Source organism: Enterobacter cloacae complex sp. IR5403 (genome assembly GCF_049238705.1).
Classification (GTDB): Bacteria; Pseudomonadota; Gammaproteobacteria; order Enterobacterales; family Enterobacteriaceae; genus Enterobacter; species Enterobacter hormaechei_C.
Map to the genome: position 1 here is coordinate 114173 of NZ_JBMKHP010000006.1, position 57671 is coordinate 171843.

Genomic DNA, 57671 nt, shown 5'->3' on the forward strand with positions numbered 1-57671 from the left:
GCGGGCGTATTCAGGGCCTCAGCGGCAGCAATAAATAATGGAATTTCAGTGGCAGAAAGTGTGCGATACCGGACGTTGTTCTCTTTCAGATAACGAACGTGGGTCATCGGAGAATGATTTATCCATTCAGCGCGTACAGCCAGAGAGCATATCTTCGAGAGCAGAGCCAGAAGGCGGTTTATTGTTGCCGGGCTTAATTTCGGTCGTAGGCCAGCGGCGAATTTTTCGATTTCCCCTGGGGTGATATGACAGAGGCGACGCTTCCCCCAGAAGGGTCGGATATGGCGATTGAGCTTCGATAGCTCAGACTGGGGACTTTTCTTATATAACTGCATATCAGGAATCCACAACTCGTTGATAGCCTGTTCGACGGTATGACGGCGGGACTGTATGGCCAGGCGTTTTTTATTACCAAGCCGAATCATAGTGTTCAGACGGGCATCTTCAATATCGAGATGTGGGAACGTCCCAAGCGTTTCATAAATACGCTGATTGTTGATGGTCGCCCGAAACGCGAGCGTGATTTGATTGGGATAGACCAGCGCCCTCAGATGGGGGCAGTGAATATCGCGGTATTCCTGGCAGCCAGTCGTCGGATGCGGCAGTTGCTGAAGTGATTTGGTGCTGAAACGCAGGTCAATAATGGACATCGTAGTTCTCCTGTGAATGTGTATCAGGAAAAATACGATGTCAGATGAGCTAATAGCGAGTTGTCATTTTCACAGTTCATCATTTCAATTTAGAACTGTATTTTTTATCTACAGATGAACTTTCTCTGCGGGTCGTGACTCTATGAGTTCATTTAGTCTGAGCAAGTGATAGTAATCGGGTGACATATTCATTTTTGCTGAGGCGACCCACATCGTTAATCTTTGAAGGTAGTCCCAGAGCTGTCGATTTTAGATCTAATAATCCTTTAACGGTTTTACTTTTACCTTCAAGAAAAAGGATGATTTCTTTGGCTGTGGGTTTCCATTCTGGGAAGATAAGCAGTGCAATGTAAATATATGTTTTGTATAAAATCTGGTTTATGTTTTTTTGGATCCCTGTCAGGTTTTCTTTGTTTCTGGGGATGGTTTCATCAATAACAAATCGGTCGGGACTAGTTAATGTAATTGCAGTGTCTTTTTCATTAATAAAGTGTTGCATGACCTCATGGGGTAACATTGCAAGAGTAATCAATTGAAACATGGCGGGGTGGTTGAGGCAATTATCTTTAATAAGCCCGGAGTTTTTCATCTTATCTAATATTTGCAATAGAAAGTGAAAATAAAATTCATCACAAAATCTTGCAAAAAAAAGGAGGGCAGCATCCTGGGCTTCCAGATTTGAAATTTTCGGGAGTGAATTAGTGAAATCGGAGGATTTGATATAGGTTATGATTTTTCTGTGGGAAATTTTGAGTGCTTTGTTATGAATGTGCATCGAAAACTTACCATTCCAGATGTAGGGTTTGTTACTTTGATACGTTTTTTCATCTACAAGTGTATCAAGAATATTTAGTAATGTGAAAATCGGATGTGTCGGATCGTTGGGTGCCTTATTCAGTAAGCTCTTCAAAAATGCATCGATTTCCTTTAAAGTTTTATCAGGGATTTTATTTTGTTTATTCGAATTATGGCCGTAGATATTAATGGCCAGCACTTTGAATTCCTCACGTTGCAGTACACACCATTTCTCAAGGTAATCAGTATACTGAAAAAAATTAATATAATTGGACAATAATGCGGAGGGCGCGAAAATCTCGATAGCGGCTAATGAGGGGCGCATCTTACGTGTTCCATCCGGTTGTTCTTGTGTCATCAGGTGTAGCAAATCATCCTCAGTGAATATTTCGGATAATTTATCAATGTCTTTCTGATATTTAGCGAGAAGGTCAGCGTTTTTTTGTTCTCGTTTAGGCGGCTTAGGATAGTTTTCAAACATAATGTGCCTCGTTTATTTAGGTCAGAAACCCTTTTTCTGATGGAGGTTTGCAAGGTAGTGCTGTGATTACAAGAGCATGAGTAGGTTATTTACCCCAACGGCAGTTTTACACCATAGCTTACATCGAGTCTATCCTGCTAATATCATTATAATTTATTAACTTGCAAACATGAGGGGATCAGCAAGTCATCTGTCGGTATCAGGTGGACAATCCCCCTAAAGATACTGTGATTCAGGTGTGTCCAGGGGCGTTTCTTGAGGTATCATTTACCACAATTTTTTACGATGCAAAGTTTTGCATCGCTAGCTTTTCTTCAGACCAGGATGATTCATGAACGACAAAATCAGTCAGGACACGATCAACAAAGCCCTGTGGGCCGCGTGCGATACGTTCCGTGGCACCATCAGTGCTGACACCTATAAAGACTTTATCCTTACAATGCTGTTCCTTAAGTACATTTCGGATGTCTGGCAGGACCACTATGACGATTACAAAAAACAGTACGGTGATGCGCCGGAACTGATTGAAGCGATGATGGCTAACGAGCGTTTTGTGCTGCCGAAAAGCGCCAGCTTTTATGCTCTTTACGAGCGTCGCCATGAGCCGGGCAACGGCGAGCGTATTGATCAGGCACTACACGCTATTGAAGAAGCCAACGGCACCAAACTGAAAGATGCCGGGAAAAGCGTGTTCCAGGATATTTCGTTTAACACTGACCGTCTGGGTGAAGAAAAACAGAAGAACACCATCCTGCGTCAGCTACTGGAAGACTTCGCCGGTGAAGATCTCAACCTGAAGCCGAGCCGTGTAGGTACGCTGGACGTTATCGGTAATGCCTATGAATATCTGATTAAAAACTTTGCCGCCAGCGGCGGGCAGAAAGCCGGGGAATTCTATACCCCACCAGAAGTTTCAGACCTGATTGCAGAACTGCTCGATCCGCAACCGGGTGATACCATCTGCGATCCAGCCTGTGGTTCCGGTTCATTATTGATGAAGTGTGGGCGTAAAATTGTCTCCGGGCATGATAGTCGTAACTATGCATTGTTCGGTCAGGAAGCGATCGGTTCTACGTGGTCGCTGGCGAAAATGAATATGTTCCTGCACGGGGAAGACAACCATAAAATCGAGTGGGGCGATACCATTCGTAACCCGAAGCTGCTCGATAAAAATGGCGACCTGATGCTGTTTGATATCGTGACCGCTAACCCACCGTTCAGCCTCGATAAGTGGGGCCATGACGAGGCCGAGAACGATAAGTTTGGCCGTTTTCGTCGCGGTGTACCGCCGAAGACTAAAGGAGATTACGCTTTTATCTCGCATATGATCGAAACCCTGAAACCGGGAACTGGCCGTATGGGCGTAGTTGTGCCACACGGTGTGCTTTTCCGTGGCTCCAGCGAAGGTAAAATTCGCCAGAAACTGATCGACGAAAATTTGCTGGATGCGGTAATTGGTCTGCCGGAAAAACTGTTCTACGGTACGGGGATTCCGGCTGCGATTCTGATTTTCAAAAAGCAGAAAGTTGATGACAAGGTGCTGTTTATCGATGCCAGCCGTGAATTCAAGGCAGGTAAAAACCAGAACCAGCTCAGCGCAGAAAACATCGAGAAAATCGTCAAGACCTACCGTGATGGCGATAACGTCGAGAAATACGCCTATCTTGCCAGCCTGAAAGAGATTCAGGACAACGACTATAACCTGAATATTCCGCGCTATGTTGATACCTTTGAGGAAGAGGAAGAGGTCGATTTGCTGGCCGTGCGTAAAGCGCGAGAGCAACTGAAGGTGGAACTGGCGAAACTGGAAACGGAGATGGCAGGTTATTTGAAGGAGTTAGGTTATGGTGCCTAAAGGTTGGATGCTTAAACAGTTGTCGGATATTGTAAAAGAAAAAATATCTTATGGAATTGTTCAGGCGGGACCACATATTCCTAATGGAATACCTTATATAAAAAGCTCTGACATTAGAGGGGCTATTGATCCTGCGTCACTGCAGAGGACAGCGCCTGAAATACATTATAAGTACAGACGTTCAGCTGTGCACCCTGGGGATATTATATTCTCCTTGAGAGGCAACATTGGCGAGACAGCCATAGTGCCTTCTAATTTATTAGAAGCGAATTTAACGCAAGGTACAGCACGGATATCAGTATCTGGTGATCAATGTAATGAGTTTTACCATCAACAATTTGCGATGGATAAATTACGTAATTATATTAATTCCTTGAGCAAAGGGAGTACATTTAAGGAAATTTCACTAGAAGAGCTACGTAAAGTTAAAGTTCTGTGTGCCCCCCTTCCTGAACAAAAGAAAATTGCTCAAATCCTGTCCACCTGGGATAAGGCAATTACGGTGACGGAAAAGCTTCTCGTCAACAGCCAGCAGCAGAAAAAAGCCCTGATGCAGCAATTGCTTACCGGGAAGAAACGCCTGCTGGATGAGAATGGGGAGAGGTTTAGTGGGGAGTGGAAGAGAGTAAAACTGGGTGCGATAGCCGATATGAACAGTGGAGGTACTCCGAAATCAACGGTTGAAGAGTATTATGGCGGGAATATCCCATGGGTATCTATTTCTGATATGACATCTAATGGAAAGTGGATTGCTACAACTGAAAAATATCTGACTGAATTAGGATTGAACAGTTCATCCGCAAGAATATATCCAAAAAACTCGGTTCTTTATGCTATGTATGCTTCTATAGGTGAATGCAGCATTGCTGCTGTAAATTTAACATCTTCGCAGGCAATCTTGGGTATTAGACCAAAAGATTGTTTAAATTATGAGTTTTTATATTTCTATCTTACATCATTAAAAGAAAAAATAAAACTACAAGGCCAGCAAGGTACACAGTCCAACCTAAACGCCGGAATGGTTAAAGAGTTTGAACTAGACTTACCCAGTATAAGAGAACAACAAAAAATCGCCGCCGTCCTGTCCGTCGCCGATGCCGAAATCTCCACGCTGGAGAAAAAACTCGCCTGCCTGAGAGATGAGAAAAAAGCCCTGATGCAACAGCTACTGACTGGCAAACGTCGTGTTAAGGTCGATGAGGCGGTTGCCGAATGAAACTGACGAAAAGCGGGCCGCTGATTGACCGGGAAATCGACTGGCTGGAAGAGGTGTTGCTGAAATACGGCAATGATGACTCTGTACTCTGTTTCTCTGAGCTGGATGGCTTCCTGACGGCGGTTGTCTCTGGCCCGAATACGATTTCCCCTAATACCTGGCTCAGTGCTATCTGGGGGCGAGGTGATTACCACCCTCGCTGGACCACCGAAAAAGAGATGACGCGTTTTGTGGGGCTGTGTTTTCAGCATATGAACGATATCGCTGGCTGCCTGTATGAGGCCCCTGAACAGTTTGAACCGATTTTCAATGAGCGTGAGGTAAAGGGGGAAAAATATACCATTGTGGAAGAGTGGTGTTTTGGTTATATGAAAGGAAAGTCACTGGATTACTGGTCTGGTCTTCCCGGTGAGTTACGGCCTTCTCTGGAAGTGATCGCTCTTCATGGCGTGGAGAAGAATTTTCCTGTACTTGAGAAAATGACCGGAGAGCAGTTTGAGAAAAGTATTTCCCTTATTCAGCCTGCTGCACTGGCACTTTATCAGTACTGGTTGTCAGTGAGAATGTCAGAGGCATCATCCCGGCCTGTTCCAGTGAAGGGGGCAGAAAACATGCCCGGGCGAAATGACCCGTGTCCGTGTGGCAGCGGTAAAAAATTTAAGAAGTGCTGTCTGCATTGATGAATCTTCATGTGACCAGTAGCGAGTAGCGCCAGAAAGAAAAGGATTAATGATGAACCAGACGTACACGCCAAAATTCCAGGAAGAATACAGCGCCAAAATTCCGGCACTGACGTTACTGACCAGCCTCGGCTGGACGTTTTTATCTCCGAAACAGATTATGGATTACCGGGGCTATAAACAGGATGAGGTGGTGCTGCGTCCGGTTCTGCGTGAAGAGCTGTCGAAGCGTTCCTTTATGGCGGGTGGCAAAACCTGCCAGTTATCGGAAAAAACACTGGATAACCTGATATCACAGGTCTGTTCTCCGGCGCTGAATGAAGGGCTGCTCAAAGCCAATGAACGGATGTATAACCATCTGCTCTACGGTATCGCCGTCACGGAGTTTGTCGATGGCAAGAAGGTCAACCCCACCATTGCGCTGATCGACTGGGAACATCCGGAAAATAACCAGTTCCATTTTACTGAAGAATTTACGGTATTGCGGTCAGGTGGTGTTGAAACCCGGAGGCCAGATATTGTCTGCTTTGTTAATGGTATCCCGCTGGCTGTTATTGAAGCGAAAAGCCCGGCTGGTCATGGCAAGAAAGGGCCAACCATTGACGAGGGGATATCCCAGAGTATCCGCAACCAGTTCAACGATGAAATCCCGCAGCTGTTTGTCTATAGCCAGTTATTACTTTCAATTAACGGGCATGACGGACGCTATGGTACCTGTCATACACCAATGAAATTCTGGGCGGCATGGCGCGAAGAAGATATTACTTACGCGCAGATGTATGCGCTGCGCAACCATAAGTTATCGACTGAACAAATTCATGCGTTGTTTGATCATCGTCCATCAGCCGATCTCGACTGGTACCAGCAGTTAATCGCCGCCGGTGAACTGGCTGTCAGTGGACAGGATAAGTTGCTTATCAGCCTGCTTTCGCCGGAACGTCTGCTGGAGATGACCCGCTTCTTCACTCTGTTTGATAATAAGACCGGGAAAATTGTCGCCCGCTATCAGCAGGTGTTCGGTATTAAAAGACTGCTGGAGCGCATCAGTACCCGCAGACCCGATGGGGGCAGGGAAGGTGGTGTTATCTGGCATACCACCGGCTCTGGCAAATCGTACACAATGGTGTTCCTCAGCAAGGCGCTGATTCTTCATGACAGCCTGAAGCGGTGTCGTATCGTGGTGGTGACGGACCGTATCGATCTTGAAGAACAGCTCAGCAGTACCTTTGCATCCGGCGGCGAGTTGGCCGGGAAAAAAGACAAAGCCAATGCAATGGCGACATCCGGGCAGATGCTGGCGAAACAGATTGGCTCCGGTAAAGAACGCATCATTTTCACCCTAATCCAGAAATTTAATTCAGCGACAAAACTTCCTGAATGCGTCAATACCAGCCCCGATATCATCGTTCTGATTGATGAAGGACACCGTAGCCAGGGTGGTGAGAACCATGTGCGAATGAAACTGGCACTGCCGAACGCCGCCTTTGTAGCATTTACTGGTACGCCATTGCTAAAAGAAGATAAGACCACCAATAAATTCGGGCCGATTGTCCAGGCTTATACCATGCAGCGAGCGGTAGAAGATAAAGCCGTTACACCTTTGCTGTATGAAGAACGTATTCCCGACCTTGAGGTTAACGATCGGGCAATAGATGCCTGGTTTGACCGTATTACCGATGGATTAAGCGAAGCGCAAAAAGCCGACCTTAAACGTAAATATGCCCGTAAAGGTGAGGTCTACAGTGCAGATGACCGCATCCGTCTGATTGCTCTCGATATTGCCACACACTTCTCGAAAAACATTGATGAGGGACTGAAAGGGCAACTTGCCTGCGACAGTAAAATCTCTGCAATTAAGTATAAAAAGTATCTGGATGAAGCGGGATTATTTGAATCAGCTGTAGTTATCAGTCCGCCGGATACCCGGGAAGGGAACACCGAGGTGGATGAAAGCAAACTGCCGGAAGTGACGAAATGGTGGAAGGATAATGTCGGCACGCAGGATGAGTCTGTGTATACCCGCAATATCATCAGTCGTTTCGATACTGATGATAAGCTCAAATTGCTGATTGTTGTTGATAAACTGCTCACCGGGTTTGATGAACCGAAGAATACCGTGCTGTATATCGACAAGCCGCTTAAGTCCCACAACCTTATCCAGGCGATTGCCCGGGTGAACCGACTGCATCCACTGAAAAAGTTTGGCCTGCTGATTGATTATCGCGGCATTCTGGCTGAACTGGACACGACTATCGGCAAATATCAGGACCTCGCCTCCCGAACGCAGGGAGGATACGACATCAAGGATATTGACGGGCTGTACAGCGCCATGAGCTCTGAATACAAGCGTCTACCGCATCTGTATAACCAGCTGTGGGCCATATTTGCCGGTGTTAAAAACAAAAATGATACTGAGCAGTTACGTGCGGTACTGGTGCCTAAAATGGAAGAACGTGACGGAGAGATGGTCGATATCCATCAGAAAACCCGTGATGATTTCTTCGAGGCGTTAACGGCCTTTGCCGGATGCCTGAAAGTGGCACTGCAGTCCGCTACCTTCTTCACCGACAAGAGCTTTACGGAACAAGACCGAAATCTCTATAAAGAAACCGTAAAACAGATGTCCAGCCTGCGCCAGTGGGCGATGCAGGTAAGCGGGGAGCAGGTCAATTATGACGACTACGCTGAGCAGGTGAAAAAACTGCTGGATAAGCATGTCACCGGCGTTGAGGTTCGTGAACCGGATGGCGTGTATGAAGTCGGTAAAATGGGCAAGAGCGAAAAGCCCGAAGAGTGGGACAGCAACAAAACCCGCAATGAAACCGACATCATTAAAACCCGCGTGACGAAGATGATTGAGCAGGAATTGCGTGATGACCCGTATGCTCAGGAGGCATTTTCAAAACTCCTGCGTATGGCTATCGAAGAGGCTGAAAAACTGTTTGACCATCCGCTGAAACAGTACCTTTTGTTCCGTGAATTTGAAGAACAGGTTGAAGCCCGTAAGCTCAGCGATATCCCGGATGCACTGGCGGTAAACAAGCATGCTCAGGCGTATTACGGTGTATTTAAAAAAGAGCTACCTGAGGTTTTTGCGGTAAACGACGTTCAGGTGCAGGATAAGTGGACCAAGCTGGCTTTTGAAGTGGACAACATTATCGTCAAAGCGGTGGCAGAAAACTCCCTGAACCCCCAGGACATTGAGAAAGTCGTTAAGACAAGTCTGCTACCACTGCTGTTTACGGCCTGCCGGGAAATTGGTGCCGGAATGAATCAGGTTAACCGTATTGTGGAAACCATCATCCAGATACTGCGCGTTGGTTTGATGAAATCATGAGTGAAAAAGAATCGCCATCAATGAAAGCGTTACGCATTGTCTATGGTGATGAGGTCATCGTCGTACAGTGTGTTCCGCGTCAGGTCGTAAAGGGCAGGGTGCTCATCAAGGTGCATCCGGACTGCCGGGTTATTGTCTCTGTACCTCCAGAAACACCGGAGCACGAGCTGTTGTCTGCGCTGAAAAAAAGAGGGCGCTGGATATACCAGCAACTGCGTGATTTCAGGGAGCAACAGACACACATTGTTCCGCGTCAGTATGTCAGCGGAGAAAGCCATTATTATCTCGGTAAGCAATATCAGTTGAAAGTGACAGAAGACGCTACTGTGCCGCAACGAGTGAAAATGTTGCGTGGGCGTCTGGAAGTGACTGTCAGACACAAATCGGCAGAAAAGATTAAAGCCTTGCTGGCTGAATGGTATCGGGAACGTGCCAGAGATGTTTTTCAGCGCAGGCTTGATTTACTGATTCCGCAGACCCTTTGGGTCAGTGAGCGTCCTCCGATACGTCTGCGGGCGATGCAAACGCAATGGGGCAACTGTTCAGCAAAAGGCTGTCTGACTCTGAATCCATGGCTGGTTAAGGCATCCTCAGAATGTATCGATTATGTTTTGCTACATGAGTTATGCCATGTGGCTGAGCACAACCACAGCGAGGAGTTTTACCGTCTGATGGGGCAGGTTATGCCGGGCTGGGAAAAGGTTAAGAAGCGACTGGATGGTATGGCGGGGATGTTGTTGGCTGATATGTAACTTATCAATATGGGTTCTTAAGGGTTTGGTCAGTCTCGTTAATGCAGGGAGTATAATAATGAGTAAGTTAGATAATAAAATTGAAGCACGCCATTGTAATTTGTTTGATGTTCTAAATGCGCAAAAATATACCGTTGATTACTTTCAGCGCGAGTATAGCTGGGGTGAGAAACATATTGAAGAGTTGGTTACAGACTTAACATCTGCGTTTCTCAATGAATACACAGTCGGTGATTCTCGGGAGCAGGGTGAAAACTACAATAATTATTACTTAGGACCATTTGTTGTGAGTAGTAAAGATGGAAAACGGAGTATTATTGATGGTCAGCAACGACTGACTTCATTAACTTTATTTCTAATTTACCTCCATAACCTTCAGAAAGAACTTAAATATGAAGAGAAAATAGAATCAATGATTTTCTCCGAGCTACGTGGCAGCAAATCATTCAATATAGTAGTTGAAGACAGAATTCCTTGCATGGAAGCATTGTTTAATTTTGGTAGCTATAGTTTAGTTGATGGGGATGATGAGTCAACCCATAACATGGTGGAGAGATATCAGAATATCACAGATGCTTTTCCTGATGAATTAAAAGGTCAGGCTTTTCCTTTTTTTATCGACTGGCTTAAGTATAACGTTATTATGGTTGAGATAGTTGCCTATTCAGATGAAAACGCATATACCATCTTTGAGACTATGAATGACCGAGGATTGAATCTTACTCCGTCCGAAATGCTTAAAGGTTTTTTACTTTCACGCTTTCATCAGGGAGATAAACGCCAAAAGGCAAATGAACTCTGGAAAAAAGCGATGATGGATTTAAAAAACTATGACAAAGATGAAGACCAACGTTTTTTCCAGTCATGGTTGCGTGCTCAATATGCTGATACAATACGCCCGGGTAAAGCTGGTTCAAAAAATGAAGACTTTGAAAAAATAGGTACGCGTTTTCATAGCTGGGTTAGAGATAATCTTCAGGCAGTGGGATTGGACCCAGATAATGGTGAGACATTCGAACGATTTATACAAAAAAACTTTTTGTTTTATTTGAATGCCTATACACAAATACTGAATGCTGAGAGAGCATTAACGCACCAACTGGAATATGTATTTTATATCCATCATTGGGGTATTGCACCTACTTTAAGTTTCCCTTTGATGTTGGCTCCATTAAATGTAGGTGACAGTCCTGAGGCTGTGATAGCCAAAATAAACCTGGTGGCGCGCTATATTGAAACGTTTGTTGTTCGTCGTTCTGTTAATTTCCGAAAATTCTCTGCCAGTTCTATTCGTTACACAATGTACAGTCTTGTTAAAGAGATTCGTGGTAAAAGTATTGAAGAATTAAAAGATTTGTTATCTAAGAAGTTATCCGAAATGTCAGATACTTTTGCAGGAATGGAAGAGTTTCGTCTCCATGGTCAAAACTATCGTTTTGTGAAGTTTTTGCTTTCTCGTATAACTGCGTGGGTTGAGCAACAAGCCGGAATGAGTACAACCTTCATTACATATTATCAGCCGGAACACGGTAAGCCATTTGAAGTCGAGCATATTTGGGCCGATAAATATGAACGTTACTCTGATGAGTTTGAACAAGAGCACGAATTTAACAATTACAGAAATCGCTTAGGTGATTTGGTTTTATTACCTAGAGGCTCAAACCAGTCATATGGTGATTTGTGTTACGATCAAAAGCAACCTCATTACATTAAAGAGAATCTCCTGGCTAAATCGTTATGCCCATTGGCATATATGAATAACCCTAATTTCAATCAGTTGAGAAATGTATTCGGATTGCCTTTTAAGCCACATGATTCATTTAAAAAACAAGATGTCGATGAACGACAGTCTTTGTATAAAATAATTTGTGAGAATATTTGGGAACATAATTTATAGCAAGGTTAGGGTGTTAATTAATCTGTAATGGCATCATGATTTTTAAAAGGAGGTTGAATTGCGTTCTGAAACGTTTTTTGTCGAATTTATTGAACAACTGAAAGGCATTTCGGTTGAGGATGATGTTGAATTCAATTTTTTTGAATTGGGTGGTTCCGGATATCTCGAAAATCCAACATCGGATTTGATGGCTTTGTTTATGGGAGCCCAGAAAATGGTGCCGCCATGGTTGCTCAAAGCATTGCTATGTTGCCTGGATGATTCCCTCGATGTTGATGAAATTGATTTCACTTCTCTGGAGCTAATGAGAGAGGCCCGAACAGAAGATGGGAAATATATTGATATTCTTATCAGACATGATGAATTCATCATAGGTATTGAGCATAAAGTTCTGGCTGATACATATAATCCTTTTCCCAGCTATGTAAGTCTCATTGATAGTTACGGCGGCAACAATCAAAAACTATTTCGCTGTATATTAAAGCCTGACGGTAACAGTGCTAAAGGCGTAGACGGTTGGCAACTGATCAATTATTCACTGCTGCTGGAAACCGCCATTCGACGTCTGGGGTTGGAGATGATGAATCAAGAATTCAGCAAGTGGACTGTTTTTTATCAGGAGTTTTTAAGTCATCTTAAAAAATTGAGTGAGGTTAGTATGGATAAGGTATCTGATAAAAATGTGGAGTTTGTCACTGAAAATTTCTCAGCTTTGATAAAATCGGTTCAACTGCTGGAAATGTACCAAAATGCTATCACCGAGGAAGCTAAATCGGTTGTCTCAGAGGTATTGCCTGATATTCATATTGCAACAGGTATTAATAACTGGAAGGGTTACTATAAAGCAATTCATCTGATGCCGGGATGCTGGGGGCAAGGTAAAACAGGAATTACGTTAGTTTATCGCCCTTCAGAGGATGGACGAGATGAAGCTGAGTTCTACGTATATGGCTGGATACATTCAGATGATTACCCTGAAGTTAATGCACTAAAAGAAGAAATAAGAGTTGCTTTAGGTGCTGGAGATTTCATTCCAACAGCTAGCCCTGAGGACTATGAAGTATCAATTACTGGGAAGGGGAAAGTGCTTGAACTGAGTTTTTGGGGGAATACGAGAAGCAAAAAAGATGCACTGGTTCTTCTTAAGGATATGACTAAGTGGATGGACTCAAAAATAAGAACATAAAGTAATATGACTGAGTGATGACGATCTTTTTTAAATTGTGGATTATTAGGCTGGTAATTGAAGCGCCGAATAGACAGATATTGGAATAAAAGGAGAATATTCAAATGATTTATCAGTGTGATACTTGCAGTAGAACGACTTTTGAGATTAATTGTCCATGGTGTAGTGGAGTTTCGCCTGTAAAAACGTCTGCATGGGGTTCAGCATCATCGACCTCACAAGCAATAGATATACAACGTATGACACCATTGAATCCATCGTTTTATCCCGAATTTCAGTATCGTTCAAAGGGTGTTCTTAAAGATCTATTTGGGAAAAAGAAAGAACAAACTCAGCTTAATCAATTGCTTGAAAATGTTCTCGAAAAATACTCCAATTTAAAAGATCCATATTTTACTAACTTCATTTACACTTCCAGATTCTCACATAATAATAAATCTGATGCAGATTTCTCAACAGATAATGGCACATACTCCGAATTACAACTTTTCCGTGAGGTGTTGGTCAGAAAAGGGTTCAATGAGCTTGAGGAGTTACCTGAGCTATTAGATAAATTACTCCTTACCACGTCATTTAACGCTCTTTATTATGGTTTCGCTAAGGAAGTTAAACGGCATATTAAATCTACACTTACTGAATCCTTGAAGTCATGGATTGAGGAAGCGGGCACCACTTTTCGGGCAGATCTTTCATTATTTCTATTCTATATATGGAGTAATAATATAGAGTTCTCATCAGTAGAATTCAATGAAAAAGCGGAGGCCACGCCTGGTGTCCCTTTGGTTTTATTTGAGGAAGTTCAAAAATACTTGGCAGTGTGCGAACGTATTTATTTTGATATTCTGGTTGATAGATTAGCTACACGCCTTGAGCATTTTAACCCTAATAAATTCGTCACCATGTATTTAGTTGATGCAATGGATGGTTTCCAGTTCGAAGATTTCCTCGTGGAAATATTCCAGACTATGGGTTATGACGTCAAAGAAACCAAGAGAACGCAAGATCAGGGTGCAGATCTTTTCGTCACTCGATTTGGTAAGGATATGGTTATTCAGGCGAAAAATTATTCTGGTTCTGTAGGTAACTCGGCGGTGCAGCAGGTGATCTCGGCTAAAACGTTCTATGGTTGTGATGAGGCGATGGTTGTGACTAATTCCTACTTCACACGCTCTGCCAAAGAATTAGCTGAATCAGCCTTGGTACGTTTGATCGACAGGGATGAACTGCAAAAGTATCTGGATGATTACAATCAGAAGATAATTGAAGATTTCCAGTCAAACTCGTAACTTTGCAGTCATATAGATATAGCAAAGGACAGGTAGGCCTCCGTGAGAGGAGGACTTACCTGTGCAGATTCTGTGCTCAAAGTTATCCAAGTCTATCTATTTACTGCCAATTACAGTAAAATGAGTAAACAATTACAGCAAAGTTTCGCAATGCACTGCTATGTAACTCATTGATCCTGCGTAGAATTTAAAATCCCTCGGCGTTCGCGCTGTGTGGGTTCAAGTCCCACTCCGGCTACCATGGGAAAAAGCAGAATAATCAAAGCAATAAGCAGTGTCGTGAAACCACCGAAAGGTGGTTTTTTTGTGCCTGACATTCTGCTAATCAACAACCTTCATTTCTGACCCTCACGTAATAAAACAACGATCCTTTTCAACGGAATTAAACAGATACCCATTATGCTATCGTGTAGCGGGCGCGATTTGCAGTGTGAAGATTTGCAGGTTTGCGATCCTGATTCCCCATGCCATCACCTCATTTAAGGGACGCTATGTCTTTACCGCCATTGTATGCACTGCGTGCGTTTGAAGTTGCTGCGCGGTTGAACTCCTTCAGTAAAGCCGCTGAAACGCTCAATATTACACCGGGCGCAGTCAGCAGACATGTTCGTACCCTTGAACTGTGGTTCGACTGCGAGCTTTTCAAAAGGCAAGGTCCTCGCGTGGAGGTCACTGAAGCCGGGCGAGTGCTTGCCGGGCAGCTGAACGAAAGCTTCACGAGCATTGAATGGGCCTGCCGGGTATTTCGCAGTGAAAACCACCTGCTGCGGTTAAAAGCGCCCAGCACCCTGACCATGAGATGGCTTCTCGACGTGCTGCGATCTTTTCGCAACAACCATGCAAAACCACAGGTTGAGATTGCCAGCGTCTGGATGGACATTGACACCGTTGATTTCAATCTTGAGCCCTACGACTGCGCCATTCTTCTCGGCAATGGGCGTTTTGGTGACACAACGGAAAGCCAGCTGCTTTTTCATGAATGGCTTATCCCGGTTTGTACCCCATCACTTATCGAACCGGCACGGCAGCGGCTTCCGCAATGCGATCTGATACATCCTTCACCGGACAGACGGGACTGGCGACGCTGGCTGCGAAGAACAGGATTGTTCCCGGGGCTCGATATGAGCAGCGGTATGGTGTTTGACACCCTTGAACAGGGGAGTATTGCCGCGATGAACGGGCACGGCATCGCTATCGCCGACCTGCATCTCACGCTTGATGCCCTGAAAAGTGGCCTGCTGGGCCTGCCTTTCAGGGAAGCTATCGCGACGGGGGATGGCTACTACCTCGTCTGGCCAAAAAATTCACTCAAAAGAGAGAGCATTCAGCATCTTCTGGCCTGGCTGCAAAACCATACCCCGGTCGTTCCGGCTCTGGATATTCTTTATCTGGAATACGATGAAAGCCGGGTGTATTAATACCGTTATGAGTAAGAGATGTTTGCCATCTTTTTATAGCGTTCTGGTAAAGCGCTGTTCAGGCTGAGCACCTTATCCAGAATATAAAAAGCAGGGGTATTTTTTTGCTGCTCAGCCTCGATGATTGCCGCGCGTAATATCGTGGCGGCAGACGTAATCTTGTGAAAATATGCCTCGGACTCGGGCGTCTGAAATTCACCCGACGTGGCGTAACGCACGTGCGGCCAGCCGGAAAAGTCGAGCAGAGGAAGGGGCTTTCCTGCTTCAGGATGACAGGCTGAAATCAGCGCAGCCGCTTGCTTAGGGTCGCGATGGGCAACGGACAGCATGTACACGCGCTGCGAAAACGGTGACAGAGCCTCTGAGTGATGTTTCGTCGCCATAAGCATGGCCATAAAATCCTGTAAATCATTGGCTGAATCGCTGTCAGGTGGTAATACAGTTTTCATTAACTGATATAACGCATCAAGTGTCATGTTTGCCCCGGATCCTCTTATCATTATTATTCAGTTTGCGGCTGAACGTTTCTCGGCCCGCGCAAAGGCGGGTCGTGAGGATGATATTTGAATACGGTCGCATCAGAAAAACGATTAATAATGGCAATCACTGTGAGTTTTTCTCACTATGGCCTTTTCGTTTCACACGCCACCCAGGTACGCCTTCCTCACCTCCGGATCCTTCAGCAACGCCTCGCCGCTGCCGCTTAACCGAATCTGGCCGTTAACCATCACATAACCGTGGTCGGACAACTTCAGCGCGTGGTGCGCATTCTGCTCGACCAGAAAAATTGTCATTCCGTTACGGGCCAGCTCGCGCAGCGTCTGGAAGATCTGTTTAACCACGATTGGCGCGAGGCCGAGGCTGGGTTCATCCAGCAGCAGAAGTTTAGGACGGCTCATCAGCGCGCGGGCGATAGCCAGCATCTGCTGTTCACCGCCGGAAAGCGTCATCGCCCGCTGGTTACGTCGCTCCTTGAGGCGAGGGAAGAGGTCGAACATGCTTTGCATATCTTCCGCTGCATGCTGATTGCCGACGGGGATTGTCCCCATCAGCAGGTTCTCTTCTACAGACATATCCGGGAAAATGCGTCGTCCCTCAGGTGCCTGCGCGATGCCGCCGGTGGCAACATAGTGGGTAGATTTCTGGCTGATATCCTCGCCGCAGAAGAGGATCTGCCCGTTGCGGATCCGGGGCTGACCAAAGACAGACATCAGTAATGTTGACTTCCCCGCGCCGTTAGCGCCAATCAGGGCTACGGTTTCCCCTTTATTAACCTCAAGCGAAACCTGCTTCAACGCCTGGATCACCCCGTAGAAAACATCCACATCCTGAAACTGAAGCATCGGTTCGCTCACAGGTTTACCTCACTTTCGTCGGTGCCCAGATACGCGGCAATCACTTTTTCATTGTGCTGGATCTCAGCCGGTTTACCTCTGGCAATCACATCGCCGTGATCGAGCACAATGATGTCATCTGAAATGCCCATTACCATCCCCATATCATGCTCGATCAGCAAAACCGTGATGTCATGGTGGTCGCGCAGGAACCGGATGATCTCACTCAGCTTGTGCGTCTCCACCGGGTTCAGGCCGGCAGCAGGTTCATCGAGACAAATCATCTCCGGGCCGGTACACATGGCGCGGGCGATTTCGAGGCGTCGTTGCTGACCATAGGACATTTCCCCGGCCAGACGGTTCGCGCATTCCACCAGATCCACCACCTCCAGCCAGTAAAACGCCCTGTCCAGCGCATCGTTTTCTGCCCGACGATACGCAGGGGTGTTCAGCACCCCCGCCAGCAGATTGCGGTTGACGCGCATGTGCTGTGCCACCAGCAGGTTTTCCACAACGGACATTTCGCGGAACAGGCGGATGTTCTGAAACGTGCGCGCAAGACCCGCGCGGTTCACCAGATGCGTGCCGCCAAACATCTTATAGAACAGGCGTTGACCAAGCTGCGCCGGGTTAAGCCAGTCGCCCGGCTGAAATTTCTGGCCGAGCACCTGAATGACATTGGTGGTTTTATTTCGTGCATTGAACAGAATGTTGCCGCCGGAGGCCCGGTAGAAACCGGTGAGGCAGTTAAAGACGGTCGTTTTTCCCGCGCCGTTAGGCCCAATGAGTGCGGTAATGGAGCCGCGCTGCACCTCAAGATTGACGTCGTTTAAGGCCTTGATCCCGCCGAAGTGCATCATCAGATGTTCTACACGTAAAATCGTTGCGTTCATGGCGCCACTCCTTTACGCACGGCAAATCCGCTGCGGTTGATGCGGATCAGACCGCGAGGACGCCAGATCATCATCACCACCATCAGCATGCCAAACAGCAGCACCCGGTATTCCGCAAAGCTGCGCAGCAGTTCCGGCGTGACGGTCAGCACAAAGGCGGCCAGTACGACGCCGACGGTGGAGCCCATCCCGCCCAGGACCACAATGGCGAGGATCAGGGCCGATTCAAAAAAGGTGAAAGAGGTCGGGTTAACAAACCCCTGGTAGGTGGCAAAAAACACCCCGGCGATACCTGCCGTCGATGCGCCCAGGGTGAAGGTCGAGAGTTTGACCAGAACGTGATTCAGCCCCATGGAACGACAGGCAATCTCATCCTCACGGAGCGCTTCCCACGCCCGTCCAATGGGCATTCGGGTCAGCCGGTGTTTAATGTACAGCACCAGCATCACCACCAGGAAAAGTACCGCATAGATGAAAATAAACTTCATGTTGGGGTTATAGGTCAGGCCGAAGAACTCGTGGAAGGGGACGCCGCCTTCTTTGGCGCGTCGGCCAAACTCCAGGCCAAAAAAGGTCGGGGCAGGGGCTGAAACGCCGTTAGGCCCGCCGGTGAAGGTGAGCCAGTTGTTCAGCACCAGGCGGATGATCTCGCCAAACCCAAGCGTGACGATGGCGAGATAATCCCCGTGCATGCGCAGCACCGGAAAGCCGAGCAGGGCGCCCGCGCCCGCGGCCATTAGCGCCGCCAGCGGCAGCATGCTCCAGAACCCAAGCCCCAGATACTGATACCCGAGCGCCAGCCCGTAAGCGCCGATGGCATAGAAGGCGACATAACCCAGATCCAGCAGCCCTGCCAGGCCAACAACAATGTTCAGCCCAAGACCGAGCAGGACGTAGATCAGTCCGAGAATGGCAACCGTCAGAACGTATTTAGTGGCCACAAACGGGAAGCAGATCGCCAGCGTGACAATCAGCGGAATGATCCAGCGCATGCGGCTTTTATACGCCGGTGGCCGGACATACACGCCCGCATTGTCGGATTCAAACCGCGCCTGTAAACGTCTTCCGGCCGCCGTAGCTGAAAAGGCGCTCAGTAAAAAGCGTCCCATCATCACCGTGCCTACAATCCACGCCAGCCGTTGGCCGTCAAAGGTAAAGCTGTAACCATCCAGTATCACGCCCGCAATCGGGCCGAAAATAATCAGGGCGATCATTCCGGAAAAAATCGAGTCCAGAATGCAGCGCTTCAGGGAAAAACCGTCAGAGGTCATCGCGTTGTTCCTTACACTTTAGCCACGACAGGGCGGCCCAGCAGCCCCTGAGGACGGAAGATCAGAATTAAGACCAGCAATCCAAACGAGAACACGTCTTTATAATCCGAGTTCACCATCCCGGAGAATTGCGCTTCTGCGACGCCCAGAATCAGCCCGCCAAGCATCGCGCCGGGCAGAGAGCCGATGCCGCCCAGCACCGCCGCCGTAAAGGCCTTAATGCCGATAACGAACCCGACGTAAAAATCAAAGGTGCCGTAATTCATGGTGATCAGCACGCCCGCCAGCCCGGCCATCGCTGCGCCGATAACAAACACCAGCGAAATAATTCTGTCGGTATTGATACCCAGAATGGAGGCCATCTTACGATCCTGCTGCACAGCACGGCACATGCGTCCTAAGCGGGTACGGTTGATAATCCAGGTCAGCACCAGCATGCCCGCGAACGAGGCGATGAGAATAAAGACTTTGGTATAGGTTATCTGGACAAACCCTTCGCCGAGGTGAAAACGCAGCACGCCATCCAGCATGGTCGGGACGCCCTGCTGACGCGGACCCTGACTGAGCTGGACGTAGTTTTGCAGTATCAACGACATCCCGATGGCCGAAATCAGCGGCGCCAGACGCGTCGAGTTGCGTAGCGGCTTATAGGCGATGCGTTCAATCGTCCAGCCGTAAACCCCGGTGACCACGATGGTGAAAACCAGCGTCCCCAGGATCAGCAGCGGAAAGGAGTGGAGTCCAAAAAACGCCAGCAGAGCCAGACCAATGGCCGAGAGATAGGCGGAGATCATATACACTTCGCCGTGGGCGAAATTGATCATGCCGATGATGCCGTACACCATGGTGTAGCCGATGGCGATAAGACCGTAGACCGAACCCAGCGTTAAGCCATTAATTAATTGTTGCAGGAAGAATGTACTCATGGTCGCGCACCTGAATAAAGGGTTACGCCGACAGTCAGACCTGCCGGCGCTGAGCAGATTCCGTCCCGTTATGGCACTTCTTTATATTTGCCTTTGTCATCCCACTGGTAGACCACGTAGTCAGAGACTTTGAGGTCACCTTTGCTGTCCCAGGCTTTTTTACCCATCACCGTGTCGACAGGGTTGGCCTTCAGCCACTCGCTGGCTTTTGCGGAATCCGTCCCTTTTGTGGCCTTAAATGCCGTCGCGATAGCCTGCACAGACGCGTAGGCGTAGAGGGTGTATCCCTCGGGTTCAAATTTACCGGCGCGGAATTTCTCGATGACGGCTTTTCCGTCCGGGATCTGGCGCGGATCTTTACCGAAGGTCATGTAAATACCGTTGGTGTACTGCGCCCCACCGGCGGCGGTGACCATCTCTTCATTGACGATACAGTCTCCCGAGAAGAACTTCGCCTGCACGCCCTGTTCACGCATCTGGCGAACCAGCGGGCCTGCTTCCGGGTGACAGCCCCCGAAGAACACCACGTCCGGTTTTTGTGCGCCGATTTTGGTCACCAGCGCGTTAAAGTCTTTCTCCCCGCGGGATAACCCTTCGTACATCACCTCCTTCACGCCGCGTTTCGCCAGCGCCGCCTTAGTGGCGTCCGCCAGCCCCTGACCGTAGGTGTCTTTATCGTGGATGATGACCACCCGTTTGGCTTTCAGCTTATCAAGAATGAAATCGCTGGCGACCTGGCCCTGCTGGTCGTCACGTCCGCACATGCGAAATATATCGCTCATGCCACGTTCGGTAATCAGCGGGTTCGTTGAGCCGGGGGTGATGGAGAGGATCCCGGCATCGCTGTAGACCTCGGAGGCGGGCATGGTCGACGAGGAGCAGAAGTGGCCGACGACCGCTTTCACCTTATCCTGATCGACTAAGCGGTTGGCAACGGCGACGGCCTGTTTGGGCTCGCAGGCGTCGTCGCCCTGAACCAGTTTGATTTTCTCACCGTTGATCCCACCGGCGGCGTTAATGTCTTCCGCCGCCTGCGTAGCGCCATGCCAGTATTGATCGCCGTAGGTTGCGTTCGGGCCTGTGAACGGCCCGGCCACGCCGATGACGATATCGGCCTGCGCGGAAAAGGCCGTCACCAGACAACCGGCCAGCACCAGGGAGAGGGGAGTTTTGGTAAATTTCAGCGACATTATTATGTTCCTTAGCAAAGAGGTTTTTGCACCAGGTATAAACCCGAACGCCTGATGGCATCGTAAATCCAAAAACAAGAGCGAGAACAAAATGCACTTTAGAAGCAATCTCATGCTTAATACGGCGAGGATCCCACGCACCGCGAAGCGCGCAGAACATTAAGCAAAAAGGTTGCCAGAATGGTTAATCCCTTGACCGGGTCACAACACGTTGAGTATAGAGCGCCGTTTTATGCGCCTTTGCGGGATGAGATGAATTTACAGCGGAGATCACATCTCCTTAACAACAAAGCCCATAAGTTGTGCAACGGTCACGATTTGCACGTTTTTGCAGCAATAAAGACCTAAACTTCAGATAGGCACGCGCGGCGATATATGTCAGGATCGTTTTTTTTATCAGGAGTATCAGCAATGGCTGAAGGCCCATTAAATGAAAGCGAGATGGCGTGGCTGGAAGAGACATTAATCTCTTACGGTCACGACGATGCATCCGTGATTGACGTGTCCGAACTGGACGGCATGCTTACCGCAGTACTTTCCGGTCCCGTTGTGGTGGAGCCCGACACCTGGCTGGTGGCGGTCTGGGGTGGTGAGAAATATATTCCGCGCTGGAAAAACGATCGTGAGATGAACCGTTTTATCGATCTCTGCTTTAAGCACATGAACGATATTGCCGAGCGTTTGAGCGAATACCCGGATCAGTTTGAACCGCTGTTTGGCTATAACGACGTTGACGGTCAGAGCTATACCGTGGTGGAAGAGTGGTGCTATGGCTACATGCGCGGCGTGGCGCTGACGGACTGGTCATCCCTGCCGGAAGCGCTGGAAGCGGACCTGGCGGTGATTGCCCTCCACGGGACGGAAGAGAACAGCGAGAAGCTGGATGCGCTGACCGAAGAGGAGTACATGGCCAGCATCGAGAGCATTCAGCCTGCGGCGCTGCGTTTGTATAACTACTGGGTGGCTAACCCGCAGCAGCCGGAAGCGAAAAAGCCGATCGTTAACGGGTCGAAGGTGGGGCGTAACGACCCGTGCCCGTGCGGGAGTGGGAAGAAGTTTAAAAGCTGCTGCCTGCATTAAATCATTAATTACTGTGGCCTGAATGGGGCACGGGTGTTGAGTCCCCGCTAAAATCGGCGAACCGGAGACCAGATGACAAGGGCTGGACGCCATGGATGGCGGCCAGAGGCGAATCGAGACAGGATGTCGAGTTGAGCCGACCGCAGGCAGATGGTCGGGAGGTGAGCGCAGTGCGAAGCACCGATTTTCCGCGGGGCCGCGGGGATTGATAAGGGGGCCGCGGCGGCCCCCTTATCCCGTTCACATGCTGTGAAAAAATTATATTCTGTAGATCTTAAGGTGAACGGAACAGTACCTCAGGACCTGTATAAATAAGTTATCCCACTTCCGGCAGCATTCCCGCTGCAATCAGCACCTGCACCAGAATAATCACCACCCCACAACCAAACACCGCGCACAGCATTGGCGTACCGCCCGCTACGCGATACCCCTGCTGCGGATGTTGCTGGCGGCTCTTCCACGCCAGCAGGGAAGGCAGCAGCAGGGCCAGAATCGATAACGCCACGCCAGCATACCCCAGCGCCATCACAAACCCGCGCGGGTAAAAGAGCGCGAAGGCCAGCGGCGGCAGGAAGGTCATCGCCCCCGTCTGTAAGCGTCCCGCAACGGTATTGCGACGCTGGAACAGATCCGCCATATAGTCAAACAGGCCAAGCGCCACGCCGAGGAAGGACGTTGCCAGCGCCAGGTCTGCAAACAGATGTACCGCCAGCTCCACGTGTGAAGAGGCCACCACGTTACGCAGGGCAACCAGGAATCCATTCAGACCAGAATGCTCTGCCATCAGGCCGATAAAGGTATTGGAACCAATACTGCCCAGCGTCACTAGCTGCCAGAACAAATAAGCAACCAACGGAATGGCGCTGCCGATAACAAAGACGCGGCGCAGCTTGCGAATATCACCATTCATATAGCTCACGATGCTCGGCACGCTGCCGTGAAAACCGAAGGAGGTAAAGATAACCGGGATGGCCGAAAGCGCCAGACCTTTCTCCAGCGGGAGGGAGAGCAGGTTAACCTTGTGCACATGCGGTGCCAGCAGCACCAGCATCACAACAAGGAAGAGAATTTTGGCGCTGAACAAAAAACGGTTAAACAGATCGACCAGCGATGTGCCCGCGCAAACTACGCCGCCACCGATCAGCGTAAAGACAATGGCGCCCGTTTCCGGTGAAAGCGACGCACCGAAGCCGTCATTGATACTTGACGCAATCAGCTCCCCGGCGCCGCTGATGTAAGCGGCAGTCAGGGCGTACATCAGAAACATCATGCTGAAACCGGTGATCCACTGCCCGTAGCGTCCAAGATAGCGTGCAGCCAGGGAGCCTAAGCCGGTATCGGGAGGGACATGCTGATAAACCTCAAGCAGTAATAGCGCGGTGTAACACATCAGGGCCCACAGACCGCCCAGCAGCACTACGGTGACTCCAAACCCGACGCCCGCAGCCGCCAACGGCATGGCCAACATTCCTGCGCCAATTGTCGTCCCGGCGACGATAAAAATACTTTCCAGAGTTCTGTTCTTCACGCTTTCCTCTACAACGCTTCCATACCGCGACTCATTCTGCGGCGCAGAGTAAGGGAAAAGCCCCATCTCGTCAAATCACCGTTACATAGGGTGTAATGATTAATTTACAAAAAAGGAAGGCGTAACCTGCGCCAGCGCAAGGCGTGCCGTGGAGGGAGCGTTTAGTCTGCTTTTTATTTACGAGAGGTAACCATGTCAATTCACGGACACGACGTGCTGAATATGATGATTGAGTCAGGTGAGCGCTATACGGAGGAGAGTCTGGTAGAGGCGATACATGCCCGCTTTGGCGAAGCGGCGCGTTTCCATACCTGTTCAGCTTCAGAGATGACAGCCGCGGAGCTGGTGGCGTTTCTGGCGGCGCGCGGAAAATTCATTCCGGCAGCAGACGGATTTTCCACTCACGAAAGTAAAATTTGCCGTCATTAAATAAAGCGGTGCTGAAAACTCAGCACCGCTTTTCTGTTAATTCTGGGTATCGAGCGTCGACAGCTCTTTATCAATGAAGTACAGACCTTCACCGGATTTACCTGCCAGAGATAATTTATCCAGCACGGATTTAAACAGCTTCTCTTCTTCGTGCTGTTCAGCCACATACCACTGAAGGAAATTAAAGGTTGGATAATCCTGGCTGGTCATGGCGGCATGAGCCAGTTCATTAATTTTCTGGGTGATCAGCTGTTCATGCTCATAGGTGGCGCGGAACAACTCATCAAGAGAGCCGTATTCGGCAAAAGGCGATGCCACGTTATCAATGCGCGGCAGGCTGCCGGTATCCGTCAGGTAATCAAACAGACGCTGCATGTGCGTCATCTCTTCCTGGGCATGACGACGCAGGAAGGCGGCCGCACCTTCAAAGCTGTGATAGCTGCACCAGGCGCTCATTTGCTGATAAAGCAGGGAAGAAAACAGCTCAAGATTCATTTGCGCATTGAGCTTGTCGATCATTTCATTTTTTAACATGGTGCAGCTCCGGTTTATTAATTCTGGTTCACGATGAGCGACACTATAATTTGTTATTTAATTATTTGCAAAAAGTAAAATAAATATTTCTTTATTAAAAATACGAATGGGAATAAAACGCATTGCCGCCATTTTTATTTATTAATGAGAATTGTTTTAGTTCTTATTAAATAAACTGCCAGCGTGACTGGCAGTAGCGGTTAATACCACGGATTCTGGCTGGAAGAGGTAACGGCATATCCCTGACATTTATACTGAATGGTCACACTTTCGTTCAGACAGAGTGAACCGCTGATCAGAGTGCAGGTTTTAATTGGCTGCCCGTAGGCTGACGCGGTGGCATAGCCCATATGTTGGCAGGCTTTGGTTGCCGTACCGTTATTAACATAGTCATCAGACCAGGCGTTTTGCAGCATGGCCTGGCCATAGTCGAGGCGCACAATTCCGTTAGGGGCATCCGTACTGCTGACTTCTGCCTGACGGTTGATGCTGCACCCGGCGAGCAACAGGATCGTTCCGGCTATGATTACTCTTTTCATGGTTCACTCTGCGTGACGGGAAATACGCCATTGTAACCAACGCGATGGCACGCAATGGCCGGAATAGCCGGAGGATCTACCCTCTCACCGTGCAACGAGCCGGGCCACCGCGCGAAATTGTGAGCGCAGCTTTGTTTTTTAAAACAAGTTTTCACTTAATTTGAAAGTGCGTTTGTTTGATAGTAAGGTTAAGTTGAAAAGGTATCCACAGCGGGATCGCCCGCCATGCATTCAGGAGAGACAAGATGAAAATTGCACTGATGATGGAAAACAGCCAGGCCGCTAAGAATCCCATCATCCTTAATGAGCTGAAAGCCGTTGCTGATGAGAAAGGTTTCCCGGTCTATAACGTCGGTATGAGTGATGAGAACGATCATCATCTCACTTATATTCACCTGGGCATCATGGCGAGCATTCTGCTTAACGCGAAAGCAGTCGATTTTGTTGTTACCGGCTGCGGTACCGGGCAGGGCGCGCTGATGTCCCTGAACATCCATCCGGGTGTGATTTGCGGTTACTGCATCGATCCTGCGGATGCCTTCCTGTTTGCGCAAATCAACAACGGTAACGCGCTCTCTCTGCCGTTTGCGAAGGGCTTCGGCTGGGGGGCAGAACTGAACGTACGCTTTATCTTTGAGAAAGCCTTTACCGGACGCAATGGCGAAGGCTATCCACCAGAGCGTAAAGAGCCGCAGGTGCGTAACGCCGGGATTCTGAACCAGGTGAAAGCGGCGGTGGTGAAAGAAAACTATCTGGATACCCTGCGTGCAATCGATCCTGAGCTGGTTAAAACCGCCGTCTCAGGCCAGCGCTTCCAGCAGTGCTTCTTCGAGAACTGCCAGGACAAAGAGATTGAAGCCTTCGTGCGCGGTATTATTGGCTGATTTAATTTGCCGGGCGGTGCGTTGCCTGCCCGGCAGATAGCGTTACTTTTTCGATGAGACCGCGCTGCCTGCATCTTTGGTCAGACGCAGCGTGTCAACCATTCCCACCAGGCAGATTAGCGCGATCGCCACAAATGCCAGCCGGAAGCTCATTCCCGGCATACCGGCAATCCCCATCGCCTCACTGACTTTTTCCCCGATACGAATACCAATCGCCCCGAGCGTGATCCCAAGCCCCACGGCAAGCTGCGTTGCGGTTGAAAACAGGGTATTGGCATAGCTCATCTGCGCCGGGGGCACATCCGCAAAGGCCAGCGTACTGATGGCCGTAAACTGAATCGAACGGAAAACGCCGCCCAGATAGAGGATCAGCATGACGAGCCACGCGGGCGTCTGCGGCGTAAGAAACGCGCAGGCCAGCAACGCCAGGACATTCAACACACCGTTAATCAGCAACAGCCGCTTAAACCCCAGGCTGCGGATCAGCGGCGTCGTCGCCGGTTTAATGGTGAGATTGCCAACGAAAACCGCCAGCACCAGCAGGCCAGAATGGAACGCGTCCATGCCAAAGCCGACCTGGAACATCAGCGGTAGCAGGAACGGAACCGCGCTGATGGAAGCGCGAAACAGCGATCCGCCGTACAGGGTGACGCGAAACGTTGGCACCTGCATCGCATCGAGCCTGATCATCGGCCAGGTTGCCCGCTTAAAGTGACGCAGCGCCAGGCTTAACGCGACAATACCGACGATAAACAGCGTGGCGGTTAATCCTGTCCGCAGAGGCTCTGCGCCCATCAACTCCATCGCATAAACCAGGCTCACCATGGCAAGGGTGGTGACAACAAAACCCGGTAAATCGAACGGTCGGCGCGTATCTTCATGCAGGTCTGGAATGATGCGCAGCGCCAGCAAAATGGCGATTATCCCCAGCGGCACGTTAATAAAGAAGATCCAGCGCCAGTCGGCATAGCTGGTAATGAACCCACCCAGCGGCGGGCCGATGATCGGCGCGACCAGCGCAGGCCACGTCAGGGTGGCGATTGCCGTGATGAGCTGATGTTTTGGCGTGGTGCGCAGTACGGCCAGGCGACCCACGGGCACCATCAGCGCGCCACCCATGCCCTGGAGGACGCGCATCGCGACGAACTGATCGAGCGTGGTGGACAGGCCGCACAATACCGAGGCCAGCGTGAAGATCGCCAGCGCGAGGGCAAACACTTTTCGCGCGCCGAAGCGGTCGGCGATCCAGCCGCTGGCGGGGATCAGCACGGCCAGGGTGATCAGATAGGCGCTGATGCCGATATTCAGATCCACCGCCTGTACGCCGAAGCTTTTTGCCATATCCGGCAGCGCGGTGGCAATCACCGTCCCGTCCAGAAACTCCATAAAGAAAGCACCGGCCACCAGCAGCGCCGCAGGTGATAATCCACGGCTCTCTTTGCCGGATACGTTTTCACTCATTCTCTTCCTGCTCGCTCAAAAAATTTTATAAACATTTACTGGAATTTATAAGCCTGTAACGTGCGGATTTATCATGGCTTTTTTTAACAAACCAGCAGCACTGAGGGTTTAATAACCGTGACACAGGTCACAAAATGGTTGATTTTTGTGATGGTGGTCATATTATAAGCGTATTGACGATAACACCTGCATAACACGTTACTGGAGCAACATAATGAAACTGCGCAAAATCCTGAAAAGCATGTGGGCAAACTACTGCACAACGTTTAAAGACGTCCCACCGGGTGCGATGTTCTGATAAAAAAACCTGCTTCGGCAGGTTTTTTTATGTCTGCGGTCGACGAGAGGGAGATGGAAGGGCGTCTGTTTTGCTACTATGGCGGCCTTTGAATAAGGAGAACCCCATGTCACAAAACCTGAGCGCCGATCAGGAACTGGTATCTGACGTCGTCGCCTGCCAGCTGGTTATCAAACAAATCCTTGATGTGATTGACGTTATCGCGCCGGTTGAGGTACGCGAAAAGATGTCGACCCAACTGAAAAACATCGATTTCACCAACCATCCTGCTGCGGCGGACCCGGTTACGCTCCGCGCGATCCAGAAAGCGATTGCGCTGATTGAACTCCGCTTCACACCGCAGGGTGAGTCACACTAAAATAAACCGATGTTTTAAAATTAGAAACTCTTTTCTGCTTTTACGTCGAAGGGCGACAGAGCCTGTCGCCCGCAGAAGGATCAGAAGAACGTCTGCACCAGCAGATAGCTCACCACGCAGGCACAACTGACGCCAATCAGCCCCGGCAGAATAAAGCTGTGGTTGATGATGAATTTACCGATGCGGGTGGTGCCGGAGCGATCGAACCCGATACAAGCCAGATCGCTCGGATAGGTGGGCAGCACAAAGTAGCCGTAGGATGCCGGGAAGAAGGCCACCAGCATTTTCGGATCGATGCCCAGCATCAACCCCATCGGGGCGACCGCGGTCAAGGCCGCAGCCTGGCTGTTGACCAGTTTTGATACCAGGAACAGCACGATGGCATACGTCCAGGGATGACTCTTCACCACCCCCTCCAGCGCCATTTTCAGCTCGTCGAGATGCGCCTGAAAAAAAGTATCGCTCATCCATGCCACGCCAAACACCGAGAAAATCGCGACCATCCCCGCCTTAAACACCGCCCCGTTTGAAATGGCCGACGCATTCACCTTGCAGGTCATCAGCATGATGGCCCCGGCGATCAGCATCATCATTTGAATGACAAGGTTCATCGACAGGGCCGTCATTTTGCCTTTGATCTCAAACGCCGGACGCAGCTCGGGCAGCGCACCCAGCAGGACCACTACGGCAATCCCGGCGAAGAAGATCCACGTGGACCAGTAGGCCTGTTTCGGGAAGCGCTGATCCATCAACGTCTCCGTTCCTCCATAGATAAACTCCCGCTGTTTCGGATCTTTCAGCTTTTCCTGAAATTCAGGATCGTCTGCGAGGTTTTTCCCGCGGCGTAAGCTCCACAGTGCTGCAATGGCGACGCCAGACAGTGAGGCCGGTACGGAGACGGCCAGAATTTCGAGGATCCCCCACGCGTGGCCGATGCCGTGCTGCGCACCCAGAATCGAGACCAGCGAAACGACGGCCACGGAAACGGGGGAGGCGGTGATCGCCATCTGAGAGGCCACCGAGGCCACCGCCATCGGCCGTTCCGGGCGTATGCCTTTTTTCAGGGCGATATCCGCAATAATGGGAAACATGGTGTAGACGACGTGGCCGGTCCCGCACAGGAAGGTCAACATCCAGGTGGTAAACGGTGCGAGAAGGGTGATGTGCTGGGGATGTTTACGCAGCAGGCGCTCTGCAAACTGCATCATTACATTCAGGCCACCGGCGGTTTGTAGCGTGGCCGCACAGCCGATGACGGCGAGGATCGTGAGCATCACGTCAACCGGCGGTTTACCGGGTTGCAGACCAAAGACAAAACTTAAAATAAACAGGCCGATACCGCTTATCAGCCCCAGGCCCATCCCGCCGAAGCGGGTGCCTATCAGCAGGCAGAGGATAATGACAATAAACTCAATGGTGATCATGATGCTCCCTCGTCAATGAATGTAATTAAATAAATCATTACACGATGTGTGGTTATTCATTGGGAGCAAGATCTGATTTGTTAAATGTCAGCAAAAGCAGGGAGTTGGTACCCACTCCCTGACGGGCTGAGGGATCCCCAGTAATTTGAAAGCAAAAGCGATAACGTTGCCTCAGAATAACTGAAGGCTTTCAGCGATGCCTCGGTCCGGCTGTAAATCGCTGAGGCGTTTCCTGTAGGCCGGGGCGAGGCGCAGGGATGCGCCGAGAGGGCGGGCTTTACAGGGATGTTACCTCCGCCCGTCCCCGATAAGCCGGAAGGAATAAGCCGAAGGCACCGCGAAGCGGCGATTTTCCGCCGGAAGCCCGGGTCGCCAGGGTGGTGGCGACTGAGCCACCCTGGCACGTTCACCGGTCATGCCGTGACAGAGTAGCAAGGAACATAAAGTGAACGGAATGACCACCAGAGCCGTATGTTCCCCCTCACCCCAGCCCTCTCCCTCAAGGGAGAGGGGGCCGTCTGTGCAGGCATTATTTTGTGGGGAACTCTCAGCCCTGACGGGAGCGGGTGAAGGACTTAGTGGTGTTGCACGGTCGCAATGTCGAGAAGATGGCGGTCCGTCTGCTCCAGACAAATCCCCGCGCGTTTCGCATTGCGGATTTCATCTGCGAGCGTCTTCAGCAGCATGCCATCCTGCTGCTGCTCTCTGTCCATATCGCGTAAAAACTTGAGGGTAATGATGTCCTGTTGCGCCTTGGCTTCATCAGCCAGTTTGCTCAGCTTCGCACAGCGTTGCTCATACTCTTCGAGCGTTTTCTGGAACAGATCTTCCAGAGAAGTGTAATTATCTTCAATCGTTTCAAGCTCTTTGACGGTAGGGTTTGCCCCGACAGCTTTCAAAAAGTTAAAGACGCGCATCATGTGCGTGACGTTACTTTGCGCCTGAGTACGAAAGAAGGTGGCAGTGCCGTTGAGGCTTTTTCTGGAACACCACGCGCTCAAATGCAGATGCAGATTGGAAGCATAAAACTCCAGGTTCATCTGGGCATTCAGTTTTTGCATCATCGTTTGGGTAGTCATTCTCATATCCTTATTGACTGCGGGACTTGATGTCCGCTACTTAACCTGACCCGGCAGGTATTGACGATTGAAGGGCAGAAATAGATTTCTGCAAGGTAAAAAAACTCGAAAATTCACTTCCTGTGTTCGATTTAAATAAGCATACGCTTCTCTTCGACTTAAGAAAACTCTTAATTGGGCTGTGTTTACCATACATTACAAATTTAAATATAGCCCAGAATGGAAAGAGGGTTACGAGATTGTGTTTTATATAAACTGTTGATTTTTATGAACATAAAATTAATTTTGCTCATTTTTATCGTTTCAGGAAACGTTCTTTGGCGGGAAATTCTGTAAAAGTGTTAAATCAGAAATAATATCTGCAAATATATCCTGTTGTATCAAATTTGAGCTAAATCAATTTTCACTCAATATACGGTTCTGTGATCGCGACGCAAGATTGCTATCTGATAATCCGAGAAAATGAAACACTGTTTTACATCGTTTAATTCGTTGAGGTTTATGATGGCTAACGTTGCGGTGCTGCTGGCACCCGGTTTTGAAGAAGCAGAAGCGATTATCACGATTGATATTCTGCGGCGTTTACAGATTGAGGTGGAGACGCTGGCCTGCGCGGCGTCCCGTGCGGTAGTGAGTTACCACAATATCCCAATGGTGGCTGACAGTACGTTAACGGAGCGCATTAATACGCTGTATGACGCAGTCGTGTTGCCCGGTGGGCCGCAGGGGAGCGTCAATCTTGCGGCTAACCAGGAGGTGCTCCGCTTTGTTTCCGCCCATGACGAGCAGGGTAAACTTATCTGCCCGATCTGCTCTGCGGCCGTGCGGGTGCTGGGCGGTAACGGGCTACTGAAGGGGCGTCGCTACGTCTGTTCCGGCGATCTCTGGCAGAGCGTTGATGATGGAGTATATGTGGATGCGCCGGTCGTGGTGGATAATAACCTCATCAGCGGCAAGGGGCTGGGGCACGCTTTTGACTTTGCGCTGACGCTCTCTGCTCGTCTGTTGGGTGACGACGCCCCCGTGCGCGATCATGCTGAACACATCTATTACCGCTGGTAATTTTTCTGCCGGGCGCTAAGGCGTCCGGGTTACAGGGATTTCTTAGCTGACCTTATGGATAATCCTGCTTAACACCTTTCCATTTGTAGGACAATTACGTCCTTTTTTATGTCATTTTCCGCTGAATTTATGTACGCAATTACTGTAATTCTGCGGTGTGATGTTGCTCTCTTATGGATGATTAATTTCCCGCTAAAACTATCTCCAGCAATAACGCTTATGACGAGGTAAGCGCTAATGCCTTGTTTTAAGTCCGATTAAATAAGTCGTTCGCCATTATTCCCTACAGATAAGAATGCTAAAGCTGGAGTTTACCATGCACAAATTTACTAAAGCGCTGGCGGCCATCGGCCTGGCTGCCGTTATGTCACAATCCGCTATCGCTGAAAATTTAAAGCTCGGTTTTCTGGTTAAACAGCCGGAAGAGCCGTGGTTCCAGACCGAATGGAAATTTGCTGATAAAGCCGGGAAAGATTTGGGATTTGAGGTAATTAAAATCGCCGTACCTGACGGCGAGAAAACGCTGAACGCCATTGACAGCCTGGCGGCCAGCGGCGCGAAAGGTTTCGTTATCTGTACGCCGGATCCAAAACTGGGGTCCGCGATTGCCGCGAAAGCGCGCGGTTACGACATGAAAGTGATTGCGGTGGACGATCAGTTCGTGAATGCCAAAGGTAAACCGATGGATACCGTTCCGCTGGTAATGATGGCGGCCACTAAAATCGGTGAGCGTCAGGGCCAGGAGCTCTATAAAGAGATGCAAAAACGCGGCTGGGATGTCAAAGAGACCGCCGTGATGGCCATTACCGCTGACGAGCTGGACACCGCCCGTCGTCGTACCACCGGGTCCATGGACGCCCTGAAAGCGGCTGGCTTCCCGGAAAAACAGATCTACAAAGTCCCGACCAAATCCAACGATATTCCGGGCGCCTTTGATGCGGCGAACTCCATGCTCGTCCAGCATCCGGAAGTGAAGCACTGGCTGGTGGTGGGGATGAACGACAACACCGTACTGGGCGGCGTGCGTGCAACGGAAGGCCAGGGCTTTAAAGCACCGGACGTGATCGGGATCGGCATCAACGGCGTTGACGCAGTGAGCGAACTGTCAAAAGCGCAGGCGACCGGCTTCTACGGCTCTCTGCTGCCAAGCCCGGATGTCCACGGCTATAAATCCAGTGAAATGCTCTACAACTGGGTGACCAAAGGGGTTGAACCGCCGAAATTCACTGAAGTGACCGATGTGGTGCTGATCACCCGCGATAACTTCAAAGAGGAGCTGGCGAAAAAAGGACTGGGCGGTAAGTAATACGCTGTGATTGCGCCCCTTACTCACCGTGAGGGGCCAGACGTACACACTACAGGAATCACGGAGTCGTTATGCAACAGTCTGATCCGTATCTCTCTTTCCGCGGCATCGGTAAAACGTTCCCCGGTGTAAACGCGCTGACCGATATCAGCTTCGACTGCTATGCCGGCCAGGTTCACGCCCTGATGGGGGAGAACGGCGCGGGAAAATCCACGCTACTCAAAATTCTCAGCGGCAACTACACGCCCACCACCGGCACGCTGGCCATTCGCGGCGAAGAGGTGGCCTTTGCCGACACTACGGCAGCATTAAACGCGGGCGTCGCCATCATCTATCAGGAGCTGCATCTCATTCCTGAAATGACCGTGGCGGAGAACATCTATCTGGGCCAGCTTCCGCATAAAAGCGGCGTGGTCAACCGCTCGCTGCTCAACTATGAAGCGGGCTTGCAGCTCAAGCACCTTGGGCTGGATGTCGATCCGCAAACGCCCCTTAAGTATCTCTCCATCGGCCAGTGGCAGATGGTGGAAATTGCCAAAGCGCTGGCGCGTAACGCCAAAATCATCGCTTTCGATGAGCCAACCAGTTCGCTCTCGGCGCGTGAAATAGAAAATCTCTTTCGCGTGATCCGCGAGCTGCGCAAAGAGGGCCGCATCATTCTGTACGTTTCTCACCGTATGGAAGAGATTTTTGCCTTAAGCGATGCCATTACCGTGTTTAAAGATGGCCGCTACGTGCGCACCTTCACCGATATGCAGCAGGTCAATCATGACCAACTGGTGCAGGCGATGGTCGGACGCGATCTGGGGGACATTTACCACTGGAAACCGCGCGAGTATGGCCCGGAGCGTCTGCGTCTGGATAACGTCAAAGCCCCGGGCGTGCGCACGCCCATTTCACTCTCGGTGCGCAGCGGCGAAATCGTCGGGCTGTTTGGCCTTGTGGGGGCAGGGCGCAGCGAGCTGATGAAAGGGCTGTTTGGCGGGACGCGCATAACCCAGGGCCAGGTTTTCGTCGACGGGAAAAAGGTCGATATTCAGAAGCCTGCGCAGGCGATAAACGCGGGGATTATGCTCTGCCCGGAGGATCGAAAGGCCGAAGGCATTATTCCGGTGCACTCGGTGCGCGACAACATCAACATCTCTGCCCGGCGTAAGTTCATCCGCGCGGGATGTCTGATTAACGACGGCTGGGAGGCGAGCAACGCGGATCACCATATCCGTTCGCTGAACATTAAAACCCCCGGCGCTGAACAGCTGATCATGAACCTGTCCGGCGGCAATCAGCAAAAAGCCATACTGGGGCGCTGGCTGTCGGAAGATATGAAGGTCATTTTGCTGGATGAGCCAACGCGCGGTATCGACGTGGGGGCGAAACACGAAATCTATAACGTCATCTATGAACTGGCAAAACGCGGTGTGGCGGTCCTGTTCGCCTCCAGCGATCTGCCCGAGGTGCTGGGCGTCGCCGACCGCATTGTTGTGATGCGTGAAGGTGAAATTGCCGGTGAATTGCTGCATGAACAGGCGAATGAACAACAGGCGTTGAGTCTCGCCATGCCTAAAGTTAGCCAGGCTGTCGCCTGAGTAAGGAGTCAATGATGTCCTCTGTTACTACATCCGGAGCGCCGAAGTCGGCTTTTAGTTTTGGCCGCATCTGGGACCAGTACGGCATGCTGGTGGTCTTTGCTGCCCTGTTCGTCGCCTGCGCGATTTTTGTGCCGAACTTCGCCACGTTCATCAATATGAAGGGGCTGGGGCTGGCTATCTCCATGTCCGGCATGGTGGCCTGCGGAATGCTTTTCTGCCTGGCCTCCGGCGATTTTGACCTGTCGGTCGCCTCGGTGATTGCCTGTGCAGGCGTCACCACTGCCGTGGTGATCAACATGACCGAAAGCCTGTGGATCGGCGTGCTGGCCGGGCTGCTGCTCGGCGTGCTGAGTGGCCTGGTGAACGGGTTTGTCATTGCGCGCCTGAAGATTAACGCCCTGATTACGACGCTGGCGACCATGCAAATCGTGCGCGGTCTGGCCTATATCATCTCCGACGGTAAAGCGGTCGGGATTGAAGACGAGCGTTTCTTCACGCTGGGCTATGCCAACTGGCTGGGGCTGCCTGCGCCAATCTGGCTGACGGTAGGCTGTTTGATCCTGTTCGGTTTCCTGCTTAACCGCACCACCTTTGGCCGTAACACGCTGGCGATTGGCGGCAATGAAGAGGCGGCGCGTCTGGCGGGTGTTCCGGTCGTACGGACCAAGATCATTATCTTCGTGCTTTCCGGGCTGGTATCGGCGGCGGCGGGGATTATTCTGGCGTCGCGTATGACCAGCGGCCAGCCAATGACCTCTATCGGTTATGAGCTGATCGTCATCTCAGCCTGCGTTTTAGGGGGCGTTTCCCTCAAGGGCGGCATCGGAAAAATCTCATATGTGGTGGCGGGGATCCTGATTCTGGGGACCGTGGAGAACGCCATGAACCTGCTTAATATTTCTCCGTTCTCTCAGTACGTCGTACGCGGCCTGATCCTGCTGGCAGCGGTGATCTTCGACCGTTACAAGCAAAAAGCGAAGCGTACCGTCTGATTTATTTTTAGCCATCAATATGCTCAACTATTAACCATAGTTGACCCCCTGACCGGCCCGCCAGTTTTGCTGACGGGCCGGTTGCCAAATGGCGAGCACTGTCACACTGTCTATACTTACATGGCTGTTTTGTTCACTGTAAGGAGGATTAGGGTGGCTGACTTGTTAACCGCACCGCCTGTACTGCCCGGAAAATTTGCTTTCTTTTTTGACCTCGACGGGACGCTCGCCGGGATTGAACCGCATCCGGATGACGTTGTTGTGCCGGACACGGTGTTAGAGAATTTGCAGCAGCTCTCCCGACAGAACGAGGGGGCACTGGCATTGATTTCAGGGCGCTCAATGGCCGAGCTGGACGTGCTCGCCAGTCCTTATCACTTTCCGCTGGCCGGTGTGCACGGAGCGGAGCGCCGCGATATCCATGATCAACTGCATATAGTTTCACTCCCCGACACGCTGATTCAGGCGCTACATGCGCAACTCTCTTCGGCTCTGGAAATACTTCCCGGTACGGAACTGGAAGCCAAAGGCATGGCCTTTGCGCTGCACTACCGTCAGGCGCCCCATCATGAGGCGGCGATCTTTGCGGTGGCAAGAAGCGTGGCGGAAGCCCATCCGGAGCTGGCGTTACAGCCGGGTAAATGTGTGGTCGAGATTAAACCGGCAGGAATTAACAAAGGTGCTGCCATTGCAGCGTTTATGGCGGAAGCGCCGTTTAAAGGGCGTACGCCAGTCTTTTTTGGGGATGACCTGACCGACGAGGCCGGGTTCAGGGTGGTAAACCAGGCCCAGGGCATGTCTGTCAAGGTTGGATCTGGTGAAACCATTGCCGGATGGCGGCTGGAAAATGTCGCCAGCGTCTGGCAGTGGATATCTGACGTCGCTAACCAGCAACAACAACAAATAGCGCAAAACAACGGGAGAAATCATTATGGGTCGCTTAGTCGTCGTCTCTAATCGCATCGCACCGCCGGATGATAAAAAAGCCAGTGCCGGTGGCCTGGCGGTCGGGGTATTAGGTGCCCTCAAAGCCGCGGGTGGTCTCTGGTTTGGCTGGAGCGGGGAAATCAGTAATGATGAGAAACCGCTAAAAAAGGTGTCACGGGGCAATATCACGTGGGCCTCCTTCGCCCTTAGCGAGAAGGACTACGATGAATATTATTCCGAGTTCTCAAACGCCGTGCTGTGGCCAGCGTTTCACTATCGTCTGGATCTGGTGAAATTCCAGCGTGAATCCTATGAAGGCTACATGCGCGTTAACGCGCTGCTGGCAGATAAACTGCTGCCGCTAATCGAAGAAGACGATATTTTATGGATCCACGATTACCATCTGCTGCCCTTCGCCAGGGAGCTGCGTAAACGGGGTGTGAAGAACCGGATCGGCTTCTTCCTGCATATTCCGTTCCCGACCCCTGAGATCTTTACGGCGCTGCCGCAGCATGAAGAGATCCTGGAGGCGCTGTCTGATTACGACCTGCTCGGTTTCCAGACGGAAAATGACAGGCTGGCCTTCCTCGACAGCGTGTCGGGTAAAACCCGGCTGGTCACTCACGGCGGCAAATCTCACACCGCGTGGGGACGAAATTTCCATACCGAAGTCTACCCGATTGGTATTGAGCCAGACGAAATCGCCGAGCAGGCCTCCGGTCCGCTGCCGCCGAAGCTTGCCCAGCTCAAGGACGAACTTAAGCACGTTAAGAATATCTTTTCGGTTGAACGACTGGATTATTCCAAAGGGTTGCCGGAGCGATTCCTCGCCTATGAAACCCTGCTGGATAAATTCCCGCAGCATCACGGCAAGATCCGCTACACCCAGATAGCGCCGACCTCGCGCGGTGAGGTTCAGGCCTACCAGGATATTCGTCACCAGCTGGAGACCGAAGCAGGGCGCATTAACGGGCGCTATGGTCAGCTCGGCTGGACACCACTTTTCTATCTGAATCAGCACTTTGAGCGCAAAATTCTGATGAAAGTGTTCCGCTATGCCGACGTCGGGCTGGTCACGCCGCTGCGCGACGGGATGAATCTGGTGGCAAAAGAGTATGTAGCAGCACAAGATCCTGCTGACCCGGGCGTGCTGGTGTTGTCCCAATTTGCCGGTGCGGCAAATGAGTTAACCTCAGCGCTGATTGTGAACCCTTACGATCGCGATGACGTGGCAAATGCCCTGAACCGCGCGTTAACCATGCCGCTTGCGGAACGTATTTCACGTCATTCAGAAATGATGGAGACCATCGTTAAGAATGATATCAACCGCTGGCAGGCGCGTTTTATTGACGATTTGCGCGCGATCCAGCCGCAAACTCAGGAAGGTGATCTGCAAAAAAAGATCGCGACCTTCCCTAAACTCGCCTGATTTTCTCCGGGGGCATTAATTGCCCCCGAGAGGCACCAGCAGGACATCCACCTGGCTTGACGAAACGATGGATTTTGCCGAGCATGCCGCCCGGGAAAAAAAGCTCTGGTTATGATTTCCGCAAATGACCAGGTCAACATTCTGTTTCTGACAAATGTCGAGAATATGTCCACTTAACTCGCCGGTGGCAATCACCGTCTGGTGGACAGGATATTTTGCCCGCTCAACCAGCTCGCGCAGAAATTGCTGCGTTTCCTCCTGAAGAACCTCACGAATATCTTCCAGCATTGGCGCTGCCAGTTGATTATACATTTCGGGTTCAGCAGCCAGGGTGATCAGACTTATGCGGGCATTATTCGGGCGGGCAATGGAAACGGCACGGGCGACGAGTTGATGACTTTCGGGGGAAACCGCAACAGAAACAATAAGATGGGAGTAACTCATCACACACTCCTTTTATGTCAGAATGACACGTTTCTCAAGCTTTACCGCGAATCTGCCGCTTCTGCAAGAGGTACATGCGACAATAGTGTGAACCTTATCATAATTATTCATTAATTATTCTTATAAGAAGAATAACGAAATGGGGGCGCTAAATGAAAGTAATTAACAACTTAACGTAAATCACACATTTAGCCTTCCGTGCTGTTAAATCGCGTTAACCGATCGTCAACGCCAGCGTGATGCTGACCCCTGCAAACTTGTTTCTCGAATCGAAAACTTAACCTGCTGTTTTTACTTAATTAACTCCGGCTGTTCCCTGACGTTCGCGCCCGTTCAGACGCGGAAAGGCTATGCTTCTTCGACGTAGCAATTTTCATACCCGATCCCCTGATCCCTCTGCATGAGTATTCGTTCCATAAGAATATAACCAAGCTTCGGTTGCTCAATAAATAGCCAAATTACAAGTCACGCTGATGGATTTATGGGTTACATTCGCGTAAATTATGTGACGAAGATCACATTTTTTTTAAATTCCAGGGGGGGCTGCATTGTATGTGTCAAAACTGACGAGTAGAGTTTGCGTCGAATTAGGAAAAATCTTAGTTATTTGTAAGAAAAGATAAAATGTGTAACCGACATTTTGGCCATGTTAACCGGTCACGCGCTTTACGACGTACAAACCTAAATTCAACTATGCATTTGGCCTTTTCTTTTTATACCGGGTGATTTCCCGGCGACATCACGGGGTGCGGTCTTTCCGCATAAAAATAATAGTTGGTTATTCGGGATGGGAAAAATGCATACATCCGAGTTGCTAAAACATATTTATGACATCAATTTGTCGTATTTATTGCTCGCGCAGCGTTTGATTAGTCAGGACAAACCGTCAGCGATGTTTCGTCTGGGTGTTAACGAAGAGATGGCAACCATGCTGGGTGGATTAACCCTCCCGCAAATGGTCAAGCTGGCTGAAACCAATCAACTTGTTTGCCAGTTCCGTTTTGATAACCCGCAGACCATTACGCGTCTGACTCAGGAATCCCGCGTGGACGATCTGCAACAGATCCACACCGGTATTCTTCTCTCCACCCGCCTGCTCAACGAAATCAGCCAGCCTGATGACGTAGCCCGGAAGAAAAGGGCTTAACAATGAGCGAAAAAAGCATTGTTCAGGAAGCCCGTGATATCCAGCTGGCGATGGAACTCATCACGCTCGGCGCGCGTTTACAAATGCTGGAAAGCGAGACGCAGCTGAGCCGTGGTCGTCTGATCAAGCTGTACAAAGAATTGCGTGGCAGCCCGCCGCCAAAAGTCATGCTGCCGTTTTCGACTGACTGGTTCATGACCTGGGAGCAGAACATCCATGCTTCCATGTTCTGTAACGCCTGGCAGTACCTGCTTAAAACGGGCTTATGCAGCGGCGTTGATGCCGTGATCAAAGCCTACAAACTTTACCTTGAGCAATGCCCGCAGCAGGAAGAGGGACCCCTGCTGGCGCTGACCCGCGCCTGGACGCTGGTGCGTTTTGTTGAAAGCGGAATGCTTGAATTGTCCCGCTGCAACTGCTGTGACGGCAATTTTATTACCCACGCGCACCAGCCTGCGGGCAGCTTCGCCTGTAGTTTGTGCCAGCCTCCATCCCGAGCCGTAAAAAGACGTAAACTTTCCCGGGATGCTGCCGATATTATTCCACAACTGCTGGATGAACAGATCGAACACGCTGTTTAACCCGAACCTGTGGGCAAGATTCCAGCAGCGGTAAGCGATTACCGCTGCTTTTTTTTACCCTGCGTTCAGGTCTCGCGCTCGAAATGAACGTCCTGCCATAGTCACTAGCGGAAGGATGATGTCGTGCTTATCTTATTAGGTTACCTGGTAGTTCTCGGTACAGTTTTCGGCGGTTACATGATGACCGGCGGGCACCTTGGAGCACTCTATCAACCGGCTGAACTTGTCATCATCGGCGGTGCAGGGGTAGGGGCTTTTATCGTTGGTAACAACGGTAAATCGATCAAGGGCACGCTGAAGGCGATTCCGCTGCTGTTTCGTCGCTCGAAATACACCAAAAGCATGTATATGGATCTGCTGGCGTTGCTCTATCGCCTGATGGCGAAGTCACGTCAGCAGGGGATGTTCTCGCTGGAGCGGGACATCGAAAACCCGAAAGAGAGCGAAATTTTCGCCAGCTACCCGCGTATTCTGGCCGACGCGATGATGCTCGATTTTATCGTCGATTACCTGCGCCTGATCATCAGCGGCAACATGAACACCTTCGAAATTGAAGCCCTGATGGACGAAGAGATCGAAACCCACGAGAGCGAATCCGAAGTCCCGGCCAACAGCCTGGCGCTGGTGGGCGACTCGCTTCCGGCGTTCGGCATCGTGGCGGCGGTCATGGGCGTGGTGCATGCCCTGGCCTCGGCGGATCGCCCGGCGGCTGAGCTGGGGGCGCTGATTGCCCACGCGATGGTGGGGACGTTCCTCGGTATTTTACTGGCCTACGGCTTTATCTCCCCGCTGGCGAGCGTGCTGCGCCAGAAGAGCGCCGAAACCACCAAAATGATGCAGTGTGTGAAGATTACGCTGCTCTCTAACCTCAACGGTTATGCCCCGCCGATCGCCGTCGAATTTGGTCGTAAGACGCTCTACTCCAGCGAACGTCCGTCGTTTATCGAACTGGAAGAGCACGTGCGCGCGGTGAAAAACCCCAACCAACAGACGACAACTGAGGACGCATGAAAAACCAGTCCCATCCGATCGTCATCGTAAAAAAGCGCAAGCATAAGGGGCACGGTCACGGTTCTCATGGCTCCTGGAAGATCGCATACGCCGACTTTATGACCGCCATGATGGCCTTCTTTCTGGTGATGTGGCTGATCTCCATCTCCAGCCCGAAGGAGCTAATCCAGATTGCGGAATATTTCAGGACGCCGCTGGCGACGGCGGTCACCGGCGGGCCGCGCATTTCGAACAGCGACAGCCCGATCCCCGGCGGCGGTGACGATTACACCCAGCAGCAGGGCGAAGTGAAAAAACAGCCGAACATCGACGAGCTGAAAAAACGGATGGAGCAGGCGCGCCTGAAAAAACTGCGCGGTGACCTGGATCAGCTGATTGAAGCGGACCCTAAGCTGCGCGCGCTGCGTCCGCATCTGAAAATTGACCTGGTGCAGGAAGGGCTGCGTATTCAGATCATCGACAGCCAGAACAGGCCGATGTTCAAAACCGGCAGCGCCGACGTGGAGCCTTACATGCGCGATATTCTGCGTGCGATTGCACCGGTGCTGAACGGTATTCCTAACCGCATTAGCCTGTCCGGACACACGGATGATTTTCCGTACGCCACGGGAGAGAAGGGATACAGCAACTGGGAGCTTTCTGCCGATCGCGCCAACGCCTCGCGTCGCGAGCTGGTGGCGGGTGGGCTTGATGATGGCAAGGTCCTGCGCGTGGTCGGCATGGCTGCAACCATGCGCCTGACCGACCGCGGACCGGATGACGCCATCAACCGTCGTATCAGTCTTTTAGTGCTGAACCAGCAGGCGGAGCAGGCTATCCTGCATGAAAACGCCGAAAGTCAGAATGAGTCACTGGACGATTTAAAACAGCCTGGGGCCGTCCCTTCGGCTGCCGTTCCAACATCGCCACCAGCCAATCCGAGGTGATAGCGTGAGCATGGATATTACCGATTTTTACCAGACATTTTTTGATGAAGCCGACGAATTGTTGGCCGATATGGAGCAACATTTGCTGGATCTGGTGCCCGAGGCACCGGACTCAGAACAGCTCAATGCCATCTTCCGTGCGGCGCATTCCATTAAAGGCGGAGCCGGAACGTTTGGATTTACCATTTTGCAGGAAACCACCCATTTAATGGAAAACCTGCTGGATGAAGCACGACGCGGTGAGATGCAGCTCAATACCGACATTATCAACCTGTTTTTGGAAACGAAAGATATTATGCAGGAACAGCTCGACGCCTATAAAAGTTCGGCAGAGCCTGATGCCGCCAGCTTTGAATACATCTGCAACGCGCTGCGTCAGTTAGCGCTGGAAGCCAAAGGTGAGGCGTCTGCGCCCGCTGTCCCTGCGGCAAAACTGAGCGTTGTTGACGCCGTGGCCGAACCCGATACGGCGCCTGACGCGCCCGCAGGAAAACTGCGCGTGGTGCTGTCACGTCTGAAAGAGAATGAGGTCAACCTGCTGGAAGAGGAGTTGGGGAACCTGGCGACGCTCAGCAATGTGGTGAAGGGCAAAGACAGCCTGGCCGCGACGCTCGACGGCGGGATCGGCCAGGATGACATCGTGGCGGTGCTCTGCTTCGTGATTGAAGCGGATCAGATTGCGTTTGAAACCGAGGCGGCGGCCGTTGAAGCGCCAGCTCCGGCAGAGAATACCCCTGCGGTAGTTGCCGCTGCCCCGGCCCTGAAAGCCGTGCCAAAAGAGACGGCTGCCCCGTCCCGTGGTGAAAAACCGGCGGCGCGTTCCAGCGAGTCCACGAGCATTCGCGTGGCGGTGGAGAAAGTGGATCAGCTGATCAACCTGGTGGGTGAACTGGTGATCACCCAGTCGATGCTGGCCCAGCGCTCCAACGAGCTGGACCCGGTGACCCATGGCGATCTCATCACCAGCATGGGCCAGTTACAACGTAACGCCCGCGATTTGCAGGAATCGGTGATGTCCATCCGCATGATGCCGATGGAATATGTCTTCAGCCGCTTCCCGCGCCTGGTGCGCGACCTGGCCGGCAAGCTCAATAAACAGATCGAACTCACGCTGATGGGCAGCTCCACCGAGCTGGACAAGAGCCTGATTGAACGCATTATCGACCCGTTAACGCACCTGGTGCGTAACAGCCTCGACCACGGCATCGAGCTGCCGGAAAACCGCGTGGCAGCCGGAAAATCGCCCGTGGGCAACCTGATCCTGTCAGCGGAACATCAGGGCGGCAACATCTGCATCGAAGTGACCGATGACGGCGCGGGCCTGAACCGCGAACGCATTCTGGCGAAGGCGATCTCGCAGGGAATGGCGGTCAACGAAAACATGACCGACGAAGAAGTGGGCATGCTGATTTTTGCCCCGGGCTTCTCAACCGCAGAGCAGGTCACCGACGTTTCCGGCCGCGGCGTGGGCATGGACGTGGTGAAACGTAACATTCAGGAGATGGGCGGTCACGTTGAGATCCAGTCTAAGCAGGGCGCGGGCACCACGATTCGTATCCTGCTGCCGCTGACGCTGGCCATTCTTGACGGCATGTCCGTTAAAGTGGCGGACGAAGTCTTTATTCTGCCGCTGAACGCGGTGATGGAGTCCCTCCAGCCGCGCGAAGAAGATCTGCATCCGCTGGCGGGCGGCGAGCGCGTGCTCGAAGTGCGCGGCGAGTACCTGCCGCTGGTGGAACTGTGGAAAGTGTTCGAAGTGGACGGGGCAAAAACCGAGGCCACGCAGGGTATCGTTGTGATCCTGCAAAGCGCCGGACGCCGCTATGCGCTGCTGGTCGATCAGCTGATTGGTCAGCATCAGGTGGTGGTTAAGAACCTGGAAAGTAACTACCGCAAAGTGCCGGGGATCTCTGCTGCCACCATCCTGGGTGATGGTAGCGTCGCGCTGATCGTCGATGTATCGGCACTTCAGGGATTAAATCGTGAACAACGTGTGGCGAACACAGCCGCCTGATTAAGTAAAAGGTAATAACATGACCGGTATGAGTAACGTAACGAAACTGGCGGGCGAGCCATCTGGACAGGAATTCCTGGTTTTCACTTTAGGTGATGAAGAGTACGGTATCGACATCCTGAAAGTGCAGGAAATTCGCGGTTACGACCAGGTAACGCGCATTGCGAACACGCCAGCGTTTATCAAGGGTGTGACCAACCTGCGCGGTGTGATTGTGCCTATCGTGGATCTGCGCGTGAAGTTCAGCCAGGGCGATGTGGAGTACAACGATAATACGGTGGTGATCGTCCTGAATCTGGGGCAGCGCGTGGTGGGGATCGTGGTGGACGGTGTGTCTGATGTACTGTCGCTGACCGCCGATCAAATTCGTCCTGCGCCGGAGTTTGCGGTCACGCTGTCGACGGAATACCTGACGGGGCTGGGTGCGCTTGGCGAGCGTATGCTGATTCTGGTGAATATTGAGAAGCTGCTGAACAGCGAAGAGATGGCGCTGCTGGATATTGCGGCGAACCATGTAGCATAAAACAAAGCCGGGTGGCGCTGACGCTTACCCGGCCTACGTGTTCGAGCCATTCGTAGGCCGGGTAAGGCGAAGCCGCCACCCGGCTCTTTTGTTTCCTTACGCCTCCTGCTCCACCAGCGCTGCTTCCGCTTCCCGCGCCCCTTCATTCTGCGACAGCATCGCCGTCGCAATCCCGTTCCCCAGCACGTTAATGGCGGACCGTCCCATATCCAGGAAATGGTCAATCCCCATCAGCAGCAGGATCCCGGCCACCGGAATGTTAAAGCTCGGAATGGTCGCCGCCAGCACCACCAGCGACGAGCGCGGTACGCCCGCAATGCCCTTCGAGGCCAGCATCAGCGTTAACATCAGCACCGTCACCTCGGTGAAACTCAGGTGAATGTTGTACGCCTGAGCAATAAACATCGAGGCGAACGAGCAGTACACCATAGAGCCGACCAGGTTAAACGAGTAGCCGATCGGCAGGACGAAAGAGGCGATATTACGTGAACAGCCGAAGCGCGCTAACTGCTCCAGCGTTTTCGGGTATGCCGCTTCTGAGCTGCTGGTGGTAAACGCGACCAGCACCGGATCTTTCAGCATCGCCACCAGACGGAAAATCTCTTTTTTCAGCACCATGTAACCTACCGCCAGCAATACCAGACAGGTCAGAAGGATCGCCACATAGTAACCGCCAATAAACGAGGCATAGTTCAGCAAAATGCCCAGACCCTGAGTGGCAATCACGGACGAAATCGCGGCAAAAATGGCCAGCGGCGCAACGTACATCACGTAGCCCGTCACTTTCAGCATAATGTGGGAGACCACATCCAGCGCCGCCACCAGCGGGGCGTTGAATTTTTGACCTAATGACGCGCCGCCAATGCCGAAGAACATCGAGAAGACCACAATTTGCAGGATCTCATTGTTCGCCATCGCGCCGGCAATGCTGGTTGGAATGGTGTGTGACAGGAAGGCTTTCAGCGACATCCCGCTAACGGCCAGGCCGGTATCAACTGTCTCTGTCGGAATGCTCAGGTTCAGACCGCTGCCGGGTTGTTCAAGGGTGACAATAAACAGCCCTACCAGAATGGAAAGCACGGATGAGCTGATAAACCACACCATCGCTTTACCCCCGACGCGCCCAATCGTCGACGTTTCACCCAGCTTCATAATGCCCACCGTCAGGGTGCTGAATACCAGCGGGGCAATCACCATCTTAATCAGCCGCAGGAAAATATCGGTCAGCAGCGTAATGTTCTCCGACCAGGCCTGTATCGCGTCGGACGAAGCATACTCATGGATCGCCGCACCTGAAAGAATACCCGCCAGCATGAAAATCACGATGAAGAGCGTGAGTTTGTTTGCACTTGCCACAAAAAGATCCTCTATGCGCTAAAAGAGTTTCCTGCGTCGATGCATACAAAATTTTTATTTAAGCGCAGGAAAATATTCGAGGCATAAATTGAAGTAAAGCTGCGTGAGTTACAACTTGTTTTTAATTTTTATGAAATTCGTTGTTTTTATCATGACGATATATTGTGATTCAGATCACATTACAGGCGATATATCCTCAGCCTAAGCAAGAATAATGCCCGTTTTATTTTGCTAACTCTTTGTAATGTTTGTTAATAGTCTGTTAATTCAAGGGCGGGTGTCTCCTCTCCGTTGAAAGTGGTTGAAGCGTGAACCATAAACTAAATTCTCAGTAACCGCGCCGGGGAATGTTTAAGCGGGGCTAACATATTGAACAGTATGAATAAAATAGGGCAAGCGAACCATTATTTCTTCTGGAGGGTGGTAAATGAAAAGAAAACTTCTTTTTATCTGCGCGGGTACACTGCTGTCGGCGGCGACTGTCGGTCAGGCGCTGGCAGTCACCAGTAGCGGTACTATCGGGGCGACGCTGACGCTTACGAACGGTTGTTTGATCAACGGCTCTCCAACGCAAAACGGCATTAACTTCGGGACTCTCGATTTTGGGACCCATCCTGCGACATTCTCCACCCTGACAACCCAGTTAACCGGAGCCAGCGGCGGAAACACCTTTACCATTCAATGTACCACTGCCAGTTACACGGTGGCGATCACCGGCAACACCAACGCGACCGCACCCGGAACCGTTGTCGGCACCCCAGGCACACCCGCCCGCTATCTGGTGAACACCGCCAATGCGGCACAGGGCGTGGCATACAGCCTCTATAGCGACAGCGGGTACAACAACGTGATCGCTAACAACGCCGCGTTGCCCGTAGCTTCCACAGCGGGCGGGGTGAACAGCTATACCCTCTACGGGCGCATAACGGGCGGCGGCAATAGCGTAACGGTTGTACCGGGAACCTATACCGACACGATTAACGTCAGCGTCACCTACTGATTCAGCCATGAAGGCATTGTGTTTATGTCTGCGCGAAAGCGCAGAGGGCGTCGTGCACCCTTTTTTGGCCCTGATCGTCGCGCTGATGATGATCTGCGACGCCGGGGCGGTGACCTCCCAGTCCTTCAGGGTGAGCGCGACGGTAGTACCAGGGTGCTCGGTGAGTACCGGCACGGGCGGGCGCTTTGGGACGCTGGATTTTGGAACCCGCAATGGCGTGGACAACACGCCGGTCAGCACCAGCTTTGTCGCCGACGGCGCGTTGTCCATCGCCTGCACGCCGGGCGTGGCGCTGAGCATGAGCATTGACGGCGGCCAGAATTACAGCTCCGTGCGACGGATGACGCGTTCAGGCGGGACCGAAGTTGTTGGTTACCGGCTCTACAGCAGCAGCTCTCTGGCGGCGAACAGCGAAATTGGGGTTAACCAGGCCATACCGATTACCTATACCAACAGCAATAACATCGCGCTGCCTCTTTTTGGCGTCGCGCTCCTGACGGGGTTTAGCCTGCCGGGAACATATTCAGATCAACTCACCGTGACCTTGTCATGGTAGGAAAGGGAGAACATCGATGAAGCCATTTTTCAGGCGATCGGGCCTGGTGGGTCTGTTGGGGGCAACGGCTCTGGCAGCGGGCCAGGCGCAGGCAGCGGCAACCATTCTTCTGTGGCCCATCGATCCGTGGCTGTCGGCAGAGGCCAGAGCAACTGAATTGTGGATCCAGAATCAGGGCAACAGCGCCACGACAATGCAGGTGCGTATTGTGCGCTGGAAGCAGGAGGGAGGATATGAGCGTTACACCGCCCAGCAGGATGTGGTTGCCAGCCCGCCGATCGTGACCATCGCCAAAGGCAGTAAACAGCTTATTCGCCTCATCAAGCAGGGGACGATCCCGTCGGGGGTTGAGCAGGCCTACCGCATTATTGTGGATGAAATTCCCCAGCCGGATGCCAAAGCGGAACCGTCCATGGGCCTCAAACTGCAAATGCGCTATTCCATTCCCTTATTTGTTTATGGGCAGGGGATCCCCACCCTCAACGAAGGGGCGCACCACGCGCTGGCGAACACTCAACAGCTGAGCTGGCGGGTCGTTCAGGAGGGGGGGGAACCCGCGCTTCAGGTCCGCAATCAGGGGGATGTACACGTCCGGCTCAGCCAGGTTGCGGTTGAGCAGGGCGGGCAAAAACGCACGGTTGCCGAGGGGCTGCTGGGTTATGTGCTGCCAGGCAGCACCCGAAGCTGGCCGCTTCCGGCAGGGATTTATCAGCCGAACCGGATGAGCGCGCAAATTAATGCCAGGGATACGCAATGGCAATCGACGCCCGTCAACTGAAACCGGCGATGATGATCCTGCTTTGCGTCAGTACCAGCGCCTTTGCCGAAACCGGCGACGACAGTTTACCGCCGCCGCCGGATGCACGGACGATGAACGGCGAAGCAGTATTCCAGCTCGCCCTGGTGCTGAACCACTATGACACGGGTCTGGTGGTGCCGGTGACGCAGCGTGAGGGCGCCTGGTTTATTTCGGGCGCGGATTTGCTCCGCGCCGGGCTGCCGCCCGCGCATGTGCCAGCCGGTGAGGTGAATCTCTCGACGCTTACGTCGGTACGCGCAGAGTACGACAGCACGGCCCAGCGCCTGTTGCTGACGGTCCCCCGGGACTGGGTCGCGGCGCGGGTCACGCCTTTCAGTGAGCAGAGCACGCAAAGCAAACCGCACTATGGCCGCGGCGCGCTGCTCAATTACGACGTTTATACCAACCATTCCGAACACACGGGCGGCCAGGCGTCGGTCTGGCACGAGTTCCGTTATTTCAATGAGGATTATTCATTTTCATCGACGGGTTACGCCCGGCAGAATTTCACCGGTAACAGCGGGCAGCAGGAAGGGTATGTGCGTTATGACTCTACGTTACTGATCATCAACGAAGAGGATGCCACCACCTGGTCCGCCGGGGACGTCATCAGCGATGCGCTGAGCTGGAGCACCAGCGTGCGCATGGGCGGGATCAGCTACGGGCGCGACTTCTCCCTGCGTCCAGATCTGGTGACCTGGCCGCTGCCCGCGTTTTCCGGCGAGGCGGCCGTCCCGACCTCGGTCGATCTCTTTATTAATGGCTACCGTTCCGGCTCCACCCGCCTTCAGCCGGGGCCGTTTACCCTCACCAATCTGCCGTATATCAACGGTGCCGGGGATGCGGTACTGGTTACCACGGATGCGCTGGGACGTCAGGTGAGTACCACGCTGCCGTTTTATGTCAGCAGCGATCTGCTTAAGCAGGGGTTAAGCGACGGCGCCGTGACGCTGGGCAGCCTGCGGCGTAACTACGGTATTGAGAATTTTGACTATGGCCCGGCGGCGGGCAGCGGATCGTACCGCTACGGGGTGACCGACTGGCTGACGCTGGAGGGGCATGCGGAAGGGGCGGAGTCGCTGGCGCTTGGCGGCGCGGGCACGGTGCTGAAGCTTGGGCGTTTTGACGTGGTCAATACCTCGTGGACCCAAAGCCGCATGCGCGGCGATAGCGGCGGCCAGATAAACTGGGGCTATCAGTACAACACCAGCGAGTTTAGCGTAGCGACCCAGCATACCCGACGCGACCGTGGCTTCGGCAACCTCGCTCTGTACGATCAGCCCACCGTTTATGATGAAAATGATAATCCCGTTGCCAGCCTGAGCCGCAATACCGACCAGTATTCCTTAACCTTTAACCTTGGCGGTTACGGCAACATCGGCGCGGCGTGGATCGGGGTTGAGAGTTTTGACAGCCAGAAAACTGAGCTGCTCAACCTCTCCTGGAGCCGTAATCTGTGGGGCTCAAGCAGTATTTATCTGGCTGCCAGCCGTGACCAGCAGCGAGGCGACTGGACGGTTGCGCTGTCGTTGCAGGTCCCCCTCGGCGAACGTGACAGCGCCGCCGTCACCTTTGAAAACACCCCTGACGCAGGCAGCACTCAACGCATTAACTACAACCACTCGATGCCTTCAGACGGCGGCTTTAGCTGGAACATGGCCTGGGCCAACCAGTCGCGGTCGAGTAACTATCAGCAGGCCACGCTCGGCTGGCGGAATAACAACGTGGAGCTACAGGGCGGCGGCTATGGTGAGAAGGGCATGATGACCTGGTGGGGCGAGGCGATGGGCTCTGTCGTGCTGATGGACGGTGAGCTGTTTGCGGCGAACAAAATCAACGATGCGTTTGTGGTGATCAGCACCGACGGTCATCCGGATGTTCCCGTCAGCTACGAAAACCAGCCGGTCGGAAAAACCAATAACAAAGGCTATCTGCTGGTGAGCGGCGTTTCCGCCTATTACCCGGCAAGTTACCGCATCGATACCCTGAACTTACCCGCGGATACCCGGCTGAAAGAGACCGAGCGTCGGGTGGCGATTCGTCGGCATAACGGTTATCTGGTGGATTTCCCGATGGAGCAGGAGCGGGTTGCCAGCGTGATCCTGCACGATGCGCAGGGCAATGCGATCCCGGTGGGAAGCCAGGTCAGACGCGCATCCCGCAGCAGCGCGGTTGTCGGCTACGACGGCCTCGCCTGGCTGGAAAACCTCTACGATGTGAATCCGCTCGAGGTCATCACCCCGGAGGGTAAACGCTGTACGGCAACGCTGACCGTTGGCGCAAACCCTGAGCATAAACTGCAAACCTACGGTCCGCTGACCTGTCGGGAGGCGCCGTGAAACGCCTGTTAATCGCGCTCCTGCTGCTGTGCTCCGGCGGCAGTTGGGCGGCCTGCACCGTCAGTACGGTGAATGCCTCGTTTGGCAGCGTCACCTCGTTCGCACTCAGCGGTACCGGGGAAGTGGAAACGACGGGCACGCTGGTGGTGACCTGCGATACCGTTCTCAACCTGTTAACCAACGACTCGGTGACGCTGAATTACACCTCGGCATCCGTCTTCGCGAATAGCCGGGCGACCATGAAGCGTACGGACAACGCGGCTATTACCGATGTCATCCCTGTGCGCCTGTGCGGGGCATCCGGCTGCGGCGGAAACAGTGAAGTACAAATCAGCAAAGCCTATACCTGGAGCGGAAACACGCTGCTCGGGCTGCTGGGTTCAAGGCGCTACAACATTCCCCTTTATTTCCGGACCGTAATGGGGCAGAACGTCACCGCCGGGCCGTATCAGGTGTTGTTAACGTTCAGCATTAACTACAACGTGTGCGCCGTTGGCGCGGTCGGAGCGTGCCTGACCCCGCAAACCGGCACGGCAACCACCTCTATCCTCCTCAACATGACCGTCACCAACGATTGCAGCACCATGACCACGCCGGACGTGAATTTTAACAGCGCGCCGCTGGTGCAAAATTTTCCTACCGTTTCACAGTCGGTCGCCGTCACCTGCACCAAGGGCAGCACCTACACCATAGGCATTAATAATGGGGCTAATGCCCTGAACAACGTGCGTCGTATGGTCAGCGGCAGCAACTTTATGAGTTACGACATCTATAAAGAGGCGACCAGCAACCGCTGGGGCGGCAGCGGCAGCGAGCGCTGGGCCAGCGCCAGCTCATCGCAGGTCAGTACGGACGGGCTTTTACGTACCTATAACTACACCGCCAAAGTTCTGACCAGCCAGGCCACGCCGCCTGCCGGAACCTACACCGACACGCTGATTGTCGACGTCGCGTTCTGACCCTCCGCGCTTTTCCCTTTCGCAAATGTAAAGTTCCTGTGGCCTGTGCCGATAACACCGTTAATAAATCTATGAGAAGGTGTTGTATGTTGAACCGTATCCGCGTTGTCACAATGCTTATGATGGTGCTGGTCATTTTCGCACTTCTTCAGCTTATTTCTGGCGGCCTCTTTTTCTCGTCGTTAAAACAGAACCAGGACAGCTTCGCGGCCTCGAACGATTTGCGAATGCAGCAAAGCGAACTGACCACGACCTGGGATCTGATGTTGCAGACGCGTATCAACCTGAGCCGCTCGTCTGCCCGCATGATGATGGACCCAAATAACCAGCAGAGCAGCGCAAAAACGGAACTGCTGAAGAATGCGCGCGCCACGCTGGCAGACGCGGCGAAACATTACGACGCCTTCAAAAAAATCGCCCCTCAGCCGGCAATGGCGCAGGTGAGCGCGAACATAGATGAAAAATATCAGGCCTACTTCGCTGGCCTCACGGAGCTGGTGCAGTTCCTGGAGCAGGGCAATATGGACGCCTATTTCGCGCAGCCGACCCAGGGAATGCAGAACGCCCTCGGCGCGGCGCTCGGCGAGTACGCCAAAGCCAGCGGCGAGCTTTATCACTCCGCCTTTACGCAAAGCCAGAACGACTACCGTTTCGCGAAATGGCAGATGGCGGTTCTCGCCCTCGCGCTGGTCATCGTGCTGGTGGCCGTGTGGTACGGCATTCGTCATATCCTGCTTAACCCGCTTGGCCGCGTCATTGCCCATATCCGTGATATTGGCCGGGGCGATCTCACGAAAACGCTGACCGTTTCTGGCCGCAATGAGATCACCGAGCTGGCAACCAGCGTCGACCATATGCAGCGTTCGCTGATTGATACCGTCGCCAACGTGCGCGAGGGGGCGGATGCCATCTATACCGGCACGAGTGAAATCGCGATGGGCAACAACGATCTCTCGTCCCGTACCGAACAGCAGGCGTCCGCTCTGGAAGAGACGGCGGCCAGCATGGAGCAGCTCACCGCGACCGTGAAGCAGAATGCCGACAACGCCCGCCAGGCGTCGCAGCTTGCAGAAAGCGCGTCCGACACCGCCCAGCGCGGAGGGCGGGTGGTCGACGGCGTGGTGAAAACCATGCATGACATTGCCGACAGCTCGAAGAAAATCGCCGACATCATCAGCGTTATCGACGGCATCGCTTTCCAGACCAACATCCTGGCGCTGAACGCGGCCGTTGAAGCGGCGCGTGCGGGCGAGCAGGGGCGCGGGTTTGCCGTGGTCGCTGGCGAAGTACGTAACCTCGCCAGCCGCAGCGCCAATGCGGCGAAAGAGATCAAAGCCCTGATTGAAGACTCTGTTTCACGCGTGGATACCGGCTCGGTGCTGGTGGAAAGTGCGGGTGAAACCATGAATGACATCGTGAATGCCGTGACGCGCGTGACGGACATCATGGGTGAAATCGCCTCTGCATCGGATGAGCAGAGTCGTGGTATTGACCAGGTCGCCCTGGCGGTATCGGAAATGGATCGTGTGACGCAGCAAAACGCCGCCCTGGTGCAGGAGTCCGCTGCCGCGGCCGCTGCGCTGGAGGACCAGGCGAGCCGCCTGAAAATGGCCGTCTCGGCGTTCCGTCTTACTTCAAAAACGACACATACGGTCAGCTCGCGGTCGGCGTACAGCGAAGCAACCCCGGCGCCCGTGACAGCACGTACGCGCGCAGCGGTGACCGGACAAGATGAAAACTGGGAAACATTTTGACTGACAATTAAACCGCGGCTGCTTGCCGCTTGATGGGAGCGTGGATGTTAAATCGTATTCGTATCTCGACCACACTGTTTTTGATTCTGATCCTGTGTGGGGTTTTGCAGGTTGGCAGTAACGGGTTGTCTTTCTGGGCGTTTCGCGATGGCTATCAGAATTTGCAGGAAGTTGAGACGAGTAATCAGCAGCGCTCCGCACTGGCACAAACGCGTGCCGTGCTGTTGCAGGCAAGCACTGCGCTGAACAAAGCGGGGACGTTAACCGCGCTGAGCTATCCGCCGGAGGATATTAAGGCGCTGATGGTCGTGGCCCGCAGCAGCCTGAAGCAGGCCGACGCGCAGTTTAAGGCCTTTACGGCGCAGGAGGCGGTCAGTGAGAAAGAGAAAGCGCTGAAAGTCGCCATGAAAAAGACCTTTGATGTGTGGTACGGCGATCTCGACCATCAGGCGACGTGGCTGGAGAACAACCAGCTTTCAGATTTCCTGACCGCGCCGGTGCAGGCGTCTCAGGCGGCGTTTGACGGCAGCTTTAACGCGTGGCAGCAGGATATTAACCAGTTTGTGGCGCGTGCCGGTGCGGACAGCCGTACCAGCTACCGCATGTCAGGGGCGATATTCCTGACCATGGTGATCCTGGCCGCCCTGCTGACCGGCGGCTCGCTGTGGTGGTCGCGCAAAATGATCGTCCAGCCGCTGGCCATCGTCAGCAGCCACTTCGACAGTATTGCGAAGGGCGACCTGGCGCGTCCGGTGGCCGTGTATGGCAGGAATGAAATATCAGCGATTTTCGCCAGCCTGAAGGCGATGCAGGGGTCGCTGCGGGAAACGGTAAGCAACGTTCGCCAGGGCAGTTACGCCATGCATACCGGGATCTCCGAGATTGCGGCAGGCAATAACGATCTCTCATCCCGCACCGAACAGCAGGCGGCATCGCTGGCGCAGACGGCGGCCAGCATGGAGCAACTGACCGCGACGGTAAGCCAGAACGCCGATAACGCGCGTCAGGCGTCCGACTTGTCAAAACAGGCAGCGATGACGGCGAAACGTGGGGGCGATCAGGCTTCTCATGTCGCCAGTACGATGCAGGAGATTGCCGCCAGCTCGCAGAAAATTGGCGACATTATCAGCGTCATCGACGGGATCGCGTTCCAGACCAATATCCTGGCGCTGAACGCGGCCGTTGAAGCGGCGCGTGCCGGGGAGCAGGGGCGCGGGTTTGCGGTGGTTGCCGGTGAAGTCCGTAACCTCGCCAGCCGCAGCGCCAATGCGGCGAAAGAGATCAAAGGGCTGATAGAAGAGTCGGTCTCCCGCGTTCAGCAGGGCTCCGCGCTGGTGGATACCGCCGCGCAGACCATGCACGAGATTGTCACCTCCGTGACGCGGGTTAACGACATTATGGGCGAGATTGCCTCGGCGTCTGATGAACAACGCCGTGGTATTGAGCAGGTGGCGCAGGCCGTTACACAGATGGATCAGGTTACGCAGCAGAACGCCTCACTGGTGGAAGAGGCGGCGGCGGCGACCGATCAGCTGGCAAACCAGGCGGATCACCTTACCGGGTTAGTCGCCGTATTTAATGTGAAAGAGCACGTTGAAGCAGTAACAGAAGTCGGACGGTCACAGGCCGTGCCCGTTGTATCCTGAATGTGATTGAGAAGGCGCTATGACATCACCCATGCCCTCAGGGCAAACGTCATTATTGTTGCAGATGACACAGCGCCTCGCGCTGTCCGACGCGCATTTTCGTCGGATATGTCAGTTAATCTACCAGCGTGCGGGGATCGTGCTTGCGGACCATAAGCGAGACATGGTCTACAACCGGCTGGTGCGGCGCTTGCGCACGCTGGGGCTGGACGATTTTGGCCGCTATCTGAGCATGCTCGAAGCGAACCAGAACAGCGCCGAATGGCAGGCATTTATCAACTCATTAACCACCAACCTGACCGCGTTTTTCCGCGAGGCGCATCACTTCCCGGTGCTGGCGGAACACGCCCGTCGCCGTAGCGGAGAGTATCGCGTCTGGAGCGCGGCGGCCTCTACCGGGGAAGAGCCGTACTCGCTGGCCATCACCCTGGCGGACACCCTGGGCATGGCGCCGGGCCGCTGGAAAGTGTACGCCAGCGACATCGACACCGAGGTGCTGGAAAAAGCCCGTAACGGCGTTTATCGCCAGGATGAGCTGAAAACGCTGTCTCCCCAGCAGCTACAGCGTTACTTCATGCGCGGTACCGGCCCGCATGAAGGACTGGTGCGCGTACGCCAGGAGCTGGCGAACTGCGTGGAATTTGCCCCCGTTAATTTACTGGATAAGCAGTACAACGTGCCGGGGCCATTCGACGCCATTTTTTGCCGTAACGTGATGATTTATTTTGATAAAACGACGCAACAGGACATATTGCGTCGCTTTGTTCCGTTGCTCAAGCCTGACGGTTTACTGTTTGCCGGGCACTCGGAAAACTTCAGCAACCTCGTGCGTGAGTTTAGCCTGCGTGGGCAAACGGTATATGCGCTGAGTAAGGAAAAAGCATGAGTAAAATCAGGGTATTGTCTGTCGATGATTCGGCGCTGATGCGTCAGATCATGACCGAAATCATCAATAGCCACAGCGATATGGAGATGGTGGCGACAGCGCCCGATCCGCTGGTCGCGCGGGATTTAATCAAAAAATATAACCCCGACGTGCTGACGCTGGATGTTGAAATGCCGCGCATGGATGGCATCGATTTCCTGGAAAAATTAATGCGCCTGCGCCCGATGCCGGTGGTGATGGTGTCATCTCTGACCGGTAAAGGTTCAGAAATCACCCTGCGCGCGCTGGAGCTGGGGGCGGTAGATTTTGTCACCAAGCCGCAGCTCGGCATTCGCGAGGGGATGCTGGCGTACAGCGAGATGATCGCCGAGAAGATCCGCACCGCGTCCCGGGCGAAGCTTGCCGCGCATAAACCGACGGCAGCCCCGGCAACCCTGAAGGCGGGGCCGTTACTCAGCTCGGAAAAGTTGCTGGTCATTGGCGCATCAACCGGAGGAACAGAGGCAATTCGCCATGTACTCCAGCCATTGCCGCTCTCAAGCCCGGGTATTCTGATCACGCAACATATGCCGCCGGGCTTTACCCGCTCGTTCGCGGAGCGCCTGAATAAGCTGTGCCAGATTAGCGTGAAAGAGGCGGAAGACGGCGAGCGCGTACTGCCAGGTCACGCCTATATCGCCCCGGGTGACAAGCACATGGAGCTGGCGCGCAGCGGGGCGAACTATCAAATCAAAATTCATGACGGGCCGCCGATTAACCGGCACCGTCCGTCGGTGGATGTGCTGTTTCATTCGGTGGCGAAACATGCGGGGCGCAACGCCGTTGGGGTGATCCTGACGGGGATGGGCAACGACGGCGCCGCCGGAATGCTTGCGATGCACCAGGCTGGCGCCTGGACGATTGCGCAGAATGAAGCAAGTTGTGTGGTGTTCGGCATGCCGCGCGAGGCCATCAATATGGGTGGCGTAAGCGAAGTGGTCGATCTTAGCCAGGTAAGCCAGCAGATGCTGGCGAAAATCAGTGCCGGACAGGCAATACGTATTTGACTCAGGAGTATTATTTTATGGCGGATAAAGAGCTTAAGTTTTTGGTTGTGGATGACTTTTCCACCATGCGTCGCATTGTGCGCAACCTGCTGAAAGAGCTGGGCTTCAACAATGTTGAAGAAGCAGAAGACGGGGTGGATGCGCTGAACAAACTCCAGGCTGGCGGGTTTGGTTTTGTGATTTCCGACTGGAACATGCCGAACATGGACGGTCTCGAACTGCTGAAAACCATCCGCGCGGATGCGGGCATGGCCTCTCTGCCGGTGCTGATGGTGACCGCAGAAGCGAAGAAAGAGAACATTATTGCCGCTGCACAGGCGGGCGCAAGCGGCTACGTGGTGAAGCCATTCACCGCGGCGACTCTGGAAGAGAAGCTCGGGAAGATCTTCGAGAAACTCGGCATGTGAGGTGATGGATATGTTGCAACCTGCTATGAAACCCGTTGAAGAACATTCGCCGAGCGACATTATTGCCCGCATTGGTAGCCTGACCCGCATGCTGCGCGACAGCCTGCGTGAACTGGGGCTGGACCAGGCTATCGCCGAAGCGGCGGAAGCCATCCCTGACGCGCGCGACCGTCTGGACTACGTTGTGCAGA

53 protein-coding genes (2 of these 53 running past the window's edge) are annotated in these 57671 nt (G+C 52.5%); 37 read left to right on the top strand and 16 right to left on the bottom strand.

What is annotated here, in order from left to right:
• Positions 1-650 carry the 5' portion of a tyrosine-type recombinase/integrase gene (locus ACOTW6_RS10925; protein ID WP_049017472.1) on the bottom strand. 472 nt of this gene lie to the left of the window's left edge, so only the first 650 of its 1122 coding nucleotides appear in the window; its start codon is at positions 648-650; its stop codon lies beyond the left edge, outside the window.
• A gap of 148 nt (positions 651-798) precedes the next feature.
• Entirely contained in the window at positions 799-1926 is a 1128-nt protein-coding gene (locus ACOTW6_RS10930) for a hypothetical protein (RefSeq protein ID WP_089529615.1), read from the bottom strand.
• 331 nt (positions 1927-2257) lie between these two features.
• Between ACOTW6_RS10930 and ACOTW6_RS10935 the strand changes: the two genes are divergently transcribed.
• The 9 genes from ACOTW6_RS10935 to ACOTW6_RS10975 all read left to right on the top strand — a co-directional run bounded on the left by ACOTW6_RS10935 (position 2258) and on the right by ACOTW6_RS10975 (position 15553).
• Positions 2258-3781 (top strand): type I restriction-modification system subunit M, encoded by a 1524-nt coding sequence (locus ACOTW6_RS10935; RefSeq protein ID WP_023293989.1) that lies wholly within the window; start codon positions 2258-2260, stop codon positions 3779-3781.
• The gene (locus ACOTW6_RS10940; RefSeq protein WP_271447403.1) at positions 3771-4997 is read left to right on the top strand and encodes a restriction endonuclease subunit S; all 1227 of its coding nucleotides are present in this window, start codon (positions 3771-3773) and stop codon (positions 4995-4997) included. Before ACOTW6_RS10935 ends, ACOTW6_RS10940 begins: the two co-directional genes overlap by 11 nt.
• A complete protein-coding gene (locus tag ACOTW6_RS10945) occupies positions 4994-5677 on the top strand; it encodes a YecA family protein (RefSeq protein ID WP_421766249.1) in 684 nt (227 codons plus the stop codon). The genes ACOTW6_RS10940 and ACOTW6_RS10945 overlap by 4 nt, the downstream gene beginning before the upstream one ends.
• A 52-nt stretch (positions 5678-5729) precedes the next feature.
• Complete coding sequence (locus tag ACOTW6_RS10950; RefSeq protein WP_421766257.1) at positions 5730-9014, top strand: type I restriction endonuclease subunit R; 3285 nt, start codon at positions 5730-5732, stop codon at positions 9012-9014.
• Positions 9011-9766 (top strand): M48 family metallopeptidase, encoded by a 756-nt coding sequence (locus tag ACOTW6_RS10955; protein WP_001290572.1) that lies wholly within the window; start codon positions 9011-9013, stop codon positions 9764-9766. Before ACOTW6_RS10950 ends, ACOTW6_RS10955 begins: the two co-directional genes overlap by 4 nt.
• Before the next feature lie 58 nt (positions 9767-9824).
• A complete protein-coding gene (locus tag ACOTW6_RS10960) occupies positions 9825-11663 on the top strand; it encodes a DUF262 domain-containing protein (protein WP_106105702.1) in 1839 nt (612 codons plus the stop codon).
• A gap of 58 nt (positions 11664-11721) precedes the next feature.
• Complete coding sequence (locus ACOTW6_RS10965; protein ID WP_421766250.1) at positions 11722-12849, top strand: PD-(D/E)XK nuclease family protein; 1128 nt, start codon at positions 11722-11724, stop codon at positions 12847-12849.
• 104 nt (positions 12850-12953) lie between these two features.
• On the top strand, positions 12954-14135 hold the full coding sequence (locus ACOTW6_RS10970) for a restriction endonuclease (protein ID WP_106105704.1): 1182 nt from the start codon (positions 12954-12956) through the stop codon (positions 14133-14135).
• A 491-nt stretch (positions 14136-14626) separates the two neighbouring features.
• A complete protein-coding gene (locus ACOTW6_RS10975; RefSeq protein WP_062933823.1) occupies positions 14627-15553 on the top strand; it encodes a LysR substrate-binding domain-containing protein in 927 nt (308 codons plus the stop codon).
• Positions 15554-15558: 5 nt separating this feature from the next.
• Here ACOTW6_RS10975 and ACOTW6_RS10980 read toward each other — a convergent pair whose 3' ends face one another.
• The 6 genes from ACOTW6_RS10980 to ACOTW6_RS11005 all read right to left on the bottom strand — a co-directional run bounded on the left by ACOTW6_RS10980 (position 15559) and on the right by ACOTW6_RS11005 (position 21167).
• Positions 15559-16029 (bottom strand): hypothetical protein, encoded by a 471-nt coding sequence (locus ACOTW6_RS10980; protein WP_047716605.1) that lies wholly within the window; start codon positions 16027-16029, stop codon positions 15559-15561.
• A gap of 162 nt (positions 16030-16191) precedes the next feature.
• On the bottom strand, positions 16192-16908 hold the full coding sequence (locus ACOTW6_RS10985; protein WP_062933824.1) for an ABC transporter ATP-binding protein: 717 nt from the start codon (positions 16906-16908) through the stop codon (positions 16192-16194).
• Entirely contained in the window at positions 16905-17780 is an 876-nt protein-coding gene (locus ACOTW6_RS10990) for an ATP-binding cassette domain-containing protein (protein ID WP_062933825.1), read from the bottom strand. The genes ACOTW6_RS10985 and ACOTW6_RS10990 overlap by 4 nt, the downstream gene beginning before the upstream one ends.
• The gene (livM, locus tag ACOTW6_RS10995) at positions 17777-19051 is read right to left on the bottom strand and encodes a high-affinity branched-chain amino acid ABC transporter permease LivM (RefSeq protein WP_213789409.1); all 1275 of its coding nucleotides are present in this window, start codon (positions 19049-19051) and stop codon (positions 17777-17779) included. Before livM ends, ACOTW6_RS10990 begins: the two co-directional genes overlap by 4 nt.
• 11 nt (positions 19052-19062) lie before the next feature.
• The gene (locus tag ACOTW6_RS11000) at positions 19063-19977 is read right to left on the bottom strand and encodes an ABC transporter permease subunit (protein ID WP_003859667.1); all 915 of its coding nucleotides are present in this window, start codon (positions 19975-19977) and stop codon (positions 19063-19065) included.
• A gap of 68 nt (positions 19978-20045) precedes the next feature.
• Positions 20046-21167, bottom strand: coding sequence for a branched-chain amino acid ABC transporter substrate-binding protein (locus ACOTW6_RS11005; protein WP_062933827.1), 1122 nt, complete (start codon positions 21165-21167; stop codon positions 20046-20048).
• Between the two features lie 411 nt (positions 21168-21578).
• On the opposite strand from ACOTW6_RS11005, the gene ACOTW6_RS11010 reads away from it, so the two are divergent.
• Positions 21579-22247, top strand: a complete 669-nt coding sequence (locus ACOTW6_RS11010; RefSeq protein WP_003859671.1) for a YecA family protein — start codon at positions 21579-21581, stop codon at positions 22245-22247.
• Between the two features lie 316 nt (positions 22248-22563).
• Here the strand turns inward: ACOTW6_RS11010 and tyrP are convergent, their stop codons facing one another.
• Positions 22564-23775, bottom strand: a complete 1212-nt coding sequence (gene tyrP, locus ACOTW6_RS11015; RefSeq protein ID WP_421766251.1) for a tyrosine transporter TyrP — start codon at positions 23773-23775, stop codon at positions 22564-22566.
• A gap of 192 nt (positions 23776-23967) precedes the next feature.
• On the opposite strand from tyrP, the gene ACOTW6_RS11020 reads away from it, so the two are divergent.
• On the top strand, positions 23968-24204 hold the full coding sequence (locus ACOTW6_RS11020) for a YecH family metal-binding protein (RefSeq protein WP_003859673.1): 237 nt from the start codon (positions 23968-23970) through the stop codon (positions 24202-24204).
• Positions 24205-24240: 36 nt separating this feature from the next.
• Here ACOTW6_RS11020 and ftnA read toward each other — a convergent pair whose 3' ends face one another.
• A complete protein-coding gene (ftnA, locus tag ACOTW6_RS11025; protein ID WP_062933829.1) occupies positions 24241-24738 on the bottom strand; it encodes a non-heme ferritin in 498 nt (165 codons plus the stop codon).
• Positions 24739-24938: 200 nt separating this feature from the next.
• The gene (gene yecR / locus ACOTW6_RS11030) at positions 24939-25277 is read right to left on the bottom strand and encodes a YecR family lipoprotein (RefSeq protein WP_032104233.1); all 339 of its coding nucleotides are present in this window, start codon (positions 25275-25277) and stop codon (positions 24939-24941) included.
• Between the two features lie 245 nt (positions 25278-25522).
• On the opposite strand from yecR, the gene ACOTW6_RS11035 reads away from it, so the two are divergent.
• A complete protein-coding gene (locus tag ACOTW6_RS11035; protein WP_062933830.1) occupies positions 25523-26161 on the top strand; it encodes an RpiB/LacA/LacB family sugar-phosphate isomerase in 639 nt (212 codons plus the stop codon).
• Positions 26162-26203: 42 nt separating this feature from the next.
• On the opposite strand, the gene ACOTW6_RS11040 is transcribed toward ACOTW6_RS11035, so the two are convergent.
• Positions 26204-27622 carry an MFS transporter gene (locus tag ACOTW6_RS11040; RefSeq protein WP_062933831.1) on the bottom strand — a complete coding sequence of 473 codons (1419 nt, stop codon included), beginning with the start codon at positions 27620-27622 and terminating at the stop codon, positions 26204-26206.
• Positions 27623-27836: 214 nt separating this feature from the next.
• Here ACOTW6_RS11040 and azuC point away from each other — a divergent pair, with 214 nt between their 5' ends.
• Both azuC and ACOTW6_RS11050 read left to right on the top strand, forming a co-directional pair.
• Positions 27837-27920 carry a stress response protein AzuC gene (gene azuC, locus ACOTW6_RS11045; RefSeq protein ID WP_003859682.1) on the top strand — a complete coding sequence of 28 codons (84 nt, stop codon included), beginning with the start codon at positions 27837-27839 and terminating at the stop codon, positions 27918-27920.
• 106 nt (positions 27921-28026) lie between these two features.
• The gene (locus ACOTW6_RS11050) at positions 28027-28278 is read left to right on the top strand and encodes a DUF2766 family protein (protein ID WP_003859683.1); all 252 of its coding nucleotides are present in this window, start codon (positions 28027-28029) and stop codon (positions 28276-28278) included.
• Positions 28279-28358: 80 nt separating this feature from the next.
• Here ACOTW6_RS11050 and ACOTW6_RS11055 read toward each other — a convergent pair whose 3' ends face one another.
• Together ACOTW6_RS11055 and ACOTW6_RS11060 are read right to left on the bottom strand one after the other, a co-directional pair.
• Positions 28359-29702: an anaerobic C4-dicarboxylate transporter gene (locus ACOTW6_RS11055; protein ID WP_032654011.1), complete on the bottom strand. Its 1344-nt coding sequence runs from the start codon at positions 29700-29702 to the stop codon at positions 28359-28361.
• Positions 29703-30277: 575 nt separating this feature from the next.
• Positions 30278-30781 carry a non-heme ferritin-like protein gene (locus tag ACOTW6_RS11060; RefSeq protein WP_032654009.1) on the bottom strand — a complete coding sequence of 168 codons (504 nt, stop codon included), beginning with the start codon at positions 30779-30781 and terminating at the stop codon, positions 30278-30280.
• Positions 30782-31285: 504 nt separating this feature from the next.
• Here ACOTW6_RS11060 and ACOTW6_RS11065 point away from each other — a divergent pair.
• The 6 genes from ACOTW6_RS11065 to otsA all read left to right on the top strand — a co-directional run bounded on the left by ACOTW6_RS11065 (position 31286) and on the right by otsA (position 38086).
• The gene (locus tag ACOTW6_RS11065) at positions 31286-31843 is read left to right on the top strand and encodes a DJ-1/PfpI family protein (RefSeq protein ID WP_062933520.1); all 558 of its coding nucleotides are present in this window, start codon (positions 31286-31288) and stop codon (positions 31841-31843) included.
• A 316-nt stretch (positions 31844-32159) separates the two neighbouring features.
• Positions 32160-33149: an arabinose ABC transporter substrate-binding protein AraF gene (gene araF, locus ACOTW6_RS11070; RefSeq protein ID WP_017384422.1), complete on the top strand. Its 990-nt coding sequence runs from the start codon at positions 32160-32162 to the stop codon at positions 33147-33149.
• Between the two features lie 71 nt (positions 33150-33220).
• Complete coding sequence (araG, locus tag ACOTW6_RS11075) at positions 33221-34735, top strand: L-arabinose ABC transporter ATP-binding protein AraG (protein WP_003859688.1); 1515 nt, start codon at positions 33221-33223, stop codon at positions 34733-34735.
• Positions 34736-34749: 14 nt separating this feature from the next.
• Positions 34750-35730: an arabinose ABC transporter permease AraH gene (gene araH / locus ACOTW6_RS11080; RefSeq protein ID WP_003859689.1), complete on the top strand. Its 981-nt coding sequence runs from the start codon at positions 34750-34752 to the stop codon at positions 35728-35730.
• A 153-nt stretch (positions 35731-35883) separates the two neighbouring features.
• The gene (gene otsB / locus ACOTW6_RS11085) at positions 35884-36687 is read left to right on the top strand and encodes a trehalose-phosphatase (RefSeq protein WP_213789247.1); all 804 of its coding nucleotides are present in this window, start codon (positions 35884-35886) and stop codon (positions 36685-36687) included.
• Positions 36662-38086, top strand: a complete 1425-nt coding sequence (otsA, locus tag ACOTW6_RS11090) for an alpha,alpha-trehalose-phosphate synthase (protein WP_047057163.1) — start codon at positions 36662-36664, stop codon at positions 38084-38086. The genes otsB and otsA overlap by 26 nt, the downstream gene beginning before the upstream one ends.
• Before the next feature lie 15 nt (positions 38087-38101).
• On the opposite strand, the gene uspC is transcribed toward otsA, so the two are convergent.
• Positions 38102-38530: a universal stress protein UspC gene (uspC, locus tag ACOTW6_RS11095; RefSeq protein ID WP_213789248.1), complete on the bottom strand. Its 429-nt coding sequence runs from the start codon at positions 38528-38530 to the stop codon at positions 38102-38104.
• 796 nt (positions 38531-39326) lie between these two features.
• Here uspC and flhD point away from each other — a divergent pair.
• The 6 genes from flhD (at position 39327) to cheW (ending at position 44732) form a co-directional block, all read left to right on the top strand.
• The gene (gene flhD / locus ACOTW6_RS11100) at positions 39327-39677 is read left to right on the top strand and encodes a flagellar transcriptional regulator FlhD (RefSeq protein WP_003859693.1); all 351 of its coding nucleotides are present in this window, start codon (positions 39327-39329) and stop codon (positions 39675-39677) included.
• Between the two features lie 2 nt (positions 39678-39679).
• Positions 39680-40258 carry a flagellar transcriptional regulator FlhC gene (flhC, locus tag ACOTW6_RS11105; protein ID WP_219240901.1) on the top strand — a complete coding sequence of 193 codons (579 nt, stop codon included), beginning with the start codon at positions 39680-39682 and terminating at the stop codon, positions 40256-40258.
• A 123-nt stretch (positions 40259-40381) separates the two neighbouring features.
• Positions 40382-41269 carry a flagellar motor stator protein MotA gene (motA, locus tag ACOTW6_RS11110; RefSeq protein ID WP_003859696.1) on the top strand — a complete coding sequence of 296 codons (888 nt, stop codon included), beginning with the start codon at positions 40382-40384 and terminating at the stop codon, positions 41267-41269.
• Complete coding sequence (motB, locus tag ACOTW6_RS11115) at positions 41266-42195, top strand: flagellar motor protein MotB (RefSeq protein WP_003859697.1); 930 nt, start codon at positions 41266-41268, stop codon at positions 42193-42195. Before motA ends, motB begins: the two co-directional genes overlap by 4 nt.
• 4 nt (positions 42196-42199) lie before the next feature.
• The gene (gene cheA / locus ACOTW6_RS11120) at positions 42200-44209 is read left to right on the top strand and encodes a chemotaxis protein CheA (RefSeq protein WP_213789250.1); all 2010 of its coding nucleotides are present in this window, start codon (positions 42200-42202) and stop codon (positions 44207-44209) included.
• Positions 44210-44228: 19 nt separating this feature from the next.
• Positions 44229-44732 (top strand): chemotaxis protein CheW, encoded by a 504-nt coding sequence (cheW, locus tag ACOTW6_RS11125; protein WP_003859699.1) that lies wholly within the window; start codon positions 44229-44231, stop codon positions 44730-44732.
• Between the two features lie 96 nt (positions 44733-44828).
• Here the strand turns inward: cheW and ACOTW6_RS11130 are convergent, their stop codons facing one another.
• Entirely contained in the window at positions 44829-46088 is a 1260-nt protein-coding gene (locus ACOTW6_RS11130; protein ID WP_047051634.1) for a dicarboxylate/amino acid:cation symporter, read from the bottom strand.
• Positions 46089-46515: 427 nt separating this feature from the next.
• Here ACOTW6_RS11130 and ACOTW6_RS11135 point away from each other — a divergent pair, with 427 nt between their 5' ends.
• The 11 genes from ACOTW6_RS11135 to cheZ form a co-directional block, all read left to right on the top strand.
• Complete coding sequence (locus tag ACOTW6_RS11135) at positions 46516-47088, top strand: Csu type fimbrial protein (protein WP_023303908.1); 573 nt, start codon at positions 46516-46518, stop codon at positions 47086-47088.
• Between the two features lie 7 nt (positions 47089-47095).
• Positions 47096-47644 (top strand): Csu type fimbrial protein, encoded by a 549-nt coding sequence (locus tag ACOTW6_RS11140; protein ID WP_015570265.1) that lies wholly within the window; start codon positions 47096-47098, stop codon positions 47642-47644.
• A 16-nt stretch (positions 47645-47660) separates the two neighbouring features.
• Positions 47661-48422 carry a fimbrial biogenesis chaperone gene (locus ACOTW6_RS11145; RefSeq protein WP_063863733.1) on the top strand — a complete coding sequence of 254 codons (762 nt, stop codon included), beginning with the start codon at positions 47661-47663 and terminating at the stop codon, positions 48420-48422.
• Complete coding sequence (locus tag ACOTW6_RS11150) at positions 48398-50782, top strand: fimbria/pilus outer membrane usher protein (protein ID WP_421766252.1); 2385 nt, start codon at positions 48398-48400, stop codon at positions 50780-50782. Before ACOTW6_RS11145 ends, ACOTW6_RS11150 begins: the two co-directional genes overlap by 25 nt.
• Positions 50779-51741 (top strand): Csu type fimbrial protein, encoded by a 963-nt coding sequence (locus tag ACOTW6_RS11155; RefSeq protein ID WP_213789252.1) that lies wholly within the window; start codon positions 50779-50781, stop codon positions 51739-51741. The genes ACOTW6_RS11150 and ACOTW6_RS11155 overlap by 4 nt, the downstream gene beginning before the upstream one ends.
• A gap of 86 nt (positions 51742-51827) precedes the next feature.
• Positions 51828-53495 (top strand): methyl-accepting chemotaxis protein II, encoded by a 1668-nt coding sequence (tar, locus tag ACOTW6_RS11160; RefSeq protein ID WP_213789253.1) that lies wholly within the window; start codon positions 51828-51830, stop codon positions 53493-53495.
• A gap of 44 nt (positions 53496-53539) precedes the next feature.
• A complete protein-coding gene (gene tap / locus ACOTW6_RS11165; protein ID WP_063932426.1) occupies positions 53540-55141 on the top strand; it encodes a methyl-accepting chemotaxis protein IV in 1602 nt (533 codons plus the stop codon).
• Positions 55142-55160: 19 nt separating this feature from the next.
• On the top strand, positions 55161-56027 hold the full coding sequence (gene cheR / locus ACOTW6_RS11170; protein WP_017384409.1) for a protein-glutamate O-methyltransferase CheR: 867 nt from the start codon (positions 55161-55163) through the stop codon (positions 56025-56027).
• Positions 56024-57073 carry a protein-glutamate methylesterase/protein-glutamine glutaminase gene (locus ACOTW6_RS11175; RefSeq protein WP_062933459.1) on the top strand — a complete coding sequence of 350 codons (1050 nt, stop codon included), beginning with the start codon at positions 56024-56026 and terminating at the stop codon, positions 57071-57073. The genes cheR and ACOTW6_RS11175 overlap by 4 nt, the downstream gene beginning before the upstream one ends.
• 17 nt (positions 57074-57090) lie before the next feature.
• Entirely contained in the window at positions 57091-57480 is a 390-nt protein-coding gene (gene cheY, locus ACOTW6_RS11180; RefSeq protein WP_000763862.1) for a chemotaxis response regulator CheY, read from the top strand.
• A 10-nt stretch (positions 57481-57490) separates the two neighbouring features.
• A protein-coding gene (cheZ, locus tag ACOTW6_RS11185) for a protein phosphatase CheZ (RefSeq protein WP_003859718.1) crosses the window boundary here: on the top strand, positions 57491-57671 show its start. It continues 464 nt past the right edge of the window; the window shows 181 of its 645 coding nt (coding positions 1-181); the start codon lies at positions 57491-57493; its stop codon lies beyond the right edge, outside the window.

Excerpts from the sequence above, each read along its gene's own strand:
- ACOTW6_RS10930 (WP_089529615.1), bottom strand. The coding sequence starts at position 1,926 with ATGTTTGAAAACTATCCTAAGCCGCCTAAACGAGAACAAAAAAACGCT.
- ACOTW6_RS10935 (WP_023293989.1), top strand. The coding sequence starts at position 2,258 with ATGAACGACAAAATCAGTCAGGACACGATCAACAAAGCCCTGTGGGCC.
- ACOTW6_RS10940 (WP_271447403.1), top strand. The coding sequence starts at position 3,771 with ATGGTGCCTAAAGGTTGGATGCTTAAACAGTTGTCGGATATTGTAAAA.
- ACOTW6_RS10945 (WP_421766249.1), top strand. The coding sequence starts at position 4,994 with ATGAAACTGACGAAAAGCGGGCCGCTGATTGACCGGGAAATCGACTGG.
- ACOTW6_RS10950 (WP_421766257.1), top strand. The coding sequence starts at position 5,730 with ATGAACCAGACGTACACGCCAAAATTCCAGGAAGAATACAGCGCCAAA.
- ACOTW6_RS10955 (WP_001290572.1), top strand. The coding sequence starts at position 9,011 with ATGAGTGAAAAAGAATCGCCATCAATGAAAGCGTTACGCATTGTCTAT.
- ACOTW6_RS10960 (WP_106105702.1), top strand. The coding sequence starts at position 9,825 with ATGAGTAAGTTAGATAATAAAATTGAAGCACGCCATTGTAATTTGTTT.
- ACOTW6_RS10970 (WP_106105704.1), top strand. The coding sequence starts at position 12,954 with ATGATTTATCAGTGTGATACTTGCAGTAGAACGACTTTTGAGATTAAT.
- ACOTW6_RS10975 (WP_062933823.1), top strand. The coding sequence starts at position 14,627 with ATGTCTTTACCGCCATTGTATGCACTGCGTGCGTTTGAAGTTGCTGCG.
- ACOTW6_RS10980 (WP_047716605.1), bottom strand. The coding sequence starts at position 16,029 with ATGACACTTGATGCGTTATATCAGTTAATGAAAACTGTATTACCACCT.
- ACOTW6_RS10990 (WP_062933825.1), bottom strand. The coding sequence starts at position 17,780 with ATGAACGCAACGATTTTACGTGTAGAACATCTGATGATGCACTTCGGC.
- livM (WP_213789409.1), bottom strand. The coding sequence starts at position 19,051 with ATGACCTCTGACGGTTTTTCCCTGAAGCGCTGCATTCTGGACTCGATT.
- ACOTW6_RS11000 (WP_003859667.1), bottom strand. The coding sequence starts at position 19,977 with ATGAGTACATTCTTCCTGCAACAATTAATTAATGGCTTAACGCTGGGT.
- ACOTW6_RS11005 (WP_062933827.1), bottom strand. The coding sequence starts at position 21,167 with ATGTCGCTGAAATTTACCAAAACTCCCCTCTCCCTGGTGCTGGCCGGT.
- ACOTW6_RS11010 (WP_003859671.1), top strand. The coding sequence starts at position 21,579 with ATGGCTGAAGGCCCATTAAATGAAAGCGAGATGGCGTGGCTGGAAGAG.
- ACOTW6_RS11020 (WP_003859673.1), top strand. The coding sequence starts at position 23,968 with ATGTCAATTCACGGACACGACGTGCTGAATATGATGATTGAGTCAGGT.
- ftnA (WP_062933829.1), bottom strand. The coding sequence starts at position 24,738 with ATGTTAAAAAATGAAATGATCGACAAGCTCAATGCGCAAATGAATCTT.
- yecR (WP_032104233.1), bottom strand. The coding sequence starts at position 25,277 with ATGAAAAGAGTAATCATAGCCGGAACGATCCTGTTGCTCGCCGGGTGC.
- ACOTW6_RS11035 (WP_062933830.1), top strand. The coding sequence starts at position 25,523 with ATGAAAATTGCACTGATGATGGAAAACAGCCAGGCCGCTAAGAATCCC.
- ACOTW6_RS11040 (WP_062933831.1), bottom strand. The coding sequence starts at position 27,622 with ATGAGTGAAAACGTATCCGGCAAAGAGAGCCGTGGATTATCACCTGCG.
- azuC (WP_003859682.1), top strand. The coding sequence starts at position 27,837 with ATGAAACTGCGCAAAATCCTGAAAAGCATGTGGGCAAACTACTGCACA.
- ACOTW6_RS11050 (WP_003859683.1), top strand. The coding sequence starts at position 28,027 with ATGTCACAAAACCTGAGCGCCGATCAGGAACTGGTATCTGACGTCGTC.
- ACOTW6_RS11055 (WP_032654011.1), bottom strand. The coding sequence starts at position 29,702 with ATGATCACCATTGAGTTTATTGTCATTATCCTCTGCCTGCTGATAGGC.
- ACOTW6_RS11060 (WP_032654009.1), bottom strand. The coding sequence starts at position 30,781 with ATGACTACCCAAACGATGATGCAAAAACTGAATGCCCAGATGAACCTG.
- ACOTW6_RS11065 (WP_062933520.1), top strand. The coding sequence starts at position 31,286 with ATGGCTAACGTTGCGGTGCTGCTGGCACCCGGTTTTGAAGAAGCAGAA.
- araF (WP_017384422.1), top strand. The coding sequence starts at position 32,160 with ATGCACAAATTTACTAAAGCGCTGGCGGCCATCGGCCTGGCTGCCGTT.
- araG (WP_003859688.1), top strand. The coding sequence starts at position 33,221 with ATGCAACAGTCTGATCCGTATCTCTCTTTCCGCGGCATCGGTAAAACG.
- araH (WP_003859689.1), top strand. The coding sequence starts at position 34,750 with ATGTCCTCTGTTACTACATCCGGAGCGCCGAAGTCGGCTTTTAGTTTT.
- otsA (WP_047057163.1), top strand. The coding sequence starts at position 36,662 with ATGGGTCGCTTAGTCGTCGTCTCTAATCGCATCGCACCGCCGGATGAT.
- uspC (WP_213789248.1), bottom strand. The coding sequence starts at position 38,530 with ATGAGTTACTCCCATCTTATTGTTTCTGTTGCGGTTTCCCCCGAAAGT.
- flhD (WP_003859693.1), top strand. The coding sequence starts at position 39,327 with ATGCATACATCCGAGTTGCTAAAACATATTTATGACATCAATTTGTCG.
- flhC (WP_219240901.1), top strand. The coding sequence starts at position 39,680 with ATGAGCGAAAAAAGCATTGTTCAGGAAGCCCGTGATATCCAGCTGGCG.
- motB (WP_003859697.1), top strand. The coding sequence starts at position 41,266 with ATGAAAAACCAGTCCCATCCGATCGTCATCGTAAAAAAGCGCAAGCAT.
- cheW (WP_003859699.1), top strand. The coding sequence starts at position 44,229 with ATGACCGGTATGAGTAACGTAACGAAACTGGCGGGCGAGCCATCTGGA.
- ACOTW6_RS11135 (WP_023303908.1), top strand. The coding sequence starts at position 46,516 with ATGAAAAGAAAACTTCTTTTTATCTGCGCGGGTACACTGCTGTCGGCG.
- ACOTW6_RS11140 (WP_015570265.1), top strand. The coding sequence starts at position 47,096 with ATGAAGGCATTGTGTTTATGTCTGCGCGAAAGCGCAGAGGGCGTCGTG.
- ACOTW6_RS11145 (WP_063863733.1), top strand. The coding sequence starts at position 47,661 with ATGAAGCCATTTTTCAGGCGATCGGGCCTGGTGGGTCTGTTGGGGGCA.
- ACOTW6_RS11150 (WP_421766252.1), top strand. The coding sequence starts at position 48,398 with ATGGCAATCGACGCCCGTCAACTGAAACCGGCGATGATGATCCTGCTT.
- tar (WP_213789253.1), top strand. The coding sequence starts at position 51,828 with ATGTTGAACCGTATCCGCGTTGTCACAATGCTTATGATGGTGCTGGTC.
- tap (WP_063932426.1), top strand. The coding sequence starts at position 53,540 with ATGTTAAATCGTATTCGTATCTCGACCACACTGTTTTTGATTCTGATC.
- cheR (WP_017384409.1), top strand. The coding sequence starts at position 55,161 with ATGACATCACCCATGCCCTCAGGGCAAACGTCATTATTGTTGCAGATG.
- ACOTW6_RS11175 (WP_062933459.1), top strand. The coding sequence starts at position 56,024 with ATGAGTAAAATCAGGGTATTGTCTGTCGATGATTCGGCGCTGATGCGT.
- cheY (WP_000763862.1), top strand. The coding sequence starts at position 57,091 with ATGGCGGATAAAGAGCTTAAGTTTTTGGTTGTGGATGACTTTTCCACC.